Origin of the sequence: Marinobacter sp. Hex_13 (assembly GCF_001566815.1) — a bacterium.
Taxonomy (GTDB): Bacteria; Pseudomonadota; Gammaproteobacteria; order Pseudomonadales; family Oleiphilaceae; genus Marinobacter; species Marinobacter salarius.
In genome coordinates, this window is sequence record NZ_LSMM01000008.1 from 1 (window position 1) to 57,671 (window position 57,671).

The following is a 57,671-nucleotide window of genomic DNA, read 5'->3' on the forward strand; positions in this document are numbered from 1 at the left end:
ACGATGACTCGGCTTCAGAGCCGACCATGAACCGCCGTGGTACGGAACCGTATGCCCGGTGGTGTGAGAGGACGGGGGAGGTAACTCCCCCTCCTACTCGATTAATGAGGCGCGGGATATCGTTAGACTGTCGCCACGCCCGAAGCGAACCGGGTATCCAAGATCCAACAACGGTAAAACGGACCGATGACGCAAGCCCCCCCGGAACAGTCCACGAATACGCCAGACAGCAAGGCCGCCGTAAAAGCCATCATGGAGCAGTTGGATGCCTGCAACCAGTTGGAAGCCGCCCGTATTCACAAGTTGGTCGCCCGGAAAAAAGGGCGTCCGGGGCAAAAGGACCTGGAGAAGATGGCGCAATGGCTCGATCGGGGTCAGGCGCGTGTCACGGAACGCCAGGCATTGCATAAGCCGGCCACCTTTCCGTCATCGCTGCCAGTGTCTGAACGGGTCGATGATATCCGTGAGGCCATTGAACAGAACCAGGTGGTGATTATTGCCGGCGAAACCGGTTCCGGTAAGACCACCCAGATCCCCAAGATCTGCATGAACAGCGGTCGGGGTATTCGCGGGCTGATCGGCCACACCCAACCCCGCCGGATTGCCGCCCGTACCGTAGCCGGTCGTATTGCTGAAGAGCTTGGAGAGCAGACTGGCGGGCAGGTGGGGTATCAGGTACGTTTTACCGACACCACGTCCGACCAGTCGCGGGTCAAAGTCATGACCGATGGCATCCTGCTGTCGGAGGTCCAGCACGACCGGTTCCTGGATCGTTACGATACCCTGATTATTGATGAGGCCCACGAACGCAGCCTTAATATCGACTTTCTGATGGGCTACCTGCGGCAACTGTTGCCGAAACGGCCTGATCTGAAGGTCATCATCACCTCCGCCACCATCGAAGTGGAACGCTTTAGCGAGTTCTTTAGTGGCGCGCCGGTCATCGAAGTCAGCGGGCGAACCTATCCGGTAGATGTGCGTTACCGTCCTCTCACCGGCGATGAGGACGATCGGGACCAGGGTTGGACGGATGGCGTGCTGCGTGCGATGGAGGAAATCGAACAGCACGAACGTGCAGAAAAGCAGCCACCGGGCGACGTACTCGTATTCCTGCCCGGCGAGCGGGAAATTCGCAGCCTCAGCAAGGTACTGCGACACGCCGAGCTGCGCCATACCGAAGTTCTACCATTATATTCTCGGCTCAGTAACCAGGAACAGAACCGGATATTCCAGGGCCACCGGGGGCGTCGGATCGTGCTCTCCACCAACGTCGCGGAGACCTCCCTGACCGTGCCCGGCATACGCTATGTCATCGACACCGGCGTGGCCCGTATCAGCCGTTACAGCGTGCGTTCCAAAATCCAGCGCCTGCCCATTGAGCCGGTGTCCCAGGCCAGCGCCAACCAGCGTGCCGGGCGCTGTGGCCGGGTCGCTCCGGGGATTTGTTTCCGGCTTTACGACGAAACCGATTTCATCAACCGGCCCGAGTACACCGACCCGGAGATCCTGCGCACCAACCTGGCCTCGGTTATTCTGCAGATGACCACCTCGGGGCTCGGGGATATCCGCCATTTCCCGTTCCTGGAGCCACCGGACCGTCGCCTGATCAACGATGGCTACAAATTGCTCGAAGAGCTTGGAGCCGTTGATGACAAGCGCCGTGTGACAAACCTTGGCCGCACCATGGCACGCCTGCCGCTGGACCCAAGGCTGGCGCGCATGCTGGTGACCTCCTCGGAACAGGGCAGTCTGGCGGAAACGCTCGTGATCATTGCCGGCCTGAGCGTTCAGGACCCGAGGGAGCGTCCCCAGGACAAACAGCAGGCTGCCGATCAGGCCCACGCGCCGTTCAATGACAAGGAATCGGATTTCCTGACCTTGTTGAATATCTGGAATTTCTACGAGGAACAGCGCCAGGAACTGTCCCAGAATCAGCTGAAAAAGGTCTGCCAGAAGAGCTTTCTGTCGTGGATGCGGATGCGGGAATGGCGCGACATTCACCGGCAACTGACGCTGATTTGCCGTGAGCAGAAACTGAAACTGAACAGAGATGCGGCCAGTTACGAGTCTTTGCACAAAGCCATTCTCGCGGGTTTGCTGGGCCAGGTGGCGGTGAAGCTCGAAAAGAAGGAGTATCTGGCCACCCGCAACCGCAAGGTCATGATCTTTCCGGGCTCAAAAGTGTCTAAAACCGGCCCGAAGTGGATTGTGGCGGCGGAAATTGTCGAAACCAGCCGCGTGTTTGCGCGGGTGGTGGCGAAGATTGAGCCGGAGTGGATCGAGCCCCTGGCCGGGCATGTGGTGAAGCATCACTTCTTCGAACCCCACTGGGAACAGAAACGTGCCCAGGTCATGGGTTATGAAAAGGTCAGTCTCTACGGCCTGGACATTATTGCCAAACGCCGTATTCCCTACAGTAAGGTGGACCCGGAGGAGTGTCGCAACCTGTTCATCCGCCGTGCCCTGGTGGAAGGCGACTACCAGTCGAAGGCGCCCTTTATTGCCCGTAACCGCGAGCTGTTGGACACCGTTGAAAACCTGGAGCGCAAAACGCGGCGGCGGGACCTGTTGGTTGAGGACGAAGTGCTGGTGGCGTTCTATGACCAGCGCCTGCCAGCGGACATCGTCAGCGGCCGTCATTTCGAAAGCTGGTGGAAGCAGCTGAGTGCCGACCAGCTCCGTGACATGGAATTGACGGAGGCCGATATCCTCCAGCGCCCGGTGGATGAGCAGGCGGGCTCACTGTATCCGGATTATCTGGAGTGGGAAGGGGTGAGATATCCCCTGAGTTATGAGTTCGAACCCACCAGCGAGCGCGACGGCGTTACGCTCCAGGCACCGGTGATGGCCCTGAAACAGCTTCCGGCACGGCGGCTTGAATGGCTTGTGCCGGGGCTCTTGAGGGAGAAGTGCATTGCACTGGTCAAAGGCCTTCCGAAGGCGTTGAGGCGCAACTTTGTACCGGTACCGGATTTCGTGGATGCGGCCCTGGAAAATCTTCAGGCTTCAAACGAGCCATTGGCGCTGCAGTTGGGCGAACAGCTCCGGCGAATGACCGGTGTCAGGATTGACGCCGATGCCTGGCCACAGGAGGATCTGCCGAAGCACCTGAGAATGAATCTTCGGGTTGTTGATGATGCGGGCAAGCCCATCGCCGAGGGGCGGGAAACCGAAAAGCTGCAAAGCGAACTGGAAGGGCGGGCAGAGGCGGCCCTGTCATCGGCAACCCGAAGGGAGTCATCGGCCGAACCAGTAAGCAAGTCAACGGGCTGGGATTTCGGATCGCTGCCCGAATCCGTCAGGACAGAAAAAGGCGGTATGGAAGTCACCGTATACCCGGCATTGGAAGACACGGGGGATTCCGTTCGCCAGACACGGTTCCTGGACCGGCTTACGGCGGAGGACGCAACTCGCAAGGCGGTGGCGCGGCTGATCCTGATTCGGCTGGGTAATACGCTGGAGGACATGGAGCGGCGGCTACCGCACTTCAAGTCATCGGCGCTGATGTTCGCGCCGGTCGGTAAGGCCCGGGTGCTGCTGGACGACCTGTTGCTGGCCACGGCGATGCAGCATTTTGTGCCCGACGACGTGCCCCGGGACGAATATGCGTTCGAGAACGCGTTTAACGCCGGAAGGGCAGAGTTCGTGCCGGCACTTGAGCTGGCTGACGAGCGGCTGCACCAGGCCATGACGGGCTATCATGGCGTGATGAAACAGCTCAAGGGCAAAATCAACCTGGCGCTCGCGAACAGTATGGCGGACTTGAAGTTTCAGCTGCAAAATCTTGTGTATCCGGGTTTTATTGTTGCCACGCCGCCGGAATGGCTTGCCCATTTTGGACGCTATTTCGAGGCAGCCAGCATCCGCTTTGAGAAAATGCCCAGGGAGCTCGGGCGGGAGCGGGAGTTCCTGCACACCATGGAGCCGCTCTGGTCCCGCTACGCCAGCAAACGCGATGAGCAGCAACGCCAGGGGGTAAGGGACCCGGAGCTATTGCTCTATCGCTGGATGCTTGAGGAATTTCGGGTCTCTTTCTTTGCACAACAGCTGGGCACGGCCGTGCCGGTATCGGTCAAGCGCCTGGACAGGCAGTGGGAGCAGACGCGCGTGTAAGCCGGTCATGTTTGCGGGCAAAACGTTTAGACTGTGTTAGTATTTGGGCAATATTGGTGCAGTTAGATTGTTTGTTTTTACAACTATGACGTGGGGTTAGCGTGATTAGAGCCGTTATCAGCGGGACCGGGTTGTACACACCGCCAGCAACCATTACCAACGAAGAGCTGGTGGAGGCATTCAATGCCTTCGTCGAACTTCACAACGCACGTCACGCTGACGATATTGCCAGTGGCGATCTTGAGCCCCTGCAGCCGTCTTCGTCCGCTTTTATTGAAAAAGCGTCTGGCATCAAGCGTCGCCACGTGATTGACAAGCAGGGCATACTCGACCCTGAACGGATGTGCCCGAACATACCGGACCGACCCAACGAAGAAGCCTCGGTGCAATGCGAGATGGCGCTCTCAGCCTGCGAAGAGGCTCTCAAACAGGCCGGCAAGACCGCGGCCGATGTCGATGCGGTTATTGTCGCCTGCTCCAACATGCAGCGCCCGTACCCGGCTATTTCCGTTGAGGTTCAGGACGCGTTGGGCATCGTGGGTTTTGCCTACGACATGAACGTGGCGTGCAGTTCCGCGACCTTTGGGCTGCAGGCGGCGGCGAACGCCGTAGAGAATGGCACGGCCAGGGCGGTGCTGGTGGTCAGCCCGGAAATCTGCTCCGGCCACCTGAATTTCCGTGACCGGGACAGCCACTTCATTTTTGGCGATGCCTGCACCGCCATCCTGGTGGAAAGAGACGCCGACGTTGCGGAAGGGCAGGGCTTTGAGGTTCTCGGAACCAGCCTGGTGACCAAGTACTCCAATAACATTCGCAACAACTTTGGTTTCCTGAATCGGGGCGATAAAGAGGGCATTAACAAGCCGGACAAGCTGTTCGTGCAACAGGGGCGCAAGGTGTTCAAGGAAGTGTCGCCGTTGGTGGCGGAGACGATCCTCAAACAGCTGTCCAGCCTGTCGTTGTCGCCGGATGATCTCAAGCGGCTGTGGCTGCACCAGGCCAACCTGAACATGAACCAATTGATTGCCCGCAAGGTGCTGGGGCGCGACGCAGACACGAAAGAGGCGCCGGTCATTCTGGATGAGTACGCCAACACCAGCTCCGCGGGCTCGATCATTGCGTTCCACAAACACAAGGACGACTTTGGCGCTGGTGAACTGGGCGTGATCTGTTCGTTTGGTGCAGGCTATTCCATCGGCAGCGTTGTGGTTCGCCGCCGATAGGGTATGGGGTGGCGATAGGCGGTCTTAACTGGCCGCCAACGCCCTGAGTTTGTCAGGCAGTGCCATCGACGTGCGTTTGGTGCGGTCAAACCAGACAATTTTCGCATAGCCTTCCGCGTAGAGTGTGCCGGTCTCGGTATCGGTCAGCGTATGATAGGTGTCGAGGCTGGTATTGCCGGCTTTGTCGGCGTATGTTCTGACCTCAACCGTTGCCGGATGGGCCAGTTCCTTCAGAAAGGTGGCGCTGGTCTTTATAATGACCGGACCGTCGGGGTCATTTTCCGCGCCCAGCTCCAGGGACGCCAGCCAGGTGATGCGGGCTTCCTCGAAAAAGCGGAAATAAACCGTATTGTTGGCATGGCCGTATGCGTCCATATCTCCCCAGCGCAAAGGCATGGAGAGTGTGCTAACCAGATTCCCGGGTACTGACATCGGGGCTACTCCTGAAGCAAGGGGTTAATAATAAAAAAGCAGAGCGCCGGTATTTTCGACGAACAGCAACAGTTTTAACAACCTCAGGTCTGACGATGAGAGACTTTTTTTTCCGGCACCCAGTAATCGGCGCCCTGATTTTTATCTGCCTGTGTTCAGGCAATGCGGTCGCGCAAACCGTGCAGCCAGTCGATCCTGACATGGCAGAACGAAAGCTTGATGCCCCTCCGGGCGAGGTCGATCCTTATGAGGACTGGAACCGGAAGGTCTATGCCTTCAACGAAACCATCGATAACTGGTTCCTCCGCCCCGTTGCGAAAGGGTACCGCACCGTCATGCCAGGCTTTGCGGACCGTGCTGTTACCAATTTCTTCAACAACCTGACTGAAATACGTAATCTAGCCAACAGTATCTTCCAATTGAAGGGGGAGTCTGCCGTCGTGGCGGTGGGGAGATTCAATTACAACACGATTTTTGGTCTGGGCGGGTTGATTGATGTGGCCACCATGTTTGGTTTGCATGAGCGCCCGGAGGACTTTGGCCAGACCCTGGGTTACTGGGGCCTGGATTCTGGACCTTACCTGATGCTGCCGTTTTTGGGGCCGTCGAATCCGCGGGACTTTGGTGGGTTTGTATCCGACAACCTGTTGTTGCCCTCAGCCTGGGACCTGGCTGAAACGCCGGATGTCTATTATGCGAGGGCGCTTCAGATTGTTGACAAGCGTGCCGATCTGATCCCTGCGGAAGGGTTCATCTCAGGTGACGGCTATACGTTCGTGAGAAACGCGTACCTGCAACGGCGGGCTTACCTGATCAATGATGGCAGAACCGTAGACGATCCATTTGCCAGCGATGACGATGAGGATTTGATGCTCGAGGATTTCTGACGCATCGAATCGGCTGGAACAACGGAGGTTTACCAGATGGTTGATGACCGTATCCGGAAATTCCGCAAGATGCTGGCGGAGGCGCCCAATTACGAAGTCTGGAAGGCTGCGGCGCTGGAGCTGGATTTCCTTGAGGGCAATGTGGAGTGGAAAGAGGAGTTTGGCTCCGACCTTTACCATTACGAACTCATCTACGACCGGCTCAGCAACCTCCGCACCTACCGGCATCAGAATGATTTCGAGCGCCTGAAGCGTGCATTGAGAGAAGGGCTTCATCACGACCTGGGCAATATGGGCAATACGGCCCTGTATACCCGTTCTCGGGTTGGCACCAAGCATCTGATCGAGGAGTACATCACCCAGGTGTGCGAATCGCTGGATTTCCTGTGCGACACCAAGGTGCCGGGATTCCCAGTGGCCGAGAAGCTGCAGTTCTTCCGCGATACCCTGACCAGTTATGGCCGCCCGGCTTTGCTGCTCAGCGGCGGTGCCACGCTGGGCATGTTCCATTTCGGCGTTATAAAGGCACTCTGGGAAAAAGGGTTGTTGCCGCAGGTCATTGCCGGCTCCAGCATCGGCGCCATTATCGCTGGCATACTGGGTGTCCACAGCGATGCGGAAATACCGGACATGCTGGTGCCTGAAAACCACGACATGAGGGCCTGGAAATGGCGAGGGCTGTTCAGTGCCATCCGGGGTGACGGCCTGATGGATCAGGAGCAGTTAAAGGCGTGCCTGCGTGCCAATATCGGGGAATACACCTTTGAGGAAGCGTTCCAGAAGACCGGTCGTTCCATCAACGTCAGTGTGTCACCGGTCCAGACCCACCAGAAAGCCCGTTTGTTGTGTGGCTACACGTCACCCTATCTGTTGGTCTGGAGTGCTGTGCTGGCCAGCGCGGCAGTGCCGGGCATCTTCCCGCCGGTACCGCTGATGAAGAAGGACATTCAGGGCAACGTGCTGCCCTACATGTCGCGGCTGAAGTTCGTGGACGGGTCGGTGGTCAGCGACTTGCCCATCGAACGGCTGATGCACCTTTACGACGTGAACTTCACCATTGTCAGCCAGACCAACCCCCATGTGGTGCCTTTTCTGAACCGGCGAGGCCGGGATGAAAAGATCAATGTCGCCAATCTGCCGATGCACCTGCTGAAATCGGAAATCCAGTTCCATGGCCAGGGCCTGTTCGATTATCTGCGAAAACGCGTTCAGCCGGAAATGCTTCGGCAGGTAGCGGGCCAGATGTACACCATTATGGGGCAGCGCTATTCCGGGGATGTCACCATCTCGCCGACGTATCGTCTTCGTGACTACCGTCGCATGTTATCCAACCCTGATCCGGCATGGGTCCGGGAGATGATATTGCAGGGCGAGCGTGCGACCTGGCCCAAGATTTCAATGATTCGCTCCCACGCCAGAATCTCCAAGACCCTGGAGCGATGCATTCGCCGCTTGAAATCCGAACAGCGCCGCTCCACAGCTGAACTGAGACTGGTAAGCAATGCGGATTCCGGCACTTCATGAGATGACAGCCCCGGGAGCCGGGCGGTATGATACCGCGATAGCCGGGGAGCCCGATGGCGGCTCCCGCAAGCTCCGCCTGAGCACCTGACTGGACACGCATGTACTACGATTTCTTCGGTTTTCGGGAGCCCCCGTTTTCGATAGCCCCGGACCCCCGCTATCTGTATCTGAGCGAACGCCATAAAGAAGCGCTGGCGCATCTGATGTATGGCGTGCAGGGGCAGGGCGGTTTTATCGTGATCACTGGAGAAGTCGGCACGGGCAAGACCACTGTCAGCCGTTGCTTCATCGAGAATGTGCCGGATCATGTAGACATTGCACTGATCCTCAATCCCAGATTGTCTGCCCGTGAGCTGTTGTCATCCATCTGCGATGAGCTTGAGATTGCCCATCCGGTCGGATCATCCATCAAGGAACTGGTGGGACTGATCAATGATGACCTGCTCAAGGCCCATGCAGCGGGCCGCCATAAGGTTCTGATGATTGATGAAGCCCAGAACCTGTCCGCCGAAGTGCTTGAACAGCTCCGATTGCTGACCAATCTCGAAACCGCTGAGAAAAAACTGCTGCAGATTGTGTTGCTGGGACAACCTGAACTGCAGGAGATTCTGGGGCTACCAGAGCTCCGCCAATTAAATCAGCGGGTAACGGCCCGCTATCACCTCGACGCCCTGGGTCGAACAGAGATAGAGGCCTACCTGCGTTACCGGCTCAGCGTGGCAGGCCTCCGGGGCGAGATCTTTACCGATCGCGCGATCCGGGCTTTGTACCGCGCCAGCCATGGTGTACCGAGACTGATTAACCTGATCAGTGACCGTGCATTGCTGGGCGCCTACGCCGAAGGCGAGCACCAGATCACTGCTCCCCATATCCGTAACGCTGCCCGGGAAGTGAACGGCCAGAATCTGCCCAGGCGCGCTGGGCCGTCTCGAAAGTCCCATGCGCTGATGTTGGCTGCAGCCCTGCTGATGGCCATCATCATGACCACGTGGCTGTTCATAGGGCTTCCGGGGAGCGGTGGACCCGAGCCCGATGCTGTCGCCGAAAATCAGGGAACGTCCCTTACTGGCGCCATCGAACGGGTCGAGCTGGATATGCCTGTTGTCGAGTTGTCGGAAAAGCTTCCCGAAGCCAGTGAGCAGACCAGTGACTCACGCGAGGAGGAACCACTGCCCGAATTTGAGTTCCCGGACCAGACCATCTCTTTGCCAGTGGCTTTTCGCGAGCTGTTTGAACTATGGGGGTTGGAATACCGCGCCTCGGAAAGCCCAGTGGCGTGTGAGTTTGCCGAGGGGCAGGGACTGCGTTGCCTGCAGAACAAGGGCGCACGCCGAAGCCTGGAGTTTCTGGACCGGCCGGCGATACTTCAGCTTCGCAACGGCAATGGGGACAGTCACTATGCGGTCCTGAGCGGCCTCCAGGATAATCGCGCCACTATCGAACTCCCGAGTGGTCGCCGGGAGGTCACCTTCTCCAGCCTGGAGCCCTATTGGTTTGGCGAATTTACCGTACTTTGGGAAGCGCCCGGCTACATTTTGGGCGATGCGTCCGGTAGTGCTCAGGGTAATGAAAGGGTGGCCGAGCAGATCTGGATGGGCTCAAGAATGATGGAGCTCGCCAGCCGATACGCCGAAAGCCGGCAGGAAGAGAGCCGCGTCAACCGTATGCCGATCGAAGAGCAGGTCCGCTGGTACCAGCAGCAAAGAGGCCTGACGGTCGATGGCATTGCCGGTGCCATGACCATCATCCAGATGAATAACGACCTGGAATCCGCCGTGCCCCGGCTGACGTCCGGAAGGATGGTGAACTGACATGTCCTATATCCTTGATGCTCTCCGCAAATCCGAAACTGAAAGACGGCAGGGTCGGATTCCGGACCTTGGCCAGCAGGTACAGCTGATCCACAAACCACGGAAAAAATCGATTCCGATTCTGGTGTGGGTTGCGCTGGGGCTGGTGCTCAACGCGGCTGTATTGGCCTGGATCTTCTGGCCCCAGGGGCGTCAGGCTTCCCTGACGGATCAAACAATCCCGTCGGCTGGCGTGGCTGCGCCCGCACCCACACCCACCGTTGAACCGGTTATAGTTGATGACAAGCCGGAACCTGCGGGCCAGGTATCGACGCCCGAACGTGTACAATCGCCGCCGACCCGTGACACGCTCGAGGGTGCTATCGAGATTCCAACACCGGGAGCGAATACCGACTCTCCAGCGGATGCGGTAGCGGAAACCGGTGACGAGAATGAGCGGGAGCGACCCACGGTGATTGTGCCCACGCCGCGAACGCCAAGTGCCGTCAATCCCAGCGAGCGGGACGGTGCCACCGCACAGACGGCGCCGCACCTTGTAGAGCTTCCACTTTCCTTCCAGAAAAGGGTGCCAGACCTGATTTTTAACAGCCATATCTATGCGTCCGAGCCGTCGGCCCGCCGGGTCATGATCAATGACAACTACCTGCGCCCCGGAGAGTCGTTTTCCGGTATCACCGTCGAACGGATTACCGAGGAAGGCGTGGAGCTGAGCATGGATGGCCGTCGCTTCCGGGTGGGTGTGGTTCGCAACTGGGTGAGCCCCGACTGATGGCACTCACCGAGGACGTCAAACAGCAGATTCAGCAGACCTACCGTGACGTGTTGGCCGGCAAGGACATCCGCGCCCGTTACGGCCAGCGCCTGATGATCGCCGAGATCGCCCGCTACATGGGCGAGATCACCGAGAATGACGGCCAGCGCACGTCACCAGCCGGCACCTGCGTGGTGGAGGCGGGCACAGGCACGGGCAAGACCCTGGCCTATTTGATTGCCGCCATTCCGGTGGCCCGTGCCCTTGGCAAGACACTGGTGATATCAACAGCGACCGTTGCCCTGCAGGATCAGATCGTCCACAAAGACCTTCCGGACCTGAAAAAGCACAGCAAACTGGATTTTACCTGGACCCTTGCCAAAGGTCGTGGCCGCTACTTGTGTATGTCTCGTCTCGAAGCTCGTCTGCATGACGAGGGTAACGGCGACAGCGATACCATGCCGCTGTTCCTGCTGGATGGGCCCGGCAAGGAAGAACCCGGCACCCGGGCCTATTTTGAAGACATGCTGGCCAGTTACGGGTCCCGGAAGTGGGACGGTGATCGCGACCATTGGCCGGATCAGATACCCGATGACATCTGGCGCCAGGTCACCACCGACCATCGTCAATGTACCAATCGCCACTGTAGCTATTTCGACAGCTGTGCCTTCTTCGACGCCCGAAAAGACCTCGATGATGCCGACATCGTGGTGGCCAACCACGACCTGGTGCTGGCAGACCTTGCCCTTGGCGGTGGTGCCATTCTGCCGGAGCCGGAAAATGCATTGTTTATCTTTGATGAGGCACATCACCTGCCGGACAAGGCACTGAATCACTTTGCGGCGTCGGTGCCGCTGAATGCCACGCGGCAATGGCTCAAGCAGCTATCCCAGGCACTGGGAAAGATGCAGCCGTTCCTCACGCCCGGCACCCAGGCCGCGAAGACCATCGACAGGATCAGTTCCGCCTCCCGTGAAGTGGATATCTGTCTGACGAGGGTATACGACGAGGCCGAACAGAATACCGGTTGGGAGTTCAATGAGGAGCGACGCTCCGCCCAGTGGCGCTACCCGGAGGGCGAATTGCCCGAGGTGCTTGCCGGCCTGGCGGTGGAAACCCGGGTGGCGACGGCCACCCTGGTTCGCCAGCTTGGTGTGATGGTGGACGAATTACAGACGGCCTTCGATGAACGCAAGGCCAGCGATGTCGACCGCGATACTGCGGAATCCTGGTATCCGGTGATTGGATCGTTCCACAGCCGTGCTGAGGACCAACTGCGGTTGTGGGTCGCGTGGTGTGATAATCCGGGCCAACCGGCCAGTGAGCCGGCAGAAGGTGAGGAATCAGCGCCTGAGCCTAAGAAGCGGTCCGGGCCACCGGCCGCCCGTTGGTCGGTGCGACAGCGCTGGGAACACGCGGAAGACATTACGCTCTACAGTAGCCCGGTGCTGGCGGATAATCTGCTTTATTCCAGGCTCTGGTCGCGGGCCTATGGCGCTGTGTTGACCAGTGCAACCCTGACCGCCCTTGGGCGCTTTGATCGGCTCAAGGCCAGAGCAGGTTTGCCCGAAGCCAGCCGCTTCGTGGTGGTGCCCAGTTCCTTCCGCTATGGCGAAATGGCAACCGTGGAAGTGCCGGCCATGACCGCCATGCCCACGGACGATAGCTTTACGGACCAGGTGGTGTCGCGGCTACCGGCCTTGTGGGCCGGGGAGAAGGCGACACTGGTACTGTTTACCTCCAGGCGCCAGATGCAGTTGGTGCGGGATGCCCTGGTGCCGGAATACCCGGATCTGATCACCACTCAGGACGATATGGCCAAGGGCGAGGTCCTGCGCCGCCATTGCAGCCGTGTAGATGAGGGGCTGCCCAGTGTGTTGTTCGGTGTGGCAAGTTTTGCAGAGGGCATTGACCTGCCTGGCAAGTACCTGAGCCATGTGGTGATTACCCGACTGCCGTTTTCGGTACCGGATGATCCCATCGAAGCCAGCCTGGCGGAATGGGTGACGCACCGCGGCGGTAACCCGTTCATGGAAATAACCGTACCCGACGCCTCCATCAAACTGGTGCAGGCCGTTGGTCGCCTGCTACGGACCGAGTCGGACACCGGCCGCGTCACCATCCTTGATCGTCGCATCATCGCCCGTCGATACGGGCAGTTGTTGTTGGACGCATTACCGCCTTTCCGGCGAATCATAGAGCCCTGATCAATAGAGCCCTGATAAAAAGAGAGCCATAAAAAAAGAGCCAACCCATGTGGGTGGCTCTTATAGAGTGGGTCCTTATCGAACCCGGGCGTCGAAACAACGCGGAACAAGAAGTCTGAAGGCCTGAAGTTTCAGAAATCTTACCGAGGTTTCCCTCAGCGTTGGGAGCATAGTAAGGGAGGAGGGGGCGTATCCGGATCGTCCAAAGGGCGTAGTGGGCGTATAAAATTCGACAAAAGTGTGATGCGCGTCACAAAAGTTGCCCGAAAGACAGCTTCAGTGAGTCAAGAGTCAGGCCAGTAGCCGAAGTTCCCTTGCTCTTGCCAACGCCTCGGTGCGGGATCCGACTGCAAGCTTGCCGTAAAGGTTGCGAATGTGGGCTTTTACGGTGGTAGGCGCCACCCCCATCGTGTTTGCGATGTCCTTGTTGGCGAGGCCCTGATTGATGAGATCCAGCACTTCCAGTTCCCGCTGACTCAGGGGTTCGGGGAGATCTGTGTTGCCCGGGGCCGCCTGCGTATCCCTCTGCGAGTCTTCCGGCTCTGTTTCAGCGGTTTCTGCCTCTGCCAGTTCCGAGAGCATGGCTGTGACCCGGCTGTTCCAGCGGCCCGGCGCCTTGAGAACCGGCAGCGCTCTACACAGCTGGCGGATGGTAGGACTCTCCTCCGCAAGCAGGCGCATGAATCCGGCCTCTGATGCCCGCTGGACGGCCTGGGCCAGCATCTGTTCCGCTTCTATCGTTTTACCTTCGGCGAACAGCGCCTCGCTGTAGACCAACTGGATTTCCACCAGATGGCGGTAGTGCTGATCCTGCTCTGCGCTGAGTCGGAGGGGGGCCAAAGTTGCCATGGCGTCGCCCGGGCGGCCCAGCGCCACCTGAACACGGGCGATGCTAATTTGGTTCTGTTCCCGGTTCAGCGGATTGGTGAACCGGTCAGTGCTCACCTGTTGCACCCATTTTTTCGCCAGATCCAGATGACCGGTGGCGAGATAGCAACGAGCCAGCATGGCGGAGCATGCTGGAGGCTCGAACAGGATGTGGTCCCGACGACGTCTTGCAACGCTGGCGGCATCTTCCAGTGCTTCCATCGCTTCCTGGTAGCGCCCTTCACTGAAGGCCAGGTGGCCACGCACGTACTGGATAACCACGTGCTGCCCCGGTTCGGTGCCATTGTTGACATGGTCCAGCAGCGGGGCCAGGTAGGAGGCGGCCAACTGGGGTTCGTTTCTCTCCCGGTAAATCTCGATCAGGGCGCTGTTTTGCCAGCATGAAATTAACATGGGCTGGCGTGGGTCGCTGTGGTGCTGGTCGACCCATTGCCGCACACGGGTGCAGGTATCCAGGGCTTCGTCGATATCTCCGCGGTTGTACTGAATCCATGCAAGCAGGCCGCCGCTTGAGAGTACGGTACTGGGTTTGCGCTCCAGTTCCCCATAACGCACAGCGGAGGTCAGGGCGTCCTCGGCGGCTGCCAGGTCCCCCTTACCGTAATAGTCCAGTCCGACTCCGTAATAGGTCACGGATTTCAAGGGGATGCGGGTGTGGTCAATGTCACGCAATACCTGCTGGGTCAGGTCGCTGGCGCTTTTATCGTCGCTTTTTGATCGCGCGAGATAAGAGCGGATCAGTGAAATCTCACTCTGCAGGCCCAGGGCGCCCTCGGCATCGGGGTGGGAATCGGCCACCTGTTGGTCGAGCATGTCTTCCAGTTCGCCCAGGAGGGGCTCCAGCACGTCTACCCGGTTGGCGAAAAACAGCGCCCACACTCTCAGCATCAACAGTTGTGGGCTGTCCTGTAGAGTGTTGGCGGGCAGGGAATCCAGCCAGCTCAGCACCGGAAGATGAAAACCGCCGTGGATCAGGTTGTTGCCGTGTTCAGCCAGTACCTTTGCGAGCCAGGGCCAGTCCTGATGCTGGACAATCTGGGAAATGCCTTCCTGAACGTGGCCATGGACCAGTAACCAGTGGACTGCTCGCTGCCATTGCTTTTCGGTATCTTCCGGTTTGAACTGTCTCACCCGTTGTAACAGCGCGTCCCGGAACAGGTCGTGATAACGGAACCATTCATTGTGGGTATCCAGCGGGATCAGGAACAGATTTTCACGCAGCAGCTGTTCCAGCAGGACCTGACTGTTGGTGGTGCCGCGAACGGCGTCGCAGAGTGAGGCACACAGCCGGGGACAGCAGGCGGTGTCGAGCAGGAAGTCGCGCACCGGCGCAGGTTGCTGCTCCAGCACTTCGGTCAATACGTAATCGCTGATGCGTCGCTCGTCCAGGTCGATGCGTTGGTGGCCGGCCCCGGATTTCTGATCATCGATGCTACCGCCGGACAGCGCGGACAATTGCATGGCGGCCACCCACCCCTCGGTTTTGCTGCAGATCCTGCGAATCTCCAGCTCGGAGAGTTCAAGCCCCATGGTGTCGTGGAAGAAGCGCTGGCACTCCTCCTCGGAAAACGCCAGCAGGCCTGGGTGTATGTTCTCCACCCAGCGGCGCACCCGCCAGCGTGAGAGCGGCAAAGCTGGTTCGGTACGGGATGCCAGGGTCACCAGGAACCCAGGCGGCAGGTAGTCCATGAAATACGACACCTGGCGCTGTAATTGTGGGTCACGGATAAAGTGATAGTCGTCCAGGACCAGCGACCAGGGCGCTCCATCGGCGGCGAGAACGTTGATCAGCCCGGTAATGGGGCCTTCCAGTTCCTGGAGGCTGCAGTGGCTGAGTTGTTGACGGCATTGCTCCAGACCTGCGAGGCCATTGTGTTCAAACGCCCCCACCACGTACTGCCAGAATCGGCGGGGCTCGTCATCATGCTCATCCAGGGATAGCCAGGCAACGGTAGACGGTGACTGGGAGCACCATTGGCTGACCAGTGTGGTCTTGCCAAAACCCGCTGGTGCCACCACCAGATTCAACCGCTTGGCACCGTCCGGCTGCAGCAGGGCGCTCAGGCGATCCCGTTGTACCGAACGGGGATCCGCGGTTGGTCTGAGGAATTTGGTGGTTAACAGCATCGTTTCCCTGAATGCCCGTAAATGGCAAGTGTCCCGTATGGTTAATTCGTTGACCTACTGCGTGACGCTGCGGCCTCTGGCCAAGGCGTCAGTCCGCAGGTGTGGTGGTTCCACATCAAGGGCTGGCAACACGGGCCAGAGGCCGCAGCGTCTCGCCCTTCGGGAGCCACTGAGGGTCTTGATAGCCGCGTTGCGCTGGTTCGATTTGGAGCCACCAAACCTTCACCATCGCGCCTAGCTCTCAAGACCCTCAGTGGCTCAGTAGGTTAACGAATTAACCAGACGGGACACCAGATAACGGATTGTGTGCTTTGTCACAGTTAAGTCAAGGGCCGCAAAGACAAATGACGCCGTCGTCATGCTGCGTTCTGGCGTTTTTGGTCTAAACTGTGTTGGATGGGATTCTGTATACTCAATAAGAATGAAAAATCACGTTTTTATGCGTATTCTTCTAATAAGATCAGCGTATACATGCCCGGTCTGTACCGGGCCTTATGGGGAGCGACAGGGTAGATGAAATTACAACAGTTGCGCTATATCTGGGAAGTTGCGCACCATGATCTCAACGTATCCGCCACTGCCCAGAGTCTGTTTACCTCGCAGCCGGGAATATCCAAGCAGATCCGTCTTCTGGAAGACGAACTGGGCCTGGAAGTTTTCGCGCGCAGCGGCAAACATCTCACTCGTATTACACCTGGCGGTGAAATTATTATTCGTGAGGCGGGTGAAATACTGCGCCGTGTGGAAGGCATCAAGAAAATTGCGCAGGAGTTCAGTAACCAGCGCAAGGGCGACCTGAGCATTGCCACCACCCATACCCAGGCTCGCTACGCGCTGCCGCCCATCATCCAGGGCTTTATCGAGTCCTACCCCGAGGTGTCCCTGCACATGCACCAGGGCACCCCCATGCAGATTTCAGAAATGGCCGCCAATGGCGCGGTGGATTTCGCCATTGCCACCGAGGCCATGGAGTTGTTCAACGACCTGATCATGATGCCGTGCTACAAATGGAACCGCAGCATCATTGTGCCGAAAGATCACCCTTTGGCGCAGAAATCCGAACTGACGTTGCCGGATCTTGCCGAATTTCCGCTGGTCACCTACGTGTTTGGCTTTACCGGCCGTTCGAAGCTGGACGAGGCCTTCCAGGCCCACGGGTTGACCCCGAAAGTGGTGTTTACCGCCGCTGATGCCGATGTGATCAAGACGTATGTGCGGCTGGGTCTTGGGGTTGGCATCATCGCCAGCATGGCGTTCGACGAGCAGAATGACCCCGATCTTGTCTGCCTGGACGCCAGTCAACTCTTCCGTCCGAGCGTGACCCGGATTGGCTTCCGCAAGGGGACGTTCCTGCGCGGTTATATGTACGATTTCATCCAGCGATTTGCTCCGCATCTGACCCGTGAGAGGGTGGATGAAGCGGTGACCCACCAGGGCAGCAGGACGGAGATCGAGGAACTGTTCAACGACATCGATCTGCCGACCTACTGACCTACTGACGGGCCTGGCTGGAAGGTTTATTCGCGGGCGATCAGGTTTCCGGCGTGTAAGCCACACTCCTTCTGCGTGGCTTCTTCCCACCACCAGCGGCCCTCGCGCTCGTGCTGTCCTGGCAGGATAGGGCGTGTGCAGGGTTCGCAGCCAATGCTGACAAAGCCCTTTTCGTGCAGTTTGTTGTAGGGGGCTTCCGTCATACGGATATAGTCCCAGACTTCCTTCGAGCTCCAGTTCGCCAGCGGATTAAACTTTACCAGCGTTTTCTCGTCCGTAGAGAAGGCGTCGTCAATCTGTACCACAGGCACGTCATTGCGGGTGCCGGGGCTCTGGTCCTTGCGCTGGCCGGTAATCCACGCATCAACCGTGGCCAGTTTTCGCCGTAACGGATTGACCTTGCGGATACCGCAGCATTCGCCATGGCCGTCTTCATAGAAACTGAACATGCCCTTGCGGGTGACCAGATCCTGCACTTCCGCAGCATCGGGGAACATCACCTCAATGTTAATGCCATAGTGCTCGCGGACCCGATCAATGAACTGATAGGTTTCCGGATGAAGGCGCGCCGTATCCAGGGTGAATACCTGAAGGTTGTCTGTCAGCTTATGGGCCAACTCAATCAGTGCGACGTCTTCCGCACCGCTGAAGGAAATGGCAATGTTGTCGTACTTCGCCAGAGCGGCCTTGAGGATAGCCCTGGGGCTCGCGCCTTCAAGCTCGGCCTGTAACTGTGCAATGTCCGTCATTTGAAAGGATCACCTGGAGTGTAAATGTGTGATAAATCTACCATTAACCGGCAACAGTCTGAAGGAATGGGGGAGTATATCGTTATAGCCGCACAGATGTACGATGCATTCCGCCCCGGTTTTTCTTATCATACCGCCTGATTCCAATCCCCGGCGGCCTTCGCCGGGCTGACCAGCGTTCAACTATCAGGAGACCATTGTGGAACTCGCGTGCCTTGACCTTGAAGGAGTACTGATCCCGGAAATCTGGATCGCGTTTGCGGAAAAAACCGGCATTGAGGAGCTCAAGGCGACCACCCGCGACATTCCCGATTACGACGTACTGATGCAGCAGCGCCTGAAACTGCTGGACCAGCACGGCTATGGCCTGCCGCAGATTCAGGAAGTGATCGGCGAGCTGGACCCACTGCCCGGCGCACGGGAGTTCCTGGATTGGCTGCGGGAGCGGTTCCAGGTGGTGATTCTTTCCGACACCTTCTATGAATTCGCCATGCCGCTGATGGCCAAGCTGGGCTATCCGGCACTGCTGTGCCACAAGCTGGAAGTAAACGAAGACGGCAGGATTACCGATTATCTGCTGCGCCAGCGTGACCCCAAGCGTCAGTCAGTGCGTGCCTTCCAGCTGCTGAACTACCGTGTTATTGCGGCGGGTGATTCCTACAACGACACCACCATGCTGGGCCAGGCGGAAGCGGGCATCCTGTTTCACGCGCCGAAGAACGTGATCGAGGAGTTCCCCCAGTTCCCGGCGGTACATACGTTTGAAGAGCTTAAGGGCGAGTTTCTGAAGGCCAGCGCCATCCATAACTGATAGCGCGGACAAGAGGCCGGGGCAAGCTCTTTGTCCTGGCTTTTCCTCCTTTGCAATTTGCCCTCTATAACGCTTCCAGTACGCTCATCAGCTTCTGAACCTTGTCCACGGATTCCCGGTACTCATCATCCGGGTCTGAATCCGCGACGATGCCACATCCCGCCCAGCAGTGAATCTTTCCTTCTGAATCCGTCATCAGGGTTCGGATTGCGATATTGCTCTCCAGGTTATTGGAAAAATCCCAACGGAAGACCGAGCCGCAGTAAGGCCCGCGACGATGTGGTTCCAGGTCGTCGATGATCTCCATCGCCCTGCGTTTGGGTGCACCCGTGATAGAGCCCCCGGGGAAGGCAGAGAGAAGGGCTTTTAACGGTGTGTTCTCTGGTTGCAGCCGGCCTTCCACCGTGCTGACCAGTTGATGGACGTTTTCATAGCTTTCGATACTGAAAAGCTGTGGCACCGTGACGGAAAACGGCTCGCAGAATCGCGACAGGTCGTTGCGAATCAAGTCCACGATCATCAGGTTTTCGGCCCGGTCCTTTTCAGCGGCGGCCAGGGATTCGGCGATCCGCTGGTCGTTCGCCGGCGAGTTCAGATCCCGGGGCCGGGTACCCTTGATGGGTTTGCTGATGACCCTGTTGCCATCTTCAATACTCAGGAACAGCTCTGGTGAAATGCTGAGGACCTGATAGGAACCAGCGTTGATGTACGCAGCGTGGGGGACCGGAACGGCCTGGCACAAAGCTCGGAACGCTGTGTACGGCTCGCCCTGGTAGCCGCCGGTGTACTTGTTGGACAGGTTGACCTGATAGCAGTCCCCGGCATGGATATAGCTAAGCACCCGGGATACGCCATTGCGGTAGTGTTCGGCGGGTTGGTCGGCTGTAAATCCCGGGCTGATGTGAAAAGGAGTAGGGCGCGTCGGCTTTTCGCCGGTGAGGTTCAGCACCCGTTCACGGGTTCTATCGTCACACTCGGGATGAAAATCGAGCCTGGGCGAATTGGCACCCGAAACATCCAGCGTCAGCTGCCAGAGATAAAGCCCAATATAGCCATAATCCCTCTCACTGGCCTCGCCGGAGAATCCGGGGACCGTGTGGTTGCCAGCCTCGTAAAACAGGGTGCCCATGATGCCGCCTGCCAGTTCCCGGCTCGACGCTTCAGCCAGTCCTGCCCAAGCCTGCTCCAGCACGTCCGTCAGGCGTGAGAACGATAGCGCGTCCTTGGGGACTGGCCAATGTTTCAGCGGGAACGCCGTGACAATCCGCCGTTGCCTGCCGGCGTCGGTGTAGTCGATAAACCCATGTTGGCTGCTGATCTGTGAAACGAGGCGCTCTGCCTCTTCCGCACTTAATGTTTTCACGATGTTACATACTTAACAAAATCTTGCATGGGTTCACGGTAGCCTGTGCGGCAAGTCACCTGACTTCGGGCTCGAAAAGGCTTGGGCCGGTGCATTCTAAACAATAATCCTAAGGGCAGTAACCAGTATGAAGACTTGTAACGGCATTGGTAAGCGATTTGTCTTGGCGATGATCGCCGGATGTGCGATTTCCACCGCGGCGTTGGCGCAGGATGCGATTGATCGGGAAGATCATGTGCTATCCGATGGCAAGCTGGACGACAAAGACCTGGCCGCGGTGGTTGCGGTTGCTCAGAGGCATCTCAGGGAAATGACGGACCAGGTGGTCAATCAGGCGGGCGATGAACTCGAGGAAGCTGGCATCTTTCGTCCGATGGCTTTCATGGTCATGAAGTCTGACAAGGTTCAACAAATGAGATTGGAAGAGGAAGCTGAGCAGGCCCCTGGAAATGTAAAGGTTTTAATGTATCGCGCTGGGCTAAAGGCCATTGCGCGCCGAGGTGAAATTCATGCGGCGGTCATTGCCTACCCAGGAAGCGTTGAAAAAAATGGCGAGACGATCCGAGCAATGGCTCTGGAGCATGAGCATAGGCTTGGAGTTTCTGGAATCAAGCTGATACCGGTCAGATTGGAGGATGGTGAAGCAAGTTTCGGTGAACCGATGTCTCAGGATAAGCCATTTCAGATCTTCTATGATGCAAAAAAGGAGAGTGACGAATGAGCCAAGTGCATGAATTTATAGTGAATAAGTTGCTTTTATTAAGAACTGCTTTGTTTTGTGACAATTTGTGAATGCATTCACGGAACCAGAGTGTAAAACAATCTTAAATGGAGTGGTGAGGTTGAGCCTCACAACAAAGTTAAAAAGTTCAACTGGATAACAATAAGTTCAATCAAGGAGAACAATATGAAAGGCCTGAAGAAACTTGCACTGGCAACAGCCGTTGCCGCTGCGCCCTTCGCCGCTCAAGCCGAGCTGCAGGCGATGGACGACAGCATGATGGGTAACGTCACCGGTCAGGCCGGTGTGACCATTGAGCTGGAAACTCAGGTAAACATTGGTCAGTTTACCTACACGGACGAAGGTACATTCGCCGTAAAGGACATCGCTCTCGGTGGTGCGTTGGCCAGTAGCTCTCAGTCTGCAGCTGACTATGCCGCAGCTACCGGTGCAGGCGCTTTGCTGGACCAACTGAAAATCGACATCGACATCGCTGACGATGGCGACGCTGTCATTCACGTTGGTTCCCTGCAAACCGACGGCAGTGGTAACCCTGTACCCATCGACTGGGGTTTCACCGCTGGATCCATGGAGCTTAACGGTAACGGTGGCGAAAACACCGTTCTGGTTTCGAACATGGACGCCTGGGGTCTCCTCGGTGCTCTGGATATCCGTGTAGATACGGATAACGTTACAGACGGAGCTGGAAACGAAATGGCGGGCACCGGCACCCTTAATTTGGATGCAGCGTTCACCGTTAACGAAATGAGCTTCGATGTTGACTTCCTCGGCGTTGGTGTCCGCGGAATGACCATCAATAGCTCCGAGTCTGGCGGTGAAGTGCTTGGGGCCGCTGGTCTGGCAGCTGTATTCGCGGAAGATCCTACTGCTCCGACCGCTGAAGAGCAGCGCAAGATCGGATTGGCGCAGGCTGGATTTGCAATCATCGGCCTGGACATCTACAAGGGTGACGGTCTCGGTGCTTCCACAGCGACCAACGTACTGCGTGTAGATGTTGATGACGTCCTGATGGACATCAACGTTGCCGAAACCGTTATCGGCGGTGCAAACATCGGTACTATCGGTATCGACAACCTGCACATCAGCAACACCAAGCTGGCTGTATACGGAAAATAAGCTGATCGCATAACACCTCTGGTGTGAACGCCCCGCCCTGCGGGGCGTTTTTTTTTGCCTGCTATAAAGTGCAGGCAAAAAAAGAGCGGTGACTCGCAAGGAGTTACCGCTCTTTGTGTTTCGGACCTGTAGAGATAGTTTTAGCGATCCGGCACCGCTATAGACAGATCAAACCCACCGCCAGGACGGGGTGTTAATGTGATCGGGCCTTCGTTAATGCCATGGGGCACCTGGATCGTATCAATACCCGGCGGGTTGCCTATGGTGAAGTTCAGGTTCTGGCCATCAAACCCAACGCCCAGTTGATCGTTCAGAAAGGTCTGACTGAACGGCTCATCCGGTATCTGGGCCTGCTGCCCGAAGATAATGGGCGGAATGGTGGGGGTAAACTCCGCAGGCGGCTGCGCCCGGGCAAGTTCTTCTTGTGGCAACAGCAAGGCACGACGGAGGAATTCCTCCTCCGCGCTCTCAAGGGCACCTTTCTTGCCTTCCCGTTCGAAGCGTTCAAGGGCTTCGCGATAGGCTTCCTCTTCCGCTTCCGTTAGCACCGGCTCACCCGGAGAAATGGTCAGGGAGCGGATAATCTTCTGCCGGTCCGCGTCGGGTTTCTGCCGTTCTTTAGGCACCACGATGACGGCGGAATCCTTCACGTAGGTTTCAACCATTTCGTCAGAGGTCAGGGTCTGCACCCCGGCCATCAGCGGGGAGCTAAACGAAACAGCCAGGCTGGCCGTACCAGCCAGAGCGATGTACAAGGGTGTTCGGCGGTTCATGGCGTAGCCTCTTGCCGTGTCCAAACGCGAAATGGAGGCGCTTCCGACACTAAACTGCAGTCAGTACGCTCCTTGGTAGCAGTATTCTTCTCAGAGATTCGGATTTCAAGGCGATTTTGTGGTGTTTGTGATCAGAATCGGACTATTGTCAGTATTCTTCTGTAAAACCACGCAAACGTGTTTATATAACAGGCGTAACCATCCAGTTTTTGTAACAGGACTCTTATGTTGAAGGCATTTCGTTCGCGATGGCAGCGCTGGGTCAACCAGCGGATTCCGCGAGCCGATCAGCGAATATTCGGACAGCGCAATGTTTTTATCCTGCCCACGGGTGCCGGGGTGGTGTTTGCCGGTTTACTGTTGATCATGCTGATTACCGGAATTAACTACCAGAACAGCCTGATATACATGCTCACATTTCTGTTGGGCGCAGTAGTTGTTGCGGCCATGCACCAGACCCACCGCAACCTGTCGGGGCTGGAACTGACACTCATACAGGCCGGTGATGGCTTTGCCGGCGATACGATACCCTTCCGTTTAAGGGCTGTGTCGCCCCGTCATGATTCGCTGGCGATATCCCTGTTCTGCGATGACAGTCAACTCGAAAGCCAGCACGTGCCAGCCGGGCAGCAGGAGGATATGACCCTGGCGATACCGTCCTATCAACGTGGCTACCTGCAGCCGGAACGTATCCGCGTGGAAACCCGCTTTCCTTTTGGCCTTTTCAAGGCCTGGTCCTGGCTGCGGCCGGTCACGTCCGGCATTGTCTATCCAAACCCTCTGGCCGCCCCGGATGTGACCAGCACGGTTCAGGACGGAGAGGAGCAATCGAAGGCGCGCTCGACGGATGGTAATGACCATGCCGACATTCGGCCCTGGCGGGAGGGGGATCTGAGCCAGAGGGTTCAGTGGAAACGATACGCCCGTACCGGTGAGATGGTGATTACCGATTGGGAAGGTGAACAGGGCAGCCCCCACTGGCTGGACTATGACGCCTTCAGGGGCGTGGACCGTGAGCTGCGCCTGGGTTACCTGGCTCATCAGGTGATGGAACGGGCCCGCAACAACAGCCGTTTCGGGTTGAATCTGCCGGGGCAGGTGATTGAACCGGACACCGGTGCTGTTCACGCCAACCGGTGCCTTAAGGCGCTGGCCATCTTTGGCCTTGAACAACCAAGGGAAGGTGGTCCTCTGCCCCATGGTACCCGCTCCGAAGAGGTTGGGAATCGGACCTCTGCGTCGTCTGGTTTCGGGGAGCGACGGGCATGATTCGCAGGTTCCTGAGTAATTCGCCGAGTTCACGCTCCTTACAGGCTGCGGAATTGGTATCGGGCCGCGCGTTGATATGGCTGATCGCAGGCTTTGGGTTGTTACTGATTCCCCAGTGGGACCGATTGCCGATCTGGCTGGTGGCCAGTTGCGCTGTACTTGCTGGCTGGCGGTGGCTGGCGCAATCCGGGCAGGTCAGGTTACCGGGAAGGTGGATGCGTACCGGGATCATGCTGGTACTGGTGGCCGTTTATATCGCAACTGTGCAGGGGCGTTTCACCGTTGATACTGCGGCGTCGTTTTTTGTGCTGGCGGTGGGGCTTAAATGGCTTGAGACCCGATCCACCCGGGATTTCTATGTGCTGTTTTTTATCCTGGTGTACCTGGCGACAGTCAACTTTCTGTTTCATCAGGAGATTCACTGGAGTGTCATTAACATTGCGGGCGTTGCCTTATTGTTAATCGGCCTGCAGGTGGTGAATGCGCCGGAAATTCCCGGTGCCATGAAGAAGGGATGGCGGCGCTTGGGGCTGATGCTGGTTAAGACCTTGCCGATTGTAGTGCTCCTGTTCGTGTTCTTCCCGCGCATGTCGCCGCTCTGGAGTGTGCCGCTGGTTTCCGGCGAAGCCCGAACTGGAATCAGCGACACCATGACTCCCGGTGATATCTCGAGTCTCGCCCAGAGCAGTGAGCGAGCCTTTCGCGTCACCTTTGGCGGTGAGTTACCGGCCTACCGGGACCGATATTGGCGCGGGCTTATCCTGGATCGCCTTGACGGAGACACTTGGCAACAGGGCCTTGGAAAGCCGTTTCGCCGGCTTGGCCGTGTTGACGTTGATGGTGGCGTAGGGCCGCTCGGGCCCAACCAGTACGAGGTGTTATTGGAACCCACGGACCAGACCTGGGCCTTTGCTCTGGAGAACTCCAGGGCGGTCTCCAATAATGTAAAGCAAACGGATGAGAATCTGTTCCGGTTTGACCGGCCGGCTGACAGCGCGGTCCGTTACTGGATGGAGTTGGTCGGGAACCAAACAACGGAGGATGCCAGTGCGGAGCCCGATAACCTTCAGCGTTATCTCCAGTTACCACAAAGCGGCAACCCGAGGGCAAGGGCGTTCGGGCAACAACTGGCTGGCCAACACGACAACCCTCAGGCATTGGTGCAGCAGCTTCTGACCCGTTTCCGGGAGCAGGCCTATTTCTACACCCTGCGCCCACCCGCTATGCCCGTGGATGGCATCGACAGCCTGTTATTCGATGAAAAGCGGGGTTTCTGTGCCCACTACGCCGGGGCTACCACGTTTGTGTTGCGCGCAGCGGGTATTCCGGCCCGAGTGGTGGTCGGATATCAGGGCGGGTCACCCGGCGCAGATGACGAATATCTGATTGTGCGGCAGTACGATGCCCATGCCTGGGTGGAAGCGTGGTTCCCCGGCCAGGGTTGGGTGCGGGTGGACCCGACAGCTGCCATTGCTCCCGAGCGTATTGAGTTTGGTCTACGGGAGGCGGTGGCTGAGGAAGGCTCGTTCCTTGAGAACGATTGGACATCGCCACAGCGCTACGGCGATTTGGCGATGCTGCAGTGGGCTTCCCTGCAGCTCGATAAGATTAATTACCACTGGCAGCGCTGGGTTGTCGGATATCAGGGGCAGTCACAGATGGACCTGATGTCGCGTTTGCCTGGAGGGATAGGAATGCGGGAGCTTGGCTATATTACCGCGGGCATTGTCGGTATGGCGCTGTTACTGGCGGGTTTGGTTACCGCCTGGCAGTACCGTCGCGTGGAAAGCCGGGACCCGCTTGGTCGTCTCGTCAGCCGCTGGTATCGGTTGTGTGACCGTTCGGGAGTGCCTGTACGTCACGGTGAAACACCCTCCCAACTGGCCTCAAGGCTTGCCCGGGCAAAACCCGCGGCGGCCGGCACAGCAACGGCTTTTGCCCGATTGATCAACAAACATTACTATGGCCGGGGTTCCGAAACCGGTCATCATGGCGAACTGGCGAAAATGAAGCGATTGCTGGCCACGATGAAACGACAGGCGGATCGACCGTCAACCAGTTCATCAAAGGGGTGAATACGTGAACGCATCCATAGCAACCATGGCATGGCTTGAAGACGCCTGGAGCCGACTGCTCCAACGCATCGCCGGCAACAGGATGCCCCATGCCCTGATGGTGACGGGCGAGAACGGCGTGGGAAAGCGTCTGTTTGCCAACGCACTGGCCGGGTTGCTGGTCTGTGAAAAGGCGGATATGGACGCAGGGTCCCCTTGTGGCATCTGTAAGCAGTGCGAGCTGGTTGCCGCGGGCACCCATCCGGATATCCGGATTTATGCACCGGAAAAATCACGGATGATCAAGATTGATCAGATTCGTGCGCTGTCCGCATTCGCGGTCGGCTCTCCCCAGGTGGCCTCCCGCAAGGTGGCCATTATTGATCGGGCGGACCAGTTGAACATCAATTCCGCCAACGCGTTGCTGAAAACCCTGGAAGAACCCGCCGAAGATGTGGTGCTTCTGCTGCTGCAGGAGAGTGGCAGGCCGGTATTGCCGACGATCCGTTCCCGCTGCCAGAGTTTGCTGATTGCTACGCCGGACAGAGATCAGGCTGCTGGCTGGCTGGCGACGGCGGTCAAAGCGATGGATGGCGACAACAGACCAACGCCGGAGCAATGCGCCAAGGCGCTGGTACTGGCAGCCAATGCGCCGCGGCTGGCCCTGGAATATGCTACCGGAGAGTTTATTAGCCTGCGGGATGAGGCGTTGGACAACTTCCGCCATTTCATGAAGGGTCAGCTCACTCTTTCCGAGGCTGCAAAGCCGTTCAAGGCAATGGGGCTTGAAAGTGCTCTATGGCTATTTGAAGGCTGGGCTGGTGACCTGGCCCGCATCAGTGCCGGGGGGCAGCCCCGGGATGCGGAAGCGGCGGACATGTTAACGTTCCTTGCCAGAAACAATCCTTCCTGGCGGGCCCATGAACTCCTGGATGCGATCCACGAGTCCAGGTCTGCCGGCGTTTACAACGTGAACCCTGAGTTGGAAGCGGGCCGATTGCTGATCGCATGGCAGAAACTCATGCCGCGCCGCAGGCCAGCTGCGGGATAAACGGAGTGACCAATGGCGCGGCAGGATAGGGCAGTGATTAACAACTACTGCTATGATTGCGGAATATCAGGAGTTTATTGACTCCGGTTGTTATCAATCCGGTTGCTATCAATACAGAGCTATCAATACAGAGAAAGGTGTTTACTATGGGGCCTGGTTTTGGCGCACGCAGTGGCATTCTCACGCTGACCATCAAGGACAAGGCGGTACTCTACGCCGCCTACATGCCTTATATCCGGCAGGGCGGGTTGTTTATTCCCACGCAAAAACAGTATCAACTGGGCGATGAAGTGTTCCTGTTGCTCAACCTGATGGATGAGCCGGAAAAAATCCCCGTGGCGGGCAAGGTGATCTGGATTACCCCGAAGGGTGCCCAGGGCAACCGTGCAGCGGGCATTGGTGTGCAGTTCGATGGTGAAGACGAAACCGCGCGTACCAAAATCGAGTCCTACCTGGCGGGTTCATTGAGCTCGGATCGACCCACCCACACTATGTAAGCGCTTCAATGAACGACACCATTCTGGAAACCCCACCTGATACAACAATGACGTGTCGGGAAATCAACTGGTCTCTTAAACACATCGACCTGGCAGGCCTGCACTGGCCCGCTGCCACGGCCTCTGAAACCTGGCCGGTGCTGATGATCCACGGCTGGCTGGATAACGCCCTGTCATTCGCCAGATTGGCCCCGGCGTTGGCGGGCAATCGCGATGTGTACTCCCTCGATATGGCTGGGCACGGGCGTTCCGGGCACCGGCCTGAAGGCCAGGGTTACCAGTTGATGGATTATGTGGCGGACCTGGCGGAACTGGTTGAGACCCATTTCAAAGACTCGCCGAAAGGGCAGATTGATCTGGTGGGTCATTCACTCGGCGGGATTGTCAGCGTGCTCTACGCGGCGGCGTTTCCGGAACGGGTGCGTCGGTTGGTCATGATCGACAGCATTGGGCCGATCAGTCGTAAACCGGATGAGGTGATCGATCAGATGCGCAAGTCGATCATCAAACGAATGACGGGTTCAGGGAAAGCGGTCGTATACCCTGACATAGAGTTGGCAGCCAAGGCTCGGGAGGGTGGCATGATCCCCCTGTCGCCAGAAGCCGCGAGAATGCTGGTAACGCGGAGCATGAAGTCTTCCGGTGATGGTTTCGTGTGGCAAACCGATCCGCGTTTGCGCCATCCATCGATGATAATGATGGACGAAGCGCAAGTGACCGCTTGCCTGAAGAAAGTCGTCACGCCAACACGTTTCCTGCGTGCGACGCAGGGGCTCCTGGCCAGTCGCCCGGAACTTGATTCACGTTTGGATGCGATCGCGAACCTGGATGTGGTGGCCGTGCCCGGAGGCCACCATTGCCACCTGGACGGGAATGTTGAACCCGTCATTGATGCAGTCAGAGGCTTTTTAGACGATGCAGAATAAGCGCTTGTCGCAGTCAGTAGTGTGGGTCGCCGCCATGTTCATGGGGTTTTCGACCATGGTGTCGGCGCAAATGCCACCGCCGGAACCGTTTCCGGAGGCGCGCCTTGATCAGGAAATCAGCATCAAGTCGCCGGGGCATCTGGTGTTGTTCAGCCCGGTTCGTGAGGTGAACAACGAGATCCGCTCCGCGTCCATGGCCCGGCTCCCGGTCAAGGGCGTCGGGCAGTTATATGAAGTCCAGGGCGGTGCCAACCGGGAAGAGGCTCGCGATCACTATCTAAGGGAATTGCAGGCCCGTGGCGCCCAGATACTGTTTGAGTGTTCCGGAAGGAATTGCGGGCGCAGTAACGTGTGGGCCAACCAGATTTTTGATCAATCCAGTCTCTATGGGCGGGACAACAATCAGGACTATCTTGTTGCCGGTTCGGTCGATGAGAATGGCCAGCCGTGGCTGACGCTGGTGTATACGGTTACCCGCGCCAACCAGCGTCAGTTTGTCTGGGTTGAACATTTGGTTGCGCCTCAGGGAACTGATATTCCGGGAATGGGCAACGAAATCGCCAGAATCAAGGGGCCGGTGATTGTGCCCTGGCAGGGTGGCATCACCTACCGCTTTGAGTGGAGCGGTGCCGACCGGCGCATCATCAATGACTGGGCCGGCGAGGCTGAAGCCCGGGTAGTACTGACGGCCTATTCCCAGCTCAAGGATAATGAAACCCTGGAAGCGTCTATGGAGCGGGCAGAGGCTGCAGCGCAGTCACTTTCCCAGGTGTTGGCCAAAAGTGGCGTTTCCGAAAGCCGCCAGATGATCATTACGGTTGGCCCCACGGTTGTGATACCAAATCCCGATCGGCAAGGTGATCGGGTTGAAGTGATGGTGATTACGAGGTGAAGGGAATGAACAGGCCATCCGGGACAGAGCTTCAGGACGAAGATCAGAAGCCGGCAGACGATATCTCCCAGATTGTCACGAGCACCGGAATATCCGCTGCTCAGTCGGCGTCCGAGAAAGGCGATCCCCGGCCGACGGCTCCCGGCAAGGGCAAGACCGTAGCGCTGACTCTTGGCAGTGGCGGGGCCAGGGGCTATGCCCATATAGGTGCGATCGAGATACTGGTGGAAAGAGGCTACGACATTGTCGCCATTTCCGGCTGTTCCATGGGAGCCTTGATCGGGGGCGTATTTGCAGCCGGCAAGATGAAGGATTACAAGGACTGGGTAACTGGCCTGGGCCAGTTCGATGTGCTGAAACTGCTGGATGTGACTTTTAGCTCCGTCGGCGCCATTCGTGGAGAAAAGATATTCTCCGTGGTGCGGGAAATGATTGGAAATACCCGAATTGAAGACCTTCCGATCGCCTATACGGCTGTGGCGACGGATCTCCTTGCCCATAAGGAAATCTGGTTTCAGGAAGGGCCGCTGGATCAGGCCATCCGGGCGTCGGTTGCCATACCCAGTGTGGTGACGCCTCTGGTGTTGAATGGCCGCGTGCTGGTGGACGGCGCCTTGCTCAATCCACTGCCGATCATTCCGACCATTTCCTCCCATGCCGATATGATTGTGGCCGTAAACCTCAGTGGCGAAGATGACCGCGGGCGGCGATTGCCGGATGCGGCGTTTGCAAACCCTGACGACGATGATACCGAGGAATGGGTCGAAAAAATCCGTGATAAGGCCTCCCGCTGGTTTGACTGGGATGCCCTGAAGACCTTCAGTACCAAGAAAGAGGGTGGTTCGTCGGCTTCACCGGAAGAGAAAATCAGCAAGGCGGTGGCGAAGAACGAGCACAATAAAAAGACGCCCGCGATAAAATCGGAACCGAAGAAACATCAGGATGATCACGAGACTATTGACTGGGATAAGCTGGGTATTGGTAAGTTCGATGTCATGAACCTGACCGTCGAAACCATGCAAAGCGCCTTGGTACAATACAAGATCGCTGGGTATCCACCCGATTTGCTGGTGAACATTCCCAAGAACGCCAGCCGCAGCTATGACTACCACAAGGCGCCCGAATTGATTCAGCTTGGACGGGAACGTATGGCCGCCGCGTTGGACCGGTACGAAGAGAACCAGAACAGCTCTGGCCCGATGGCGATATGACCTTGAAACCGCAATTGCGGCGGTGGGCTGCAGCCTGTGCCGGAAAGAGCGTATAATTCTGCGCCTTGATCATTTCCGAACAGGATGAGCATGCGTGAGTAACCCCATTGATGACTTGCATACCGTCAGAGACTACCTGAGGTACGTTTCTTCTCGCTTTGCCGATTCGCCGCTTTATTTTGGCCACGGCACGGACAACGTGTGGGATGAGTCTGTCCAACTGGTTATGCGTAGCCTCCATTTGCCTCTGGAAAACAATACACTGTTCCTGGATGCCCGGCTGACCCGGGAAGAACGAGCGTTGATCCTTGATCGCATGCAACGCCGTATTGACGACAGGGTCCCCTTGGCTTATCTGTTGGGTGAAGCCTGGTTTATGGGGCTGCCATTTCATGTGGATGAACGCGTACTGGTGCCGCGTTCACCATTGGGAGAGCTGATTCAAGGCGGGTTGCAACCCTGGTTGGGTAACAAGCCCGTGGGCAGGATCCTGGACTTGTGTACTGGCAGTGGCTGTATTGGCATTGCAGCCGCGAGCGTATTCGAGGACGCCGAGGTGGACCTTGCGGATATCTCTACCGACGCCCTCGACGTGGCCGCGGTCAATATCGACTATCACGAGGTTGGTGACCGGGTAAGCACCGTACGGTCCGATGTGTTCGATGGGCTTGAAGGTCGATACGATGTCATCCTCAGCAACCCTCCCTATGTGGACGCTGACGATATTGCGGATATGCCGGCGGAGTATGGCCACGAACCGGAACTTGGCCTTGCTGCCGGGGGAGATGGGCTGGACATCGCTCATCGGATACTCGCGAGGGCAGCCGATTACCTGAACCCGGGTGGCCTCTTGATTGTTGAGGTTGGGAATAGCTGGGTGGCGTTGCAGGAAGCCTATCCGGATATGCCGTTTACCTGGCTGGAATTTGAGAATGGCGGCGACGGTGTGTTTCTGTTGACTGCTGAAGACCTACATTAAATACCCTGGATAAGATACTGAATCATGTCGGGAAATAGCTTCGGAAAATTGTTTACGGTGACCAGCTTTGGTGAGAGCCACGGGGCTGCGCTCGGATGCATAATTGATGGTTGCCCTCCGGGGCTTGAGCTGTCCGAGGCTGATATGCAGCGGGATCTGGACCGCCGCAAGCCCGGCACTTCGCGTCATACCACCCAGCGCCGGGAAGCGGACGAAGTGAAGATCCTCTCGGGGGTGTTCGAGGGTAAGACCACTGGCACCCCCATTGGGTTGGTGATCGAGAATACTGATCAGCGCTCAAAGGATTATTCGAAGATCGCGGAGCAGTTCCGTCCTGCCCACGCCGACTATACCTACATGCACAAGTACGGTGTTCGGGATTATCGGGGTGGAGGTCGGTCTTCTGCACGCGAGACAGCGATGCGGGTCGCCGCCGGTGCCGTTGCACGGAAATTTCTGGAGCAGCGCCTTGGCATCACGATCCGGGGTTATCTTTCCCAGTTGGGACCAATCCGCATTGAGAAGATCGATTGGGATCAGGTTCACCAGAATCCGTTTTTCTGCCCGGATGCCGATAAGGTGCCGGAGATGGAAGCCTATATGGATGCCCTGCGCAAAGAGGGCAATTCCATCGGTGCGCGTATCAATGTGGTCGCTGAGGGCGTTCCTCCCGGCCTGGGTGAGCCGATTTTCGACCGGCTGGACGCGGACCTGGCTCATGCGTTGATGAGCATTAACGCGGTGAAGGGTGTTGAGATAGGAGCGGGCTTTGGGTGTGTTGACCAGAAAGGCACGGAGCACCGGGATGAGTTAACCCCGGAAGGGTTCCTGTCGAACCATGCCGGTGGTGTTCTCGGCGGCATTTCGTCGGGGCAGCCGATCCTGGCCAGTATTGCGTTGAAACCGACGTCCAGTTTGCGGTTGCCGGGGCGGAGTATTGATGTTCACGGTGATCCCGTGGAGGTGATTACCACGGGGCGGCATGATCCCTGTGTGGGCATTCGTGCGACGCCGATTGCGGAGGCGATGATGGCCATTGTGTTGATGGATCATTATCTCCGCCATCGTGGTCAGAATGGGGATGTCACGGTGTCTACGCCTAATATTGGGCAGGCGTGAGAGTATTGGAGTTTTCAGCCAGCCTGCGAAGGCACAATTCGCCAACTAGCCGGCCGTCTTAATTCGCGAAGCGGTTCCGGCGGGGAGCATGGTTCAAAAAGCGCCCGTAAATACGTCCCTGTAGGGCTCGGTCGCGGTTGGTAATGGTGCTCGCTGCGGCAAGCAGGGCCTCTCAAAACACGCCGCAAGTACGTCCATGTAGGCTCGGTCGGGCCATCCCTGGCCCTCCACGGTTTTGAAAGGCCCTGCTTGCCGCAGCGGTCGGTCTTCTGTGATATCTCATTGGAGCATTCCTATCTACTGGCGCCTTTCAAACCTCTACTTCTGGTTTTTCGCTCTCCTCGGCGGCTTGCTGCCGTATTGGTCCCTGTATCTGGAAGGCCGGGGCTTTTCCTACCTTGAGATCGCCACGCTGATGGCGACAATTCAATTAACCAAGATCGTGGCGCCCAGTGTGTGGGGATGGCTCGGAGATCGGACTGGCCAACGGGTGCGGTTGGTTCGGTTCGGTGCCATTACGGGGTCGCTGTTCTTCGCCGGCGTGTTCATGGAGCCAGGGTTCTATGGGCTGTTGCTGGTCATGCTGGCGTTTACGTTCTTCTGGAACGCGATTTTGCCGCTTTATGAAGTGATCACGTTGCGGTCGCTGGGAACGCAACGTGAGAAATACGGCAAGGTGCGGTTATGGGGGTCGGTAGGGTTTATTGGCGCGGTGGCGCTGGTGGGCGGGATTCTGGAGCTGATTCCGATCACTCTGTTGCCGTGGTTGTTGCTGCCCGTGTTTGCCGGGATTGCTGTGTCGGCGTTTCTGGTGCCGTCGGAGCGGGGAGAACGTAAGCCACCGGCGCCCAAGGGTAGTCTGAAGGCGATTGTGACTCACCCGGCGGTGGTGACGTTCTTTCTGATGAACTTTCTGCTGCAGGTGTCCCACGGGGCGTACTACACGTTTTTCAGTATTCACCTGGAGCAGCACGGGTACGGTAAGTTGGCGATTGGGTTGTTGTGGTCGCTAGGGGTGCTGGCGGAGATTGGGTTGTTCCTGGTGATGCATCGGCTGACCCGCAATTTCACCGTGCGGCAGATTGCGATTGCGGCACTGGCGCTGACGATGATTCGCTGGGTGTTGATCGCGGAAGTGACGGATGTGGTGGCGGTGCTGATTTTCGCGCAGTTGCTGCATGCGGCCTCTTACGGCGCCCTGCACGCTATTTCGGTGCAGTATATTCAGGGTTTCTTCGGGCAGCATCATCACGGCCAGGGGCAGGCGCTCTACAGTGGGCTGACCTTTGGTGCCGGTGGCGCACTGGGCGCCTGGTTGTCGGGCTTTCTGGTGGACGGGTTCAGTACCTCCGCCGCGTTCTGGGGCGGGGCGGCGGCCATGGCCATTGCCATTGTCATCACTTGGCGGGGCCTGAGGCCGCCGCCCGAGCATTGATTGGTGTTGCTGTGGTGTTTAGCGGGTTTTATTGAAGATCTGCTGCGATATCCAGCAGTGCCTGTGCCTGGGGGCTCAGCGATCGGCCCTTCAGTCCCACACCGCCGAGAATGCGGCTTACGGAGTGGGGCACAGAAAGCACCGTAAGTGAGTCGTCGACCATGCTCACCGGCAAAACGCTCCACCCAAGCCCGACGCTGGCCATCATCTTGATGGTTTCCAGGTAGTTGGTGGGCATCTGGATTTTCAGGGGCAGGCTCGCATCGAGAAACAGTCGGCTGATGGATCGGTAGGTGGCGGTGCCAGCTTCGGGGAGCAGGGCGTCATACCGGGACAGATCCCCGAGCCCCGGGTTGTCCAGCGAGGCCAGTGGATGTTCCGGCGACACCACGAATGCCATGGCATCTTCCCAGCGCACGTGCACATCGAATACCTGGTCCATGCTCTCGCTCAGGGTCACGAACGCGAGCTCTGCTGTACGTTTACGCATCTGCCCGAAGGCGCTTTCAGAATCCATGAACTGCAGTTCCAGAGACACCTCCGGATAATCCCGGTTCAGCCGCCGTAACCAGGCAGGGAGATGATGCAGTCCGATGTGGTGGCTGGCAATCACCGACAGCTGTCCTGAAACCGATCCCTCACGATCTGACAGCGCCTGTCGGGCATTGTGCACTTCATCCAGAATTCGCCGGGCATGGGGTAGAAGGCGTGCCCCTGCGTCCGTCAATCGGACCTGTCTATTGCTCCGGTCGATCAGCTTCGTTCCCAGTTGGTTCTCCAAAGCAGCCAGCCGCTTGCTGATTGCGGGCTGCGTTAGGTGTAGCAGTTCTGCCGCCTCGGAGAACGACTCCTGGTCGACGATGGTGAGGAACGCTTTCAGGGAATTTGCATCCATTGTGGTTGAATCCGTAACTGCAGCTTTTGGTGGAGGTCCCACCAAATCCTAATATGCCAGATGGGAATGCGCAACATAAAAAACATGAATTGAGGTTATTCAAGGCTAGGCGTTAAAATAGAACCATACTGAAAAAACAGAAACCCCCAGAGAGTGAGAGAGAACCATGGCGGGCAAGACCTTATACGACAAATTGTGGGACGACCATCTCGTTAAACAGCGGGATGACGGCTCCGCGTTGATCTACATCGACCGGCATCTGCTGCACGAAGTCACCTCGCCGCAGGCCTTTGAAGGCCTGCGGCTGGCCGGGCGTAAGCCCTGGCGGCTGGATGCCAACCTGGCGACGCCGGACCACAACGTACCCACCACCGACCGCGCCAGAGGCATTGAAGGCATTGTTGACCCGGTATCCCGGATTCAGGTGGAAACCCTGGACAAGAACTGCGACGAGTTCGGCATCCTGGAATTCAAGATCAAGGACCAACGCCAGGGCATCGTGCATGTGATCGGGCCAGAGCAGGGCGCGACACTGCCTGGCATGAGCATTGTTTGTGGCGATTCCCATACCTCCACCCACGGTGCATTCGGCTGCCTGGCTCATGGTATCGGCACGTCAGAGGTGGAACATGTGCTCGCCACCCAGTGCCTGGTTCAGCAGAAAATGAAAAACATGCTGGTGAAGGTGAATGGCAAGCTTGGGCCCGGGGTGACCGGAAAAGACGTTGTCCTCGCCATCATCGGTAAGATTGGCACTGCTGGCGGTACGGGCTGTGCCATTGAGTTTGGCGGCGAGGCGATTCGTGGCCTCTCGATGGAAGCCCGAATGACCATCTGCAACATGTCCATCGAGGCCGGTGCGCGGGTGGGCATGGTCGCGGTCGACCAGACCACCATTGATTATGTCAAGGGTCGCCCATTTGCCCCCAAGGGCGAGATGCGCGAGCAAGCCATTGAATACTGGAAGACGTTGCACAGCGATGACGATGCAGTGTTCGACAAGGTTGTTGAGCTCGACGGTTCCGAAATTATGCCGCAGGTGAGCTGGGGGACGTCTCCCGAGATGGTCGCAGGCGTTGGCGGTAATGTGCCGGACCCGGAAGCGGAAGCCGATCCCATCAAGCGCGAGGGAATTGTCCGTGCCTTGAAGTACATGGGCTTGAGGCCGAACATGCCGATTACCGAGATCAAGCTGGATCGTGTGTTTATTGGCTCCTGTACCAACAGCCGTATAGAGGATCTTCGTGAAGCAGCGGCGGTCGTGAAGGGGCGGAAGGTGTCGTCATCACTCAAGCAGGCGATGGTGGTGCCTGGTTCCGGTCTGGTGAAAGTTCAGGCGGAACAGGAAGGGCTGGACAAGATATTTATTGAAGCCGGTCTTGAGTGGCGTGATCCGGGCTGCTCCATGTGTCTGGCCATGAACGCCGACAAATTGGGGCAGGGAGAGCATTGCGCCTCCACTTCCAATCGTAACTTCGAGGGCCGCCAGGGCTTCGGCGGGCGTACCCATCTGGTTAGCCCGGCCATGGCAGCGGCGGCGGCGATCAACGGCCACTTCGTTGATGTCCGCGAGATGATGAACTGATCCACAGGAGAGACACCATGCGAGCCTTAAAGCAACACCAGGGCATTGTTGCCCCCATGGACCGGTCCAATGTGGATACGGACATGATCATTCCCAAGCAGTTTCTGAAATCCATCAAACGTACCGGCTTCGGGCCGAACCTGTTTGACGAACTGCGTTACCTTGATGAAGGCAAGCCGGACCAGGACTGCTCACAGCGGCCCATCAATCCTGATTTCATGCTTAATCAGGATCGCTACAAAAATGCCAGCGTGCTCCTGGCGCGGCGCAACTTTGGTTGTGGCTCCAGCCGCGAGCACGCCCCCTGGGCGCTTGAGGATTTTGGGTTCCACGTTATCATTGCGCCCAGTTTCGCCGACATTTTCTATAACAACTGCTTTAAGAATGGCTTGTTGCCAATTGTTTTAGATGAAGAAATTGTAGATCGGCTGTTTCATGAAACCGAGGCGGAAGAGGGCTATCAGTTGGCGATAGATCTCGAAGCCAAAACCGTTACCACGCCGTCCGGCGAATCGTTCAACTTTGAAGTTGATGATTTTCGTCGACATTGCCTGCTGAACGGCCTGGACGATATCGGTGTTACGCTTGAAGACGCGGAGGTCATAAAGGCCTACGAAGCGTCGAGGCGCGAAACGGCACCCTGGTTATTTGATGCCGGTCGCTGATCCGCCCTGAATTACCACAACGAATCGACCTTCAAGGAATCACTATGTCCCGTTCTATCCTGATGCTTCCTGGCGATGGCATTGGCCCGGAAATTGTTGCCGAAGCGGAAAAGGTTCTGCGTAAGATAAACGAGCAATTCGGTCTGGAGCTGCACTTCGAGTCCGCCCTGGTTGGCGGTGCCGCCATCGACGAAACGGATACGCCACTTCCGGAGGATACCCTGGACAAGGCGCGTAAGGCGGACGCAATCCTGCTGGGCGCCGTGGGCGGCCCCAAGTGGGACAAACGCCCGATGGCCAGTCGTCCTGAAAAAGGACTGCTTGGGCTGCGCTCCAACCTTGAGTTGTTCGCCAATCTGCGCCCGGCCATTCTGTATCCCCAGCTTGCTTCTGCATCCTCACTGAAGCCAGAGGTGGTCTCCGGCCTTGATATCATGATTGTTAGGGAGTTAACCGGCGGCATCTATTTTGGCCAGCCACGGGGCGTCCGCGAACTGGAAAGTGGGGAGCGTCAGGGCTACAACACGTACGCCTATACGGAATCGGAAATTCGTCGTATTGGCCGTGTCGCCTTTGAAGCGGCCCAGCAGCGTGGCAAGAAGCTCTGCTCTGTCGACAAGGCGAATGTGCTGGAAGTGACTGTTTTATGGCGGGAAATCATGGAAGATCTGCGCCGGGAGTACCCGGATGTCGAGCTCTCCCATATGTACGTGGATAACGCCGCCATGCAGCTGGTCAGGGCACCCAAACAGTTTGATGTGATTGTGACTGGCAACATGTTTGGTGATATTCTTTCTGACGAAGCGGCTATGCTGACGGGGTCGATCGGGATGTTGCCCTCTGCGTCTCTGAACTCTGAGAAGCAGGGTATGTACGAGCCCTGTCACGGGTCTGCACCCGATATTGCAGGCAAGGGCATAGCCAACCCGCTGGCTACGATCCTCAGTGGCGCAATGATGTTGCGGTACAGTCTTGGCGAGGAGAAAGCCGCCGAGGCGATAGAGGCGGCGGTCAGCAAAGTGCTGGATCAGGGCCTGAGGACAGCGGATATCATGTCTTCTGAGGGCCGGAAGGTATCGACCCGAGAGATGGGCGATGCCGTTCTGGCGGCACTCTGAGGCCGGCAAGTTTTGAGACCCGACGACAACGCGATGCGGTTGTCGCGGGATCATCCATCCTGTCCCTGCCAGCGATACAGGTAGAGGGCGGGCATAAAACGAGGTTCAAAGGTCGCACATGAAGCGAGTTGGACTTATTGGCTGGCGCGGTATGGTGGGCTCTGTCCTCATGCAGCGCATGCGCGAAGAAAACGATTTTGCAGATATCGAACCGATCTTCTTTACCACTTCCCAGGCCGGAAAGCCGGCACCGGACGTAGGCAAAGAGGGTGTGCCTGCGCTGCAGGATGCCTTCGATATCGATACCCTGAAAACGCTGGATGTGGTGGTTACCTGCCAGGGCGGGGATTACACCGGTGCCGTGTACCAGAAACTCCGTGATGCCGGATGGCAGGGGTACTGGATTGACGCCGCTTCCACGCTGCGGATGGTCGATCATTCCGTCATCGTTCTTGATCCGGTCAACCGCAACGTGATTGACGATGCCCTGGCGAAGGGCGTGAAGGACTACGTTGGTGGGAACTGTACTGTCAGCCTGATGATGCTGGCGCTTGGCGGGCTGCTGGAGCAGGACCTGATTGAATGGGTATCGCCTATGACCTATCAGGCGGCGTCTGGTTCCGGTGCCCAGAACATGCGGGAACTGCTCAACCAGATGGGCGAGCTGAAGGGCAGCGTGAGTGGCGAGCTGGCGGATCCATCCTCGGCTATCCTCGATATCGATCGCAAGGTAACCGAAACCATGCGTTCGGACGGCTTTCCCACCGAGCACTTTGAAGTGCCTCTGGCAGGCAGCCTGATTCCGTTTATCGACAAGCAGCTTGATAACGGCATGAGCAAGGAAGAATGGAAAGCGGGCGTCGAGACCAACAAGATTCTTGGTCGCAGCAGCAATCCGATTCCGATCGACGGCATCTGCGTTCGCATCGGTGCCATGCGTTCCCACAGTCAGGCCTTGACCATCAAATTGAAGAAGGACCTTCCGGTTTCCGAGATTGAGTCCATCCTGGCCAAAGCCAACGACTGGGTGAAGGTGATTCCCAATGAGCGGGATGCCACCCTTCGGGAGCTCACCCCGGCGAAGGTTACGGGTACGTTGAATGTTCCCATTGGCCGTATCCGCAAGCTGACCATGGGGCCTGAGTACATCTCAGCGTTCACGGTTGGTGATCAGTTGCTGTGGGGTGCGGCGGAACCGCTCAGGCGGATGCTTCGCATACTGCAGGAGCAGTAACGCAGTCCCGCAGCGGGCAATATTATGCCAACTGTGTCCGGTTTCAGAGAACCGGCTGGGGGCGGAGGCTGAAATACGCCTCCGCCCCTGTTATTTTCGGAAGCGTTTTGTACATGTTTGGGTTCTTGTGGGCTAGACTTTGGCTATTCGGGGGCACCGGATCATCGTTCGGTAACAATATGTTCCCGACCATTTATGAAAAAATGGTGCAAGGACTGCGGCTGATTGATTGATAAAAGAGGTTTTATCAACAATACTTGCCGGGCTGAATATTAAAAACTTTACATAATAACGATAGTAATCAAGACGGAAGTCATCCAACCTCGTCCGATTCTGTTTGTGAAAACAGTAACGAATAACGGAGACTGGTAAGGAAAAAGCATGAAGGTACGCAAGCTTGCGGTTGCTCTGGCTCTGGCGGGAGGGCTTGGTTCTGGCGTCGCACAGGCCCTGGGTCTGGGTGAGATTGAATTACAGTCCTATCTGAATGAGCCTCTGGACGCGGATATCAGTCTGCGTAAAAGCGAGGGCGTCGACCCTGGTGATGTATTTGTAAACATCGCTCCCGATTCGGCTTATGAACGGGTTGGTATCGACCGGAACTATTTCCTTACCAAACTTGATTTCAGCGTCACCACAGCCAGCGATGGCAGTCTGGTGGTGAACGTGTCGTCCCGTGAGCCATTACGGGAACCCTACCTCAATTTCCTGCTTGAAGTGACCTGGCCCAATGGGCGGCTGATGCGGGAATACGCGGTTCTGGTTGACCCCCCGGTGTATGCGGAGGAGTCCGGTGTGCGGGAAGAGGTTGCCGCTCCAACCACTCGCCAGGTTTCCGAGCCAGCCCGTCAACAGCAGGCCAGATCGACATCCCAGGAGCCCCGGCGCACAACCACTCAGCGTGCGAGGACTCTCGGGCCCACCGGGCCTTCTGATACCCTCTGGAATATTGCTGAGAGTGTTCGCCCCGACAGCAGTGTGTCCATGCAACAGGTCATGCTTGCGCTCCAGGACCTGAACCCTGACGCGTTTATTGCGGGCAATATCAACCGGCTCAAGCGTGGTGAAGTGCTGCGGGTGCCGGATATGGAACAGATTCGCAGTCGTTCCCGTACCGAGGCTAATCGACAGGTGGCCGCACAGAACGAAGCGTTCTCGACGCCGCAGCGCACGGTGGATGCCACAGATACCGAAGTTGCTTCAGGGCAAGCGGGTGGTGAACAGACTGGCGGTGATGAGCTTCGATTGCTTGCAAGTGAAGACAGCAGCACTCGTGATGCCGAAGAGGGCGGTTCTGCCGGCGGTGACGGTGATACCGCCGGTGGTGTAGACGCCGGCTCCGCCGTCGTCATGGAAGAGCTCGAAAGCGCCCGGCGAGAAAATGAAGAGCTGGGTGGTCGGGTTGATGATCTTCAAAATCAGGTGGAAACCCTTCAGCGTCTGCTGGAACTGAAAAATACACAGCTTGCCGAAATGCAGCAGGCTCAAGGTGACAGCGGCCAACCCGCAGATGCACCTCAGGCGGAGACATTGTCTGAGCAAGTCGCTGAAGAGGAGATGGAAACGCCCCCCGATGGCGACGCTACTGATATGGCCGCAGAAGACATGGATGCCGCGGACGGTATGGCCACCGACGAAGATGCGGCTGATCCTGCGGCAACCGACATGGATGAAACCACCGCAGCGGGCGCCGAAGAAGGTGCTGACGCACCGGCGATGGGTGATGATGCCGATATGCCAGAGGCCGACGTTGCGTCCGATGAGATGGATGCCGGTACCGCGCCTGAGGAAGAGGCCGGTCAGCAGGAAGCCGATGTAGCATCACCGGCATCCGAGCAGCCTGCCAGCGAGGTGTCAACATCACCGGCGGAGTCTGACAAGGGCTTTCCGGATAACATCATCAGCGCGATTACCAACAACCCGATGTATCAGATAGCGCTTGGCGGTGGTCTGGTTGTTCTGTTGTTGCTTCTGCTGTTGCTGGCGCGTCGCAATGCCAATCGTGAAAAAGCGTTTTACGACCAGCTGAATAGTGAAACCGACGCGGAGACCGATACCTTCGATCTCACCCTGGATGACGAAGACGGTGCGGATGCACCGGAGAGTGACCCTCTGGCGGAAGCCGACGCCTACATTGCGTATGGGCGCATGGATCAGGCGGCACAGTCTCTGGAAACCGCAATTTCCCGTGAACCCAGTCGTACAGATCTGCGCTTGAAACTGCTTGGGGTGTACGCGGATACCCAGGACAGACAATCCTTTGAGAAGCAGCTCGGTGAGGTTGAGACCCTGGACGACGAACAGGCTATCGCCGAAGCTCACGAAATGCGCGCTCGCCTCGAAGAGGCTGAGTCAATGCCTAGCATTGACGATCTGGAATCTCAGCTGAGATCGGATTCTTTCGACACCAGCTCACGTGACGAGGATACCGTATTTGATGAGCCGGCTTTGGACAGCACATCGGAAGATGAGGCTGAAGATGAGTTTGGTAGCCTGGAGACGGATTTTTCCGATCTGGACGAAACTGACGACACCTACGCCGAGGAATCCGAAAAGGAACCGGGCCCGGATGATCTGATCGAGTATGACCTCTCTGGTATCGATACCTCGAGTGGTAAAGAAGAGGCGACCACAGAAAAATCCGATGATCTGGCTGACGACGCCTTCGACTTTTCACTGGAGGACGATTCAGCCGAGGAGCCGAAAACATCCGAGGAAGACGATGATCTGAGCCTCGATTTCGCGGAGGATGAACAGGAATCCAGCGAAACAACGGACGACTCGGATGAATTCGACTCACTGGAACTTGATGAGGACGATCTGGAAACAGCCAGCGCTGACGACTCTGAAGGTCAAGAGCCGGAAGTTGACAGCCTGGAAGAAGGCGACCTGGAAGAAAGCGATCTGGATTCCCTGGACGAATCCTTCCTGGACGAACTGGATGCTGAGCTGGATAAAGTTGCCGGCGAAGATGAGACGTCTTCCGACGACGAACAAAGCGAACTTGACGACCTTGAGCTTGACGTTTCCGACGAGGACCTTGCGCTTATGGAAGAGTTTGCCGATTCCGGCGATTCCGCCGGTACAGATGCGAATAACGATCAGCAGGAGGAGGATTCTACTCCTCTGGATGAAGAGCTCGGCCTTGAGGATACCCTGACGGGTGAGGAGCCCGCAGATCCGGAAGAGACCGTTGCAGGCGTCGAGGAAGTGGAAGAAGATCTTCCAGAACTCAGCGATGATGATCTCGCGGCTGCCGAGTCCGGGGAGGAAGAGTCAGGTGAGCCTCCCGTGGCATCTGATCCCGCATCCTCAAAGGCTGCGTCCAGCGCGGATGACATCGAAGAAGCCGATCTTGGCGACGACGATGACTTCGATTTCCTGACAGGCACCGACGAAGCGTCAACCAAGCTTGACCTTGCCAGAGCCTACGTGGAAATGGGCGACGTCGATGGAGCCAGGGATATCCTTGAGGAAGTGGCTCTGGAAGGAAATGAGGAGCAGAAAGCGGAAGCGCAGGATCTCCTTAAAAATCTGTCCTGATTCGATATAATCAGTACAGCGAATGCGAAACGCCGGTTACCGGGCCCGTCCCGGATTAAAGCCGGCGTTTTGTTTTTTATTATCAGCTTGCCAATCCGGACACTTCATTGTTTGTTACGCCACAACCACTGACCACTGACGGCGCCATCGGGGCGGGGCGGGTCGCGCTTGCCTTTGAGTACGATGGCCGGGGCTTCCACGGCTGGCAATATCAGAAATCAGGCGTGCGGTCGGTTCAGGGAGAACTGATCCAGGCAGTTTCAAAGGTTGCTGACCATCCTGTTGAACTCGTATGCGCGGGCCGCACAGATGCGGGCGTGCACGCCAGTTACCAGATTGCCCATTTCGAGACGCCCTCGGTGCGTAATCCCCGGTCCTGGGTTATGGGAATCAACACTTCATTGCCGCAGGATATTGCGGTTCATTGGGCCGGTAATGGGGTGGATGACTTCCACGCCCGTTTTTCCGCGACGTATCGCCGGTACCGTTATGTGATCTATAACCATGCGGTAAGGCCGGGCATCCTTCATGGCCAGGTTAGCTGGACGTTTCGCCCCCTGGATGCGGCGCTGATGCATCAGGCTGCCCAGTTTCTTTGCGGTGAGCACGACTTCTCCTCATTTCGTGCGGCTGGCTGCCAGTCGAGGTCACCCACTCGGTTTCTTGAAGCCATCGAGGTAACCCGAAAAGGGAACTTCGTCGTAATAGATGTGCAGGCAAATGCGTTCCTGCATCATATGGTTCGCAATATCGCCGGTGCACTGATGTCGGTGGGTACAGGTAAGCAGCGGCCGGCGTGGATTCGTGAGATACTTGAGGCCAGAGATCGGACTGTTGCAGGCGTAACGGCACCGCCCCATGGACTGTATCTGGTGGATGTAGGGTATCCGGAAGGGTTCTCTATCCCGGCAGCTCAGTGCGGGCCAGCGTTCGTCGCACCCTGGTTTGAGGCTGATGAAAACCGACCACGCAGCCCGACTCACATACACCGAAAACAGCGATAGACGGCTTATGAGAACCCGGGTCAAGATCTGTGGTATCACCCGAAAGCAGGACGTTATTGCCGCTGCCAACGCCGGAGCGGATGCCCTGGGCTTTGTATTCTACGAGCCCAGCCCAAGGTATGTGACACCTGATGCCGCCAGGGAGCTGGTGGATGCGGTTCCTCCCTTTGTAGCGGCAACGGGGCTGTTTGTTAACCCCGAAGCGTCATACGTCCGGGAGGTGCTGTCACAGGTGCCGCTGGGGCTTCTCCAGTTTCATGGCGATGAATCTCCGGAATTTTGCAACAGTTTCGGTGTTCGCTGGATCAAAGCCGTGCGGGTGCGCGAAACTGATGATATCGAACATGCCTTTGAGCATTACCGTAACGCCAGCGGCCTGCTGGTGGATGCATGGGACCCGAAGAAATACGGCGGTACCGGACAGTCCTTTAACTGGTCATTGATACCGTCCACGCGCCCATTGCCTCTCATATTGGCCGGCGGCCTGGCTTCTGATAATGTATCCCGCGCTGTTGCGCAGGTGCGCCCCTGGGCCGTCGATGTCAGTGGTGGTGTGGAAAGCAGCAAAGGCATCAAAGACGACGAAAAGATCACTGATTTTATAAACGAGGTTCACCGTGTCGATGAAACTGACTGAAGAAATGCTCAAGGCGCTTCCGGATGCACGGGGTCACTTTGGTGCTTACGGCGGAAGATTTGTCTCCGAAACCCTGTTTGATTCGCTGATGACCCTGGAGCGTGAGTACAAAAGACTAAAGGACGATCCGGAGTTCCAGGCGGAGTTTGATCGGGATCTGGCGCATTATGTTGGCCGGCCCAGCCCGCTGTACTTTGCTGAAAGACTGAGCCGGGAAACCGGTGGTGCACAAATCTGGCTGAAGCGTGAAGATCTTAACCACACGGGCGCGCACAAGGTAAATAACACCATCGGTCAGGCACTGCTCGCGAGTTTCCTGGGTAAAAAACGGGTCATTGCGGAAACGGGTGCCGGGCAGCATGGCGTTGCTACAGCGACCGTGTGCGCGCGCCTGGGCCTTGAGTGCCACGTGTTCATGGGCGCCGAGGATGTAAAGCGACAGTCCCTGAACGTTTACCGAATGAAACTGCTTGGCGCTGAGGTTCACTCCGTTCAGAGCGGAACGCGCACACTCAAGGACGCCATGAACGACGCGATGCGTGACTGGGTGGCGAACGTTGACGATACCTTCTACATCATTGGTACGGTTGCCGGGCCTCACCCTTATCCACTGCTGGTGCGTGATTTCCAGTCAGTCATCGGGCGAGAAACCCGCGAACAGTCCCTGGCCCAGGCAGGTAAACTGCCGGATGCGCTGGTGGCCTGTGTCGGTGGTGGTTCCAACGCCATCGGCATGTTCTATCCGTTCCTGACCGACGAGAGTGTGGAGATGTACGGTGTGGAAGCCGGTGGCCTGGGTATTGAGACCGGAAAACATGCGGCGCCGCTGAGTGCGGGGCGTCCGGGTGTGCTTCACGGTAACCGGACGTACCTGATGGAAGACGAGAATGGCCAGATCGCGGGCACCCATTCGGTCAGTGCCGGCCTTGATTACCCGGGCGTTGGGCCTGAGCACAGCTGGCTCAAGGACATTGGCCGGGCCCACTACGTGTCGGTGACCGACGATGAAGCTCTGGATGGCTTCCGGAAGCTGACGCGGGTGGAGGGTATTATGCCCGCGCTTGAGACCGCCCATGCGGTGGCCTACGCTATCAAGCTGGCCGCTACGATGGATAAGGACCAGATGGTGGTGATCAACGTCTCCGGTCGCGGTGACAAGGACATACACACCATCGCTCAACTGGATGGCATAGAAGTTTAAGCAGTTGCCCGGTATCTGACGGCAGGTCGCCGGGCTGGTACGGACTGCAGTGCAGGAATAATCACAGGAGCAGGCATGAGTCGAATCGAAGGGGTGCTGAAAGCCCTGAAAGGGCAGGGTCGCAAGGCGCTGATTCCGTACATTACCGCTGGCGATCCACATCCGGATCTGACCGTTGACCTGATGCACACTTTGGTGTCGGCGGGTGCTGATATCATCGAACTGGGCGTACCATTCTCCGACCCAATGGCGGACGGCCCGGTGATTCAACAGGCGTGTGAGAGAGCGTTGGTGCACGGGACGTCATTGCGTCAGGTGCTGGGAATGGTGAAAACGTTCCGTGAGAAAGACAATGCCACACCGGTCGTGCTGATGGGTTACCTCAACCCGATGGAGGCCATGGGTCAGGAGAAATTCGCTGACGCGGCTGTTGATGCCGGGGTTGACGGTATCCTGACGGTGGATTTGCCGCCGGAAGAGGCGGACGAAGTGGCGCCGTTGTTCACGGCCCGGAACCTTGATGCGATTTTTCTGTTGGCACCAACCACGACGGACGACCGAATTCGTGCAATCAGTGAGCACAGTTCGGGCTATGTGTACTATGTTTCATTCAAGGGTGTTACGGGCGCCGGTAAGATCGATGTGGATGAAGTGGCCTCGAAGGTGTCCCATATTCACGAACTGACTGCGCTTCCGGTGGGTGTTGGATTTGGTATTCGTGACGCTGCAACAGCGGCAGCGGTCGGTCGGGTATCCGATGGTGTAATTGTCGGCAGTGTACTGGTCGATACAATAGCCCGAAATCAGGCGGATCCTGATCAGCTCAAACGGGCATTGTCGGATCTGCTCCACCCGATGCGAGAAGCACTGGACAGCCTGGCTTCGTGACAGTCGGGTTCCCGCAGGCATCAAAGGACAGGATGAGATCATGAGTAACTGGCTGGACAAGATCATGCCGAGCAAGATCCGCTCGGAATCCAAACAACGGACCGGTGTTCCTGAAGGTCTGTGGAAGAAATGTCCCAAGTGCGGGGCGTTTTTGTACAAGCCGGAGCTGGATAAGAATCTGGACGTGTGCCCCAAGTGCCAGCATCACCTGAGGATAACTGCCCGCCGTCGTCTGGATGTTTTCCTGGACGCCGACGGCCGCCAGGAGATCGCGGCTGATCTGGAACCTTGGGACCGCCTGAAGTTCAAGGACAGCAAGCGTTACAAGGATCGCCTGAGCCAGAACCAGAAAGCCACTGGTGAGAAAGATGCCTTGGTTGCCATGCGTGGCTCCTGCCTGGATATTCCGCTGGTTGCGGTGGCCTTTGAATTCAACTTCCTTGGCGGCTCCATGGGGCAGGTCGTGGGTGAAAAGTTCGTTCAGGCGGCCAATGTGTGCCTGGAAGAGCGGATTCCATTGGTGTGTTTCTCTGCCAGCGGTGGCGCACGGATGCAGGAGGCAATCCTGTCGCTGATGCAGATGTCCAAGACGGCCGCCGTGCTTGAGCGCATGAAGCAGGAGGGCATTCCCTATATCTCGGTCATGACCGACCCGGTATTCGGTGGCGTTTCCGCAAGTCTTGCCATGCTGGGCGATCTGAACATTGCGGAACCTTATGCGCTGATCGGTTTCGCCGGTCCTCGTGTTATCGAGCAAACTGTTCGTGAAAAGCTGCCCGAAGGTTTCCAGCGCAGCGAGTTCCTGCTGGAGCATGGCGCCATCGACATGATTCTTCATCGGCATCAGATGCGTGAGCGCATTGCTGCCTTGTTGGCCAAGTTTACCGATCTGGATAAGCCGGCCACGGAAGCGCCCATCGAGTTCGAAGTGTCGGAGCGACCGGAAACCGATGCCCCCGCAGAATAGCCCTGTCGCCCGGGGCAATGCTGTCCCGGGCGATAAAGCCACGCTTGACCAGTGGCTTGGTTACCTCGAATCGATCCACCCTTCTGAAATCGACCTTGGCCTCGACCGAGTGTTGCTGGTGTTGCGACGCCTGTTTCGCCGCAATCCGGCCGGGCGAATCATCACCATCGCAGGTACCAATGGAAAAGGCAGTGCGGTAGCGGCACTTGAGAAGCTGTTAATGGCATCGGGGCGGTCGACCGGGGCCTATACCTCTCCCCACCTCCAGAACTATAACGAGCGGGTAAGGATCAACGGGGCGGATGTTGGCGATGACCAGTTGGTCCGTGCGTTTTCCCGGGTGGAGGAAGCTCGCCGTGATACCACGCTGACGTATTTCGAGTTTGGAACCCTCGCTGCTTTTGTACTGTTCCAGGAAGCGGGTGTCGAGGACTGGGTTCTTGAAGTTGGGCTGGGCGGGCGCCTGGATGCGGTCAACGTTCTGGATCCGGATCTGGCCATTATTACCTCCGTTGATATCGATCACGTTGCCTTTCTTGGGGACAACCGTGAGGTCATCGGTTTTGAGAAGGCGGGCATTCTTCGCCCCGGCATACCCGCTGTCTACGCCGATATCGATCCACCTGAGTCGGTATTGCAGCAGGCGGCCGCCCAGAAGGTCCAGCTGGAAAGGCCTGGAGAGACGTATCAATTGGTGCCGTGCGACCCAGGCATAGCACCAGCTGGCAGTCTTTGGCTGGAGCAGCCTCGCTACGGCGACCGGGTATTGCTTCCAGACAACGGGCTTCCCGTCCACAGTCTGGCCGCAGCAGTCGTTGCTGTCAGACAGTTGGCGCCGGAATTGGCGCCCAGTGCCATTGAGCAGGTTATCGCCCGGCTGACGTTGCCGGGTCGCTATGAAGTCTTGCAGCAGCAACCTCAGGTGGTGGTTGATGTCGGCCATAATCCCCACGCCGCCAACTGGCTGGCGGCTCGAATCGGGCGGCGGGAGCCCGGGGCCGGTCGTGTTATTGCTGTCTACGCCGCCCTCGAAGACAAGGATGTGGAAGGGGTAGCGTGCGCAATGGCTCCGGTAGTCGACGAGTGGCACCTGGCTGGTCTGGACGTTCATCGTGGGTTGTCCGGTCCTGAGCTGGTTGACCGAATAGGTGGTCTGCTTCCGCTGCCTGCAGCCACAGTTTCCGTCTCGGTCTCAGCGGCCGTGGAGGAAGCTCTGGGTGGCGCCGGTCCGGAGGATATGGTGGTGATATTCGGCTCCTTCTACACAGTAGCGCAGGCCCGGGTATCCCTGGGGAGAACGGCGCCTTAAATATCCTTCATTCCGTCGTCGAAGCTTTGAGTTCTCAGCATTGGGCGGTTAGTATCGGGCACAGAAAGTCGTCAATGATGGCGGGGCAGGAACAAACAGGGGACAACCTAACGTGGACGGACTGAAACAAAGAATCATCGGGGCTCTCGTGCTGGTGTCACTTGCCGTAATCTTTGTGCCGATGATGTTCGATGAACCACATTCCGAGCGCGAATCCACCACAATCAAGATCCCGGAAGAGCCGCCGTTCCCCGAAGTGGATGCACCCGAGCCGGAACTCTCCGATGCCCCGGCGTACCGGCTTGAGGAAAGCGATGCGGCTGGCGAGCCGGACTCGGCCCCCCAGCCGTCAAACGACCAACCAACACCCGATGCTGACATGGCGGGTACAGAGCCTCAACCTGTCGCCAATGCCATCGAAGAACCTCAGAATCCTCCAGAGCCAGCGCCATCTGAAGAGCCGTCGTCATCCGCCACCACCGGCTCCGCTGATCCGGCCACTGAGACGGATTCAGCGGAGTATACCCGCTCGCTGGAAGGCGCGTGGGTTGTCCAGTTGGGCAGTTTTGGCAGTGGTGATAACGCCAGGCGGTTGCGTGACAAGGTTCGTGACAAGGGTTACAACTCCCACCTGCAGCAGGTGACACGCGGTGACACCGAGCTGACCCGTGTCTTTAGTGGTCCTTTCGCGGAAAAGGCGGAAGCTGAAAGAGCAAAACAGGCGCTCGACAAAGCCTTTGGTCTCAACAGCCTGGTGACCTCCGGCGACAAATAACCCGGGCTTCTCCGGTCACTTATGCGCACAGGGCGGTTTGGTCGGGTGACGTTTCCTGATAGAATTCGCGCTTCCTTATTTTCACCGGGTTTTCCATGGATGCGCTGATCTGGATCGACTGGGTCATCATTGCCCTGATAACTGTTTCCACCCTAATCAGCCTGAAGCGTGGCTTTGTGAAAGAGGCGCTCTCGCTGATCACGTGGGTGGGGGCGTTTATCCTTGCCCGGACATTCCATCCCCAGATGCAATCTCTCCTCGAGAGCACCGTTGAAACGCCGCTTGTGCGGCTTGTCGCCGCCTTCGCGATCCTGTTCTTTGGTACCCTTATTGTTGGTGCCATAATCAATAACATGATCGGCCATCTGGTCAGGGCGACCGGGCTTTCCGCCACTGACAGAGTGCTCGGTATGGGATTCGGCCTGTTACGGGGCGTTGTGGTGGTGATTGTCGGGATTGCACTTACCCGCTATACGCCGCTGGCACAGGACACCTGGTGGCGTACGTCCATCATGATAGACCGTCTGGCCGTGGTGGAAGATTGGTCAAGAAGAACCCTCGGAGACGAATTTGCCCGCTTTCTCGGGCCGGCAGGCGGGGAAATGGATAACCCCTCCGGTTCTCAGCAGGAAGATAACGTGGAACCCGCTTCCGCGTCCCGCTAACATTCAGTATTAACGCTTCGGAGATTACCGTATCCATGTGTGGCATTGTCGGCATAGTCAGTACTTCCAACGTGAATCAGACGCTTTACGATGCGCTGACCGTATTACAACACCGGGGCCAGGATGCGGCGGGAATTGTTACCTTTCAGGATGAGCGTTTTTACCTGCGCAAGGACAACGGCCTGGTGCGGGATGTATTTCGTACCCGTCACATGCGCCGCCTGGTGGGTAATGTTGGTATCGGCCATGTTCGGTATCCCACGGCGGGCAGTTCAAGCTCGGCGGAAGCGCAGCCGTTTTACGTCAACAGCCCCTACGGCATTACCCTGGCCCATAACGGCAACCTGACCAACGCCGACGACCTTAGCCGTGATCTGTTTCGCACCGATCTCCGCCACATCAACACCAACTCTGATTCCGAAGTCCTGTTGAACGTGTTTGCCCATGAGCTTCAGAAACTGGGCAAACTCGACCCGACCAAGGAAGAAATTTTTGCGGCTGTTCGGGCCGTGCACAAACGCTGCCGCGGCGCCTATGCGGTCATAGCCATGATCACCGGATATGGCATCGTCGGTTTCCGAGACCCCAACGGCATTCGCCCGGCCTGTTATGGCGTGCGCAAGACCGAAGAGGGTGAGGAGTACATGATTGCCTCCGAGAGCGTGGCGCTGAGTGCCGCGGGCTTCAAACTGGTGCGGGACATCGCGCCGGGTGAGGCGGTGTACATTGAAACCGATGGCACGCTTTATACCCAGCAGTGCGCTGAGGAAGCCCACCTTTACCCCTGTATATTCGAGCACGTGTATTTTGCGCGGCCAGATTCCATTATCGACAAGGTATCGGTCTACAAGGCGCGGCTGCGGATGGGGGAAACTCTGGCTGAGAAGGTGCTGCGGGAGCGTCCGGACCATGATATCGATGTGGTGATGCCGATACCGGATACCAGTCGCACCTCTGCGATGCAGATGGCGCATCGGCTGGGGGTGAAGTTCCGTGAAGGCTTTATCAAGAATCGCTATATCGGCCGTACCTTTATCATGCCGGGCCAGAAGATGCGGAAGAAGTCCGTGCGCCAGAAGCTGAACCCGATCGATCTCGAGTTCCGGGGCAAGAACGTCATGCTGGTGGACGATTCCATTGTGCGGGGAACCACCTGCAAGGAAATCGTGCAGATGGCCAGAGATGCCGGTGCCCGTAAGGTTTACTTCGCGTCAGCAGCGCCCCCGGTTCGTTACCCCAATGTCTACGGCATTGATATGCCGTCGGTGAACGAGTTGATCGCCCACGACCGAAGTGTTCAGGAGATTGGCGAGCTCATCGGCGCGGACTGGTTGCTGTACCAGGATCTGGATGATCTCATTACCTGTGTGAATGACGTTAATCCGGAGATCGAGGGGTGGGAGTGTTCCGTCTTTACCGGCAATTACGTTACTGGTGATGTGGACGCAGCCTATCTCAATAAACTGGAGGCGGCCCGCAATGACGAGAACATGTCCCAAGCCGGTGCCGGGGATTCCTCCGACAACGGCATTATTGATCTGTATAACGACGAAGACTGACCCAGCATGGCCATAAACAGGAGTTTGTCATGACCTATCGCCGCGAAGAACATGTTCTGATCCCCGAGTCGGATCTTGAGGGCATGTCGGTGGACACTCTCGCGGTCCGTGCCGGTCAGATTCGCACCGGCCAACTGGAGCATAGCGACGCAATTTTCCCAACGTCGAGCTTCGTTTATGGCAGTGCCGCACAGGCAGCGGCCCGGTTTGGTGGTGAGGAGCCGGGCAATATCTATTCCCGTTTTACCAATCCCACGGTACAGGCGTTTGAATCCCGTATTGCGGCGATGGAAGGCGGTGAGCGTGCTGTAGCGACGTCGTCCGGCATGGCGGCCATCCTGGCGACCTGCATGGCGCTGCTGAAAGCGGGTGATCACGTGATTTGCTCGCGGGGCGTGTTTGGCACCACCAATGTGCTTTTTCAGAAGTACCTGGCGAAGTTCGGTGTGGACACCACCTTTGTGGGCCTGACGGATATGTCGCAATGGCAGGCTGCGGTGCGCCCTGAAACCCGGATGCTGTTCATCGAAACGCCAACGAACCCGTTGTGCGAAGTCGCCGACATGGAGGCACTGTCCGGGTTGGCCCGGGCGAATGACGCCTTGTTCGTCGTGGACAACTGTTTCTGTACACCTGTGCTGCAGCGCCCATTTGAGCATGGCGCCGATGTTATCATTCACTCTGCCACCAAGTATCTGGATGGCCAGGGCCGATGTGTCGGTGGTGTCGTTATTGGTCCCAACACACTGATGGAGGAGGTCTACGGCTTCCTTCGTTCTGCCGGTCCCACCCTGAGCCCATTCAACGCGTGGGTTTTCCTCAAGGGTCTGGAAACCTTACCAATCCGTATGCGCGCCCATTGTGACAATGCGTTAGAGTTGGCGACATGGCTTGAAGGGCAGGGCGCGGTGGATCATGTATTCTATGCCGGTTTGCCCGATCATCCACAGCATGAATTGGCGAAGCGTCAGCAAAGCGGGTTTGGTGGAGTCCTTTCCTTTACCGTGAAAGGTGGCCGGGAAGAGGCCTGGGCGTTCATCGATGCGACGCGAATGATCTCCATTACCGCCAATCTTGGTGACGTCAAAACCACGATTACCCATCCGGCCACAACCACGCACGGTCGCCTGTCTCCGGAAGACAAGGTTCAGGCGGGTATTACCGAAAATCTGGTACGGATCTCGGTGGGTATCGAAGCTGTTGAGGACCTCAAAACCGATCTGCAACGCGGGTTTGAGGCTCTTGAAAATTACCGTCAGGGAACTGTCTGAGCATTCATGGCTGAGAGCGTAAAAGCGAAAAAATCCGGTGAGTTGACCGAAAAACAGGAGCGGTTCCGTCGCTTCCTGGCCCAGGGAGCCAGGGAAGGAGCGGTGATCGCCCTGATCGCACTGTGCATTTATCTGGGAATGGCGCTGGTTACCTTCAGCCCTTCGGATCCTGGTTGGGCCAGCATTGGCCACGACACCAGTGTGCAGAATTACGCAGGCCGAACGGGCGCCTGGTTGGCCAGTCTACTACGTGACTTTTTCGGCCATGTCGCCTTTCTGTTTCCCGTAATGATCGCCGGCTATGCGTTGATGTTGATTCGCCGCCGGAATGATCCTATCGACATGCACATGCCGCTGTTTCTGCTACGTTTTGGCGGTTTCCTGTTGATCTTGCTGTCGGCGACAAGCCTACTGTCGCTCTATTCTGTGTTCGGTCTTGGGGTAACGTCGGGCGGTGTGCTGGGCTCCGCGGTGTCTGAGGCCATGGTGCGCTTCTTCAACCTGCCGGCCACGACGCTGCTGCTCATTGCGATTTTCCTGTTTGCACTGACGGTCAGTACGGGGATGTCCTGGTTCTGGCTGATGGATCAGGTTGGCAATCTGACGCTCCGTATCGGTAATGCCATCAAAAACCTTTTCTCCTCTTCCGACAAGGAAAAGCCCAAACCGGCAGCAAAAGCCCCGGCTGCACCCGAACCCGCGAAGAAACCAGCGGAGCCGCCCACGGTGCGGGACAGGGTGGCAACCCAGAAAACCCCGGCGGCAGGCAACTCCTGGTGGCGGCGCCTGTTGCGCCTGGGTCCGCGTGCTGAAAAGGTCAAGGCACCTGCATCACGCCCAGAGCGAAAAGAACCGGGCCTGGAAGGCGTACTGCCAGTTGATGATGCCGAACCCGCTCGGCTGGAAAGCTTCAGCTCCCAGGATGACACGACACCGGTGGCCAAACCGTCGCCAAAGGGGAATTCCAAGCCGCCCGGGAAATCCCTGAAGATATCCCCGTTCAAGCGGGATGATCAGTCCGCCGGCAGCACCAATGGCGCCAAGAGCAAACAGGCGTCGTTGCTGGAAGATATTGAAAGCACCATTCCGCCCATAACCCTGCTGGACCCACCGGAGGAGCACAAGGAAAGGGGTTATTCCGAGGAGTCGCTTCAACACATGTCGCGGTTGCTGGAAGAAAAGCTCGCGGATTTCGGCGTTTCCGTGGAAGTGGTCGAGGTTAACCCCGGGCCGGTTATTACCCGGTTTGAGATTAAACCCGCGCCAGGCGTCAAGGTCAGCAAGATTTCCAACCTGGCGAAGGATCTTGCCCGTTCCTTGGCGGTCCTTAGTGTTCGCGTGGTTGAGGTGATTCCGGGCAAGTCCGTGGTGGGTATCGAGATACCGAACGAAGAGCGGGAAATGGTCCGGCTCAGTGAGGTGTTGAACGCCCGGGTGTTCCAGGACTCATCGTCTGCCTTGACCCTGGCGTTGGGTAACGACATCGGCGGTAACCCGATGGTGGCCAATCTGGCGAAGATGCCGCATCTGCTGGTGGCCGGCACAACCGGTTCCGGCAAGTCGGTGGGCGTCAACGCCATGATACTGAGCATGCTGTTGAAAGCCACTCCCGAAGAAGTTCGTTTCATCATGGTCGACCCCAAGATGCTTGAATTGAGCATCTATGATGGTATTCCGCATCTGTTGGCGCCGGTGGTCACCGATATGAAAGACGCGGCCAACGCGCTGCGTTGGTGTGTAGCGGAAATGGAGCGCCGGTATCGGCTGTTGGCGAGCCTGGGTGTACGCAACCTGGCCGGCTACAACCGCAAGGTTAAGGATGCAGCCGCCGCGGGTGAGCCACTGCTGGACCCAACGTGGAAGCCGGATGAGTACCTGGCGGATGACGAGCAGGAACGCCCGGAACTGGAAACCCTTCCGTTCATCGTGGTGGTCATCGACGAATTTGCTGACATGATGATGATCGTTGGGAAGAAGGTCGAGGAGCTCATTGCGCGGATCGCCCAGAAAGCCCGTGCCGCCGGCATTCATCTGATCCTGGCTACACAACGGCCGTCTGTGGACGTTATCACGGGCCTGATCAAGGCCAACATTCCGACGCGGATGTCCTTCCAGGTATCGTCCAAGATCGATTCCCGCACGGTACTGGACCAGGGTGGGGCGGAACAGTTGTTGGGGCATGGTGACATGCTCTACCTGCCCCCGGGCTCTGGACTGCCGGTACGGGTGCATGGTGCCTTCGTAGACGATGACGAAGTCCACCGGGTTGTCAGTGCCTGGAAGGCTCGTGGAGAGCCCGTTTATGTGGACGATGTACTGAACGGGGCCGAAGGCGAGAACCTGCCTGGCGTGCCTAACCTGAGTGAAGGCGGCGGTGACAGTGAGGGGGATGCTCTGTTCGACGAGGCAGTAGCCTTTGTTACTGAGGGCAGGCGGGTGTCAATTTCATCCGTACAACGTAAATTCAAGATCGGCTATAACCGGGCCGCGAACCTGGTCGACGCCATGGAAGCATCCGGTGTGGTCAGCGCAGCCGGGCATAATGGCGCCCGTGAAGTTCTGGCACCACCGCCACCGAGAGATTAGGAGTAGCGATTCATGAGAGTTTCAGCAAAAGCCCTTTGGTTGGTCACCGCGTTTTCGGCCCTGATATCGGTGATCACGCCGGCCATGGCGGAAGATACCAGTGCAAAGGCCGCAGCGGATCTGTCTGCGCTGCTCAAGAATTACGAATCCTTCCAGTCTGATTTTATTCAGATCGTGGTTAACGAAAACGGCAATCGCGTTCAGGAGAGCCGTGGCTCCCTGAAGGCCAAGCGTCCTGGGTTGTTTTACTGGGAAACCCGAAAACCCCATTCACAGTTCGTCGTCAGCAACGGTGAAACCGTGGAAGTCTACGATCCGGATCTGGAACAGGTCACCATCCACAACCTGGACGAGCGTGTACAGACAACACCAGCGCTTCTTTTGAGTGGTGAGGTTGATAACCTCAATGAGACCTATCGCGTGTCCTCCCGCTCTCCTGGGGAGAATATCCGTGAGTTCACCCTGGAACCGCGAAGCGAGGATTCCCTGTTCGTATCCCTGAGGCTGACCTTCCATAACGGTGAGCTGCAGGAAATGCGCATGCAGGATTCACTGGCGCAGCTCAGCGTTCTCAGTTTCGAGGACATTCGCCTGAACGCCCCGGTGGAGGACAATGCGTTTACCCTGAATTACCCTGACAGCGTGGATGTGATCCGGGACGGGGCCTGATGCAGGATAGCCTGTTCGCGGAACAGCAGGGTTTCCGCCCGCTGGCTGCGCGAATGCGCCCGGCGAGCCTTGATGAATACGTCGGCCAGTCACATCTGGTGGGCGAGGGCAAGCCGCTCCGCAGGGCGGTTGAGCAGGGACAGCTCCACTCCATGATCCTGTGGGGCCCTCCGGGTGTCGGTAAGACCACCTTCGCCCGCCTGCTGGCCAACCTCAGTGATCTCAGCTTTGAGACCGTTTCGGCCGTTCTCAGCGGTGTAAAGGATATCCGTCTCATTGTTGAGCGGGCGAAAGACCGCAAGCGCAGCGAAGGGCGCGACACCCTGCTGTTTGTCGATGAAGTTCACCGTTTCAATAAAAGCCAGCAGGACGCGTTTCTTCCTCACATTGAAGACGGTACTTTCATCTTTGTCGGTGCCACCACCGAGAACCCTTCCTTTGAACTGAACAGTGCGTTGCTCTCCCGTACCCGCGTCTATGTACTGAAGAACCTTGAAGAAACCGACATTCTGGAACTGCTTGGGCGGTCACTGTCTTCACCAGAGGGGCTGGCAGGGCGATTCACCGTGGAAAAGAGCGTCCTGGAGCTGATGGCAACCGCATCGGGCGGCGATGGCAGGCGTGCGCTGAATATTCTGGAAGTGGCAACGGATCTTGCA

Annotated in this window: 45 protein-coding genes (1 of these 45 running past the window's edge); 39 read left to right on the forward strand and 6 right to left on the reverse strand. The window is 57.5% G+C overall.

Annotated features, from left to right (window positions below):
* The first annotated feature begins 186 nt into the window (after positions 1 to 186).
* Both hrpA and AXW11_RS03015 read left to right on the forward strand, forming a co-directional pair.
* Entirely contained in the window at positions 187 to 4,113 is a 3,927-nt protein-coding gene (hrpA, locus tag AXW11_RS03010; protein ID WP_177190652.1) for an ATP-dependent RNA helicase HrpA, read from the forward strand.
* A 101-nt stretch (positions 4,114 to 4,214) separates the two neighbouring features.
* Positions 4,215 to 5,336: a beta-ketoacyl-ACP synthase III gene (locus tag AXW11_RS03015; protein ID WP_091643847.1), complete on the forward strand. Its 1,122-nt coding sequence runs from the start codon at positions 4,215 to 4,217 to the stop codon at positions 5,334 to 5,336.
* A 24-nt stretch (positions 5,337 to 5,360) separates the two neighbouring features.
* Here AXW11_RS03015 and AXW11_RS03020 read toward each other — a convergent pair whose 3' ends face one another.
* Positions 5,361 to 5,768, reverse strand: a complete 408-nt coding sequence (locus AXW11_RS03020) for an acyl-CoA thioesterase (RefSeq protein WP_075195252.1) — start codon at positions 5,766 to 5,768, stop codon at positions 5,361 to 5,363.
* Between the two features lie 95 nt (positions 5,769 to 5,863).
* Between AXW11_RS03020 and AXW11_RS03025 the strand changes: the two genes are divergently transcribed.
* From AXW11_RS03025 to dinG, 5 genes are all read left to right on the forward strand, one after another.
* Positions 5,864 to 6,655, forward strand: a complete 792-nt coding sequence (locus AXW11_RS03025) for an MlaA family lipoprotein (protein WP_091643849.1) — start codon at positions 5,864 to 5,866, stop codon at positions 6,653 to 6,655.
* Between the two features lie 36 nt (positions 6,656 to 6,691).
* Positions 6,692 to 8,179: a DUF3336 domain-containing protein gene (locus AXW11_RS03030; protein WP_036205459.1), complete on the forward strand. Its 1,488-nt coding sequence runs from the start codon at positions 6,692 to 6,694 to the stop codon at positions 8,177 to 8,179.
* A 98-nt stretch (positions 8,180 to 8,277) separates the two neighbouring features.
* On the forward strand, positions 8,278 to 9,990 hold the full coding sequence (locus AXW11_RS03035) for an AAA family ATPase (protein ID WP_091643852.1): 1,713 nt from the start codon (positions 8,278 to 8,280) through the stop codon (positions 9,988 to 9,990).
* A gap of 1 nt (position 9,991) precedes the next feature.
* Positions 9,992 to 10,759 (forward strand): general secretion pathway protein GspB, encoded by a 768-nt coding sequence (locus AXW11_RS03040; RefSeq protein ID WP_041333270.1) that lies wholly within the window; start codon positions 9,992 to 9,994, stop codon positions 10,757 to 10,759.
* Positions 10,759 to 12,948 carry an ATP-dependent DNA helicase DinG gene (gene dinG, locus AXW11_RS03045; RefSeq protein ID WP_091643854.1) on the forward strand — a complete coding sequence of 730 codons (2,190 nt, stop codon included), beginning with the start codon at positions 10,759 to 10,761 and terminating at the stop codon, positions 12,946 to 12,948. The genes AXW11_RS03040 and dinG overlap by 1 nt, the downstream gene beginning before the upstream one ends.
* Positions 12,949 to 13,239: 291 nt before the next feature.
* Here the strand turns inward: dinG and AXW11_RS03050 are convergent, their stop codons facing one another.
* Positions 13,240 to 15,963 carry a winged helix-turn-helix domain-containing protein gene (locus tag AXW11_RS03050; protein ID WP_091643857.1) on the reverse strand — a complete coding sequence of 908 codons (2,724 nt, stop codon included), beginning with the start codon at positions 15,961 to 15,963 and terminating at the stop codon, positions 13,240 to 13,242.
* A 513-nt stretch (positions 15,964 to 16,476) separates the two neighbouring features.
* Between AXW11_RS03050 and cysB the strand changes: the two genes are divergently transcribed.
* Complete coding sequence (cysB, locus tag AXW11_RS03055) at positions 16,477 to 17,454, forward strand: HTH-type transcriptional regulator CysB (protein WP_041333274.1); 978 nt, start codon at positions 16,477 to 16,479, stop codon at positions 17,452 to 17,454.
* A gap of 26 nt (positions 17,455 to 17,480) precedes the next feature.
* On the opposite strand, the gene AXW11_RS03060 is transcribed toward cysB, so the two are convergent.
* Positions 17,481 to 18,203: a phosphoadenylyl-sulfate reductase gene (locus AXW11_RS03060; RefSeq protein WP_007152588.1), complete on the reverse strand. Its 723-nt coding sequence runs from the start codon at positions 18,201 to 18,203 to the stop codon at positions 17,481 to 17,483.
* A 199-nt stretch (positions 18,204 to 18,402) separates the two neighbouring features.
* On the opposite strand from AXW11_RS03060, the gene thrH reads away from it, so the two are divergent.
* Entirely contained in the window at positions 18,403 to 19,014 is a 612-nt protein-coding gene (thrH, locus tag AXW11_RS03065) for a bifunctional phosphoserine phosphatase/homoserine phosphotransferase ThrH (RefSeq protein WP_041333276.1), read from the forward strand.
* 64 nt (positions 19,015 to 19,078) lie between these two features.
* Here the strand turns inward: thrH and pabB are convergent, their stop codons facing one another.
* Positions 19,079 to 20,377, reverse strand: coding sequence for an aminodeoxychorismate synthase component I (gene pabB, locus AXW11_RS03070; protein ID WP_083637183.1), 1,299 nt, complete (start codon positions 20,375 to 20,377; stop codon positions 19,079 to 19,081).
* A 127-nt stretch (positions 20,378 to 20,504) separates the two neighbouring features.
* On the opposite strand from pabB, the gene AXW11_RS03075 reads away from it, so the two are divergent.
* Both AXW11_RS03075 and AXW11_RS03080 read left to right on the forward strand, forming a co-directional pair.
* Positions 20,505 to 21,098: a hypothetical protein gene (locus AXW11_RS03075; RefSeq protein ID WP_075195247.1), complete on the forward strand. Its 594-nt coding sequence runs from the start codon at positions 20,505 to 20,507 to the stop codon at positions 21,096 to 21,098.
* A gap of 186 nt (positions 21,099 to 21,284) precedes the next feature.
* The gene (locus tag AXW11_RS03080) at positions 21,285 to 22,235 is read left to right on the forward strand and encodes a DUF6160 family protein (protein ID WP_041333282.1); all 951 of its coding nucleotides are present in this window, start codon (positions 21,285 to 21,287) and stop codon (positions 22,233 to 22,235) included.
* Between the two features lie 140 nt (positions 22,236 to 22,375).
* Here AXW11_RS03080 and AXW11_RS03085 read toward each other — a convergent pair whose 3' ends face one another.
* Positions 22,376 to 23,008: a hypothetical protein gene (locus AXW11_RS03085; protein ID WP_075195246.1), complete on the reverse strand. Its 633-nt coding sequence runs from the start codon at positions 23,006 to 23,008 to the stop codon at positions 22,376 to 22,378.
* 225 nt (positions 23,009 to 23,233) lie between these two features.
* On the opposite strand from AXW11_RS03085, the gene AXW11_RS03090 reads away from it, so the two are divergent.
* The 10 genes from AXW11_RS03090 to AXW11_RS03135 all read left to right on the forward strand — a co-directional run bounded on the left by AXW11_RS03090 (position 23,234) and on the right by AXW11_RS03135 (position 34,441).
* Positions 23,234 to 24,277, forward strand: coding sequence for a DUF58 domain-containing protein (locus AXW11_RS03090; protein WP_036205473.1), 1,044 nt, complete (start codon positions 23,234 to 23,236; stop codon positions 24,275 to 24,277).
* On the forward strand, positions 24,274 to 26,352 hold the full coding sequence (locus AXW11_RS03095) for a transglutaminase TgpA family protein (RefSeq protein ID WP_075195245.1): 2,079 nt from the start codon (positions 24,274 to 24,276) through the stop codon (positions 26,350 to 26,352). Before AXW11_RS03090 ends, AXW11_RS03095 begins: the two co-directional genes overlap by 4 nt.
* Before the next feature lie 25 nt (positions 26,353 to 26,377).
* Positions 26,378 to 27,382, forward strand: a complete 1,005-nt coding sequence (holB, locus tag AXW11_RS03100; protein ID WP_036205475.1) for a DNA polymerase III subunit delta' — start codon at positions 26,378 to 26,380, stop codon at positions 27,380 to 27,382.
* Positions 27,383 to 27,528: 146 nt separating this feature from the next.
* On the forward strand, positions 27,529 to 27,879 hold the full coding sequence (locus tag AXW11_RS03105; protein ID WP_007152597.1) for a PilZ domain-containing protein: 351 nt from the start codon (positions 27,529 to 27,531) through the stop codon (positions 27,877 to 27,879).
* 8 nt (positions 27,880 to 27,887) lie between these two features.
* Positions 27,888 to 28,805 (forward strand): alpha/beta fold hydrolase, encoded by a 918-nt coding sequence (locus tag AXW11_RS03110; RefSeq protein ID WP_075195244.1) that lies wholly within the window; start codon positions 27,888 to 27,890, stop codon positions 28,803 to 28,805.
* Positions 28,795 to 29,697: a DUF4892 domain-containing protein gene (locus AXW11_RS03115; protein ID WP_228301512.1), complete on the forward strand. Its 903-nt coding sequence runs from the start codon at positions 28,795 to 28,797 to the stop codon at positions 29,695 to 29,697. Before AXW11_RS03110 ends, AXW11_RS03115 begins: the two co-directional genes overlap by 11 nt.
* Before the next feature lie 5 nt (positions 29,698 to 29,702).
* Positions 29,703 to 30,908 (forward strand): patatin-like phospholipase family protein, encoded by a 1,206-nt coding sequence (locus tag AXW11_RS03120; protein ID WP_036205477.1) that lies wholly within the window; start codon positions 29,703 to 29,705, stop codon positions 30,906 to 30,908.
* A gap of 94 nt (positions 30,909 to 31,002) precedes the next feature.
* Entirely contained in the window at positions 31,003 to 31,887 is an 885-nt protein-coding gene (gene prmB, locus AXW11_RS03125) for a 50S ribosomal protein L3 N(5)-glutamine methyltransferase (protein WP_036205478.1), read from the forward strand.
* Between the two features lie 24 nt (positions 31,888 to 31,911).
* Positions 31,912 to 33,006, forward strand: coding sequence for a chorismate synthase (gene aroC, locus AXW11_RS03130; RefSeq protein ID WP_085680537.1), 1,095 nt, complete (start codon positions 31,912 to 31,914; stop codon positions 33,004 to 33,006).
* A gap of 271 nt (positions 33,007 to 33,277) precedes the next feature.
* A complete protein-coding gene (locus tag AXW11_RS03135; protein ID WP_227517736.1) occupies positions 33,278 to 34,441 on the forward strand; it encodes an MFS transporter in 1,164 nt (387 codons plus the stop codon).
* A gap of 28 nt (positions 34,442 to 34,469) precedes the next feature.
* Here the strand turns inward: AXW11_RS03135 and AXW11_RS03140 are convergent, their stop codons facing one another.
* Positions 34,470 to 35,336, reverse strand: coding sequence for a LysR family transcriptional regulator (locus AXW11_RS03140; RefSeq protein ID WP_091643860.1), 867 nt, complete (start codon positions 35,334 to 35,336; stop codon positions 34,470 to 34,472).
* 166 nt (positions 35,337 to 35,502) lie between these two features.
* Here AXW11_RS03140 and leuC point away from each other — a divergent pair, with 166 nt between their 5' ends.
* From leuC to AXW11_RS03230, 18 genes are all read left to right on the forward strand, one after another.
* The gene (gene leuC / locus AXW11_RS03145; RefSeq protein ID WP_041333288.1) at positions 35,503 to 36,921 is read left to right on the forward strand and encodes a 3-isopropylmalate dehydratase large subunit; all 1,419 of its coding nucleotides are present in this window, start codon (positions 35,503 to 35,505) and stop codon (positions 36,919 to 36,921) included.
* A gap of 17 nt (positions 36,922 to 36,938) precedes the next feature.
* Positions 36,939 to 37,586, forward strand: a complete 648-nt coding sequence (gene leuD, locus AXW11_RS03150) for a 3-isopropylmalate dehydratase small subunit (protein ID WP_036205483.1) — start codon at positions 36,939 to 36,941, stop codon at positions 37,584 to 37,586.
* Between the two features lie 44 nt (positions 37,587 to 37,630).
* Complete coding sequence (leuB, locus tag AXW11_RS03155) at positions 37,631 to 38,704, forward strand: 3-isopropylmalate dehydrogenase (RefSeq protein WP_036205484.1); 1,074 nt, start codon at positions 37,631 to 37,633, stop codon at positions 38,702 to 38,704.
* Positions 38,705 to 38,822: 118 nt separating this feature from the next.
* The gene (asd, locus tag AXW11_RS03160) at positions 38,823 to 39,938 is read left to right on the forward strand and encodes an aspartate-semialdehyde dehydrogenase (protein ID WP_091643863.1); all 1,116 of its coding nucleotides are present in this window, start codon (positions 38,823 to 38,825) and stop codon (positions 39,936 to 39,938) included.
* Positions 39,939 to 40,319: 381 nt separating this feature from the next.
* The gene (locus AXW11_RS03165; RefSeq protein WP_091643866.1) at positions 40,320 to 43,481 is read left to right on the forward strand and encodes a FimV/HubP family polar landmark protein; all 3,162 of its coding nucleotides are present in this window, start codon (positions 40,320 to 40,322) and stop codon (positions 43,479 to 43,481) included.
* Between the two features lie 107 nt (positions 43,482 to 43,588).
* The gene (truA, locus tag AXW11_RS03170; RefSeq protein WP_091643869.1) at positions 43,589 to 44,485 is read left to right on the forward strand and encodes a tRNA pseudouridine(38-40) synthase TruA; all 897 of its coding nucleotides are present in this window, start codon (positions 43,589 to 43,591) and stop codon (positions 44,483 to 44,485) included.
* Between the two features lie 7 nt (positions 44,486 to 44,492).
* On the forward strand, positions 44,493 to 45,122 hold the full coding sequence (locus AXW11_RS03175) for a phosphoribosylanthranilate isomerase (protein ID WP_252971506.1): 630 nt from the start codon (positions 44,493 to 44,495) through the stop codon (positions 45,120 to 45,122).
* Positions 45,115 to 46,323, forward strand: a complete 1,209-nt coding sequence (trpB, locus tag AXW11_RS03180; protein ID WP_197061310.1) for a tryptophan synthase subunit beta — start codon at positions 45,115 to 45,117, stop codon at positions 46,321 to 46,323. Before AXW11_RS03175 ends, trpB begins: the two co-directional genes overlap by 8 nt.
* 75 nt (positions 46,324 to 46,398) lie before the next feature.
* Complete coding sequence (gene trpA, locus AXW11_RS03185; protein ID WP_036205493.1) at positions 46,399 to 47,211, forward strand: tryptophan synthase subunit alpha; 813 nt, start codon at positions 46,399 to 46,401, stop codon at positions 47,209 to 47,211.
* A gap of 40 nt (positions 47,212 to 47,251) precedes the next feature.
* The gene (accD, locus tag AXW11_RS03190) at positions 47,252 to 48,178 is read left to right on the forward strand and encodes an acetyl-CoA carboxylase, carboxyltransferase subunit beta (RefSeq protein ID WP_041333302.1); all 927 of its coding nucleotides are present in this window, start codon (positions 47,252 to 47,254) and stop codon (positions 48,176 to 48,178) included.
* Entirely contained in the window at positions 48,162 to 49,487 is a 1,326-nt protein-coding gene (folC, locus tag AXW11_RS03195; protein ID WP_091643874.1) for a bifunctional tetrahydrofolate synthase/dihydrofolate synthase, read from the forward strand. Before accD ends, folC begins: the two co-directional genes overlap by 17 nt.
* 112 nt (positions 49,488 to 49,599) lie before the next feature.
* A complete protein-coding gene (locus tag AXW11_RS03200) occupies positions 49,600 to 50,262 on the forward strand; it encodes an SPOR domain-containing protein (protein WP_091643877.1) in 663 nt (220 codons plus the stop codon).
* A gap of 95 nt (positions 50,263 to 50,357) precedes the next feature.
* Entirely contained in the window at positions 50,358 to 50,927 is a 570-nt protein-coding gene (locus tag AXW11_RS03205; protein ID WP_036205497.1) for a CvpA family protein, read from the forward strand.
* Between the two features lie 35 nt (positions 50,928 to 50,962).
* Positions 50,963 to 52,486, forward strand: coding sequence for an amidophosphoribosyltransferase (purF, locus tag AXW11_RS03210; RefSeq protein ID WP_036205498.1), 1,524 nt, complete (start codon positions 50,963 to 50,965; stop codon positions 52,484 to 52,486).
* Between the two features lie 29 nt (positions 52,487 to 52,515).
* Positions 52,516 to 53,757: an O-succinylhomoserine sulfhydrylase gene (locus tag AXW11_RS03215; RefSeq protein ID WP_036205500.1), complete on the forward strand. Its 1,242-nt coding sequence runs from the start codon at positions 52,516 to 52,518 to the stop codon at positions 53,755 to 53,757.
* Positions 53,758 to 53,763: 6 nt separating this feature from the next.
* A complete protein-coding gene (locus tag AXW11_RS03220; RefSeq protein WP_091643879.1) occupies positions 53,764 to 56,343 on the forward strand; it encodes a DNA translocase FtsK in 2,580 nt (859 codons plus the stop codon).
* A gap of 12 nt (positions 56,344 to 56,355) precedes the next feature.
* Positions 56,356 to 57,012 carry an outer membrane lipoprotein periplasmic chaperone LolA gene (lolA, locus tag AXW11_RS03225; RefSeq protein ID WP_036205504.1) on the forward strand — a complete coding sequence of 219 codons (657 nt, stop codon included), beginning with the start codon at positions 56,356 to 56,358 and terminating at the stop codon, positions 57,010 to 57,012.
* Positions 57,012 to 57,671, forward strand: the 5' end (the start) of a protein-coding gene (locus AXW11_RS03230) for a replication-associated recombination protein A (RefSeq protein ID WP_091643882.1). Its footprint extends 684 nt past the window's final position; only the first 660 of its 1,344 coding nucleotides appear in the window; the start codon lies at positions 57,012 to 57,014; its stop codon lies beyond the right edge, outside the window. The genes lolA and AXW11_RS03230 overlap by 1 nt, the downstream gene beginning before the upstream one ends.

Excerpts from the sequence above, each read along its gene's own strand:
- AXW11_RS03120 (WP_036205477.1), top strand. The coding sequence starts at position 29,703 with ATGAACAGGCCATCCGGGACAGAGCTTCAGGACGAAGATCAGAAGCCG.
- AXW11_RS03040 (WP_041333270.1), top strand. The coding sequence starts at position 9,992 with ATGTCCTATATCCTTGATGCTCTCCGCAAATCCGAAACTGAAAGACGG.
- trpA (WP_036205493.1), top strand. The coding sequence starts at position 46,399 with ATGAGTCGAATCGAAGGGGTGCTGAAAGCCCTGAAAGGGCAGGGTCGC.
- AXW11_RS03115 (WP_228301512.1), top strand. The coding sequence starts at position 28,795 with ATGCAGAATAAGCGCTTGTCGCAGTCAGTAGTGTGGGTCGCCGCCATG.
- accD (WP_041333302.1), top strand. The coding sequence starts at position 47,252 with ATGAGTAACTGGCTGGACAAGATCATGCCGAGCAAGATCCGCTCGGAA.
- AXW11_RS03020 (WP_075195252.1), bottom strand. The coding sequence starts at position 5,768 with ATGTCAGTACCCGGGAATCTGGTTAGCACACTCTCCATGCCTTTGCGC.
- purF (WP_036205498.1), top strand. The coding sequence starts at position 50,963 with ATGTGTGGCATTGTCGGCATAGTCAGTACTTCCAACGTGAATCAGACG.
- AXW11_RS03110 (WP_075195244.1), top strand. The coding sequence starts at position 27,888 with ATGAACGACACCATTCTGGAAACCCCACCTGATACAACAATGACGTGT.
- AXW11_RS03085 (WP_075195246.1), bottom strand. The coding sequence starts at position 23,008 with ATGAACCGCCGAACACCCTTGTACATCGCTCTGGCTGGTACGGCCAGC.
- AXW11_RS03105 (WP_007152597.1), top strand. The coding sequence starts at position 27,529 with ATGGGGCCTGGTTTTGGCGCACGCAGTGGCATTCTCACGCTGACCATC.
- AXW11_RS03025 (WP_091643849.1), top strand. The coding sequence starts at position 5,864 with ATGAGAGACTTTTTTTTCCGGCACCCAGTAATCGGCGCCCTGATTTTT.
- lolA (WP_036205504.1), top strand. The coding sequence starts at position 56,356 with ATGAGAGTTTCAGCAAAAGCCCTTTGGTTGGTCACCGCGTTTTCGGCC.
- aroC (WP_085680537.1), top strand. The coding sequence starts at position 31,912 with ATGTCGGGAAATAGCTTCGGAAAATTGTTTACGGTGACCAGCTTTGGT.
- asd (WP_091643863.1), top strand. The coding sequence starts at position 38,823 with ATGAAGCGAGTTGGACTTATTGGCTGGCGCGGTATGGTGGGCTCTGTC.
- AXW11_RS03060 (WP_007152588.1), bottom strand. The coding sequence starts at position 18,203 with ATGACGGACATTGCACAGTTACAGGCCGAGCTTGAAGGCGCGAGCCCC.
- AXW11_RS03090 (WP_036205473.1), top strand. The coding sequence starts at position 23,234 with ATGTTGAAGGCATTTCGTTCGCGATGGCAGCGCTGGGTCAACCAGCGG.
- AXW11_RS03095 (WP_075195245.1), top strand. The coding sequence starts at position 24,274 with ATGATTCGCAGGTTCCTGAGTAATTCGCCGAGTTCACGCTCCTTACAG.
- AXW11_RS03030 (WP_036205459.1), top strand. The coding sequence starts at position 6,692 with ATGGTTGATGACCGTATCCGGAAATTCCGCAAGATGCTGGCGGAGGCG.
- AXW11_RS03220 (WP_091643879.1), top strand. The coding sequence starts at position 53,764 with ATGGCTGAGAGCGTAAAAGCGAAAAAATCCGGTGAGTTGACCGAAAAA.
- AXW11_RS03140 (WP_091643860.1), bottom strand. The coding sequence starts at position 35,336 with ATGGATGCAAATTCCCTGAAAGCGTTCCTCACCATCGTCGACCAGGAG.
- AXW11_RS03165 (WP_091643866.1), top strand. The coding sequence starts at position 40,320 with ATGAAGGTACGCAAGCTTGCGGTTGCTCTGGCTCTGGCGGGAGGGCTT.
- dinG (WP_091643854.1), top strand. The coding sequence starts at position 10,759 with ATGGCACTCACCGAGGACGTCAAACAGCAGATTCAGCAGACCTACCGT.
- leuC (WP_041333288.1), top strand. The coding sequence starts at position 35,503 with ATGGCGGGCAAGACCTTATACGACAAATTGTGGGACGACCATCTCGTT.
- holB (WP_036205475.1), top strand. The coding sequence starts at position 26,378 with ATGGCATGGCTTGAAGACGCCTGGAGCCGACTGCTCCAACGCATCGCC.
- leuB (WP_036205484.1), top strand. The coding sequence starts at position 37,631 with ATGTCCCGTTCTATCCTGATGCTTCCTGGCGATGGCATTGGCCCGGAA.
- cysB (WP_041333274.1), top strand. The coding sequence starts at position 16,477 with ATGAAATTACAACAGTTGCGCTATATCTGGGAAGTTGCGCACCATGAT.
- AXW11_RS03035 (WP_091643852.1), top strand. The coding sequence starts at position 8,278 with ATGTACTACGATTTCTTCGGTTTTCGGGAGCCCCCGTTTTCGATAGCC.
- AXW11_RS03050 (WP_091643857.1), bottom strand. The coding sequence starts at position 15,963 with ATGCTGTTAACCACCAAATTCCTCAGACCAACCGCGGATCCCCGTTCG.
- AXW11_RS03075 (WP_075195247.1), top strand. The coding sequence starts at position 20,505 with ATGAAGACTTGTAACGGCATTGGTAAGCGATTTGTCTTGGCGATGATC.
- AXW11_RS03205 (WP_036205497.1), top strand. The coding sequence starts at position 50,358 with ATGGATGCGCTGATCTGGATCGACTGGGTCATCATTGCCCTGATAACT.
- AXW11_RS03215 (WP_036205500.1), top strand. The coding sequence starts at position 52,516 with ATGACCTATCGCCGCGAAGAACATGTTCTGATCCCCGAGTCGGATCTT.
- AXW11_RS03175 (WP_252971506.1), top strand. The coding sequence starts at position 44,493 with ATGAGAACCCGGGTCAAGATCTGTGGTATCACCCGAAAGCAGGACGTT.
- folC (WP_091643874.1), top strand. The coding sequence starts at position 48,162 with ATGCCCCCGCAGAATAGCCCTGTCGCCCGGGGCAATGCTGTCCCGGGC.
- hrpA (WP_177190652.1), top strand. The coding sequence starts at position 187 with ATGACGCAAGCCCCCCCGGAACAGTCCACGAATACGCCAGACAGCAAG.
- leuD (WP_036205483.1), top strand. The coding sequence starts at position 36,939 with ATGCGAGCCTTAAAGCAACACCAGGGCATTGTTGCCCCCATGGACCGG.
- AXW11_RS03080 (WP_041333282.1), top strand. The coding sequence starts at position 21,285 with ATGAAAGGCCTGAAGAAACTTGCACTGGCAACAGCCGTTGCCGCTGCG.